This is a genomic window from Ardenticatenales bacterium, assembly GCA_020634515.1.
Classification (GTDB): domain Bacteria; phylum Chloroflexota; class Anaerolineae; order Promineifilales; family Promineifilaceae; genus JAGVTM01.
In genome coordinates, this window is record JACKBL010000010.1 from 57,672 (window position 1) to 115,342 (window position 57,671).

Annotated in this window: 43 protein-coding genes (2 of these 43 cut by a window edge); 26 read left to right on the forward strand and 17 right to left on the reverse strand. The window is 58.8% G+C overall.

Features of this window, described 5'->3' with window-relative positions:
- The 11 genes from H6650_21305 to H6650_21355 all read left to right on the forward strand — a co-directional run.
- On the forward strand, positions 1–161 hold the final stretch of the coding sequence (locus tag H6650_21305) for a hypothetical protein (protein ID MCB8954550.1). It extends 2,308 nt beyond the left edge of the window; 161 of the gene's 2,469 nt are visible here — the last part of the coding sequence; its start codon lies beyond the left edge, outside the window; its stop codon occupies positions 159–161.
- Between the two features lie 80 nt (positions 162–241).
- A complete protein-coding gene (locus tag H6650_21310; protein MCB8954551.1) occupies positions 242–1,585 on the forward strand; it encodes an MFS transporter in 1,344 nt (447 codons plus the stop codon).
- Positions 1,586–1,722: 137 nt separating this feature from the next.
- Positions 1,723–2,484: a DUF4386 family protein gene (locus tag H6650_21315; protein MCB8954552.1), complete on the forward strand. Its 762-nt coding sequence runs from the start codon at positions 1,723–1,725 to the stop codon at positions 2,482–2,484.
- 252 nt (positions 2,485–2,736) lie between these two features.
- The gene (locus tag H6650_21320) at positions 2,737–3,249 is read left to right on the forward strand and encodes a TlpA family protein disulfide reductase (GenBank protein MCB8954553.1); all 513 of its coding nucleotides are present in this window, start codon (positions 2,737–2,739) and stop codon (positions 3,247–3,249) included.
- A gap of 71 nt (positions 3,250–3,320) precedes the next feature.
- Positions 3,321–4,697 (forward strand): cytochrome-c peroxidase, encoded by a 1,377-nt coding sequence (locus H6650_21325; protein ID MCB8954554.1) that lies wholly within the window; start codon positions 3,321–3,323, stop codon positions 4,695–4,697.
- A gap of 586 nt (positions 4,698–5,283) precedes the next feature.
- The gene (locus H6650_21330) at positions 5,284–5,736 is read left to right on the forward strand and encodes an SRPBCC family protein (protein MCB8954555.1); all 453 of its coding nucleotides are present in this window, start codon (positions 5,284–5,286) and stop codon (positions 5,734–5,736) included.
- 67 nt (positions 5,737–5,803) lie between these two features.
- Positions 5,804–8,491: a tetratricopeptide repeat protein gene (locus H6650_21335; GenBank protein ID MCB8954556.1), complete on the forward strand. Its 2,688-nt coding sequence runs from the start codon at positions 5,804–5,806 to the stop codon at positions 8,489–8,491.
- A 121-nt stretch (positions 8,492–8,612) separates the two neighbouring features.
- Positions 8,613–9,251 (forward strand): DUF2306 domain-containing protein, encoded by a 639-nt coding sequence (locus H6650_21340; GenBank protein MCB8954557.1) that lies wholly within the window; start codon positions 8,613–8,615, stop codon positions 9,249–9,251.
- Between the two features lie 59 nt (positions 9,252–9,310).
- Positions 9,311–9,889 (forward strand): class I SAM-dependent methyltransferase, encoded by a 579-nt coding sequence (locus H6650_21345; protein MCB8954558.1) that lies wholly within the window; start codon positions 9,311–9,313, stop codon positions 9,887–9,889.
- Positions 9,890–9,893: 4 nt separating this feature from the next.
- Complete coding sequence (locus H6650_21350) at positions 9,894–11,324, forward strand: alpha/beta fold hydrolase (protein ID MCB8954559.1); 1,431 nt, start codon at positions 9,894–9,896, stop codon at positions 11,322–11,324.
- A 17-nt stretch (positions 11,325–11,341) separates the two neighbouring features.
- Positions 11,342–11,539: a YgjV family protein gene (locus H6650_21355; protein MCB8954560.1), complete on the forward strand. Its 198-nt coding sequence runs from the start codon at positions 11,342–11,344 to the stop codon at positions 11,537–11,539.
- Between the two features lie 551 nt (positions 11,540–12,090).
- Here the strand turns inward: H6650_21355 and H6650_21360 are convergent.
- From H6650_21360 to H6650_21370, 3 genes are all read right to left on the reverse strand, one after another.
- Complete coding sequence (locus H6650_21360) at positions 12,091–15,621, reverse strand: helix-turn-helix domain-containing protein (protein ID MCB8954561.1); 3,531 nt, start codon at positions 15,619–15,621, stop codon at positions 12,091–12,093.
- Positions 15,622–15,767: 146 nt separating this feature from the next.
- A complete protein-coding gene (locus H6650_21365; GenBank protein MCB8954562.1) occupies positions 15,768–16,721 on the reverse strand; it encodes a hypothetical protein in 954 nt (317 codons plus the stop codon).
- Positions 16,722–16,910: 189 nt separating this feature from the next.
- Positions 16,911–22,220, reverse strand: coding sequence for an Ig-like domain-containing protein (locus tag H6650_21370; protein ID MCB8954563.1), 5,310 nt, complete (start codon positions 22,218–22,220; stop codon positions 16,911–16,913).
- Between the two features lie 483 nt (positions 22,221–22,703).
- Here H6650_21370 and H6650_21375 point away from each other — a divergent pair, with 483 nt between their 5' ends.
- The 3 genes from H6650_21375 (at position 22,704) to H6650_21385 (ending at position 26,908) form a co-directional block, all read left to right on the forward strand.
- Positions 22,704–23,654, forward strand: a complete 951-nt coding sequence (locus H6650_21375; protein MCB8954564.1) for a MoxR family ATPase — start codon at positions 22,704–22,706, stop codon at positions 23,652–23,654.
- Positions 23,655–23,838: 184 nt separating this feature from the next.
- Positions 23,839–25,131 (forward strand): DUF58 domain-containing protein, encoded by a 1,293-nt coding sequence (locus tag H6650_21380; protein MCB8954565.1) that lies wholly within the window; start codon positions 23,839–23,841, stop codon positions 25,129–25,131.
- Between the two features lie 469 nt (positions 25,132–25,600).
- Positions 25,601–26,908, forward strand: coding sequence for a DUF362 domain-containing protein (locus tag H6650_21385; protein MCB8954566.1), 1,308 nt, complete (start codon positions 25,601–25,603; stop codon positions 26,906–26,908).
- 9 nt (positions 26,909–26,917) lie between these two features.
- Here the strand turns inward: H6650_21385 and H6650_21390 are convergent, their stop codons facing one another.
- Positions 26,918–29,431 carry a lamin tail domain-containing protein gene (locus tag H6650_21390; GenBank protein MCB8954567.1) on the reverse strand — a complete coding sequence of 838 codons (2,514 nt, stop codon included), beginning with the start codon at positions 29,429–29,431 and terminating at the stop codon, positions 26,918–26,920.
- Positions 29,432–29,630: 199 nt separating this feature from the next.
- On the opposite strand from H6650_21390, the gene H6650_21395 reads away from it, so the two are divergent.
- The 6 genes from H6650_21395 to H6650_21420 all read left to right on the forward strand — a co-directional run bounded on the left by H6650_21395 (position 29,631) and on the right by H6650_21420 (position 36,181).
- Positions 29,631–29,933, forward strand: a complete 303-nt coding sequence (locus H6650_21395) for a hypothetical protein (protein MCB8954568.1) — start codon at positions 29,631–29,633, stop codon at positions 29,931–29,933.
- Positions 29,934–29,991: 58 nt separating this feature from the next.
- Positions 29,992–30,438, forward strand: coding sequence for a hypothetical protein (locus H6650_21400; protein MCB8954569.1), 447 nt, complete (start codon positions 29,992–29,994; stop codon positions 30,436–30,438).
- On the forward strand, positions 30,419–31,156 hold the full coding sequence (locus H6650_21405; protein ID MCB8954570.1) for a DNA alkylation repair protein: 738 nt from the start codon (positions 30,419–30,421) through the stop codon (positions 31,154–31,156). Before H6650_21400 ends, H6650_21405 begins: the two co-directional genes overlap by 20 nt.
- Positions 31,153–31,602 carry a GNAT family N-acetyltransferase gene (locus H6650_21410; GenBank protein MCB8954571.1) on the forward strand — a complete coding sequence of 150 codons (450 nt, stop codon included), beginning with the start codon at positions 31,153–31,155 and terminating at the stop codon, positions 31,600–31,602. The genes H6650_21405 and H6650_21410 overlap by 4 nt, the downstream gene beginning before the upstream one ends.
- A 326-nt stretch (positions 31,603–31,928) precedes the next feature.
- Positions 31,929–34,340: an endopeptidase La gene (gene lon / locus H6650_21415; protein ID MCB8954572.1), complete on the forward strand. Its 2,412-nt coding sequence runs from the start codon at positions 31,929–31,931 to the stop codon at positions 34,338–34,340.
- A gap of 284 nt (positions 34,341–34,624) precedes the next feature.
- Positions 34,625–36,181: an FTR1 family iron permease gene (locus H6650_21420; protein ID MCB8954573.1), complete on the forward strand. Its 1,557-nt coding sequence runs from the start codon at positions 34,625–34,627 to the stop codon at positions 36,179–36,181.
- Positions 36,182–36,406: 225 nt separating this feature from the next.
- Here the strand turns inward: H6650_21420 and H6650_21425 are convergent, their stop codons facing one another.
- Genes H6650_21425 through H6650_21435 form a run of 3 tightly spaced genes read right to left on the reverse strand, consistent with a single transcriptional unit; the run spans position 36,407 to position 40,123 of the window.
- Positions 36,407–37,078: a uracil-DNA glycosylase family protein gene (locus tag H6650_21425; GenBank protein MCB8954574.1), complete on the reverse strand. Its 672-nt coding sequence runs from the start codon at positions 37,076–37,078 to the stop codon at positions 36,407–36,409.
- Between the two features lie 32 nt (positions 37,079–37,110).
- Positions 37,111–38,034: a sulfotransferase gene (locus tag H6650_21430; GenBank protein ID MCB8954575.1), complete on the reverse strand. Its 924-nt coding sequence runs from the start codon at positions 38,032–38,034 to the stop codon at positions 37,111–37,113.
- Between the two features lie 22 nt (positions 38,035–38,056).
- A complete protein-coding gene (locus H6650_21435; GenBank protein MCB8954576.1) occupies positions 38,057–40,123 on the reverse strand; it encodes a S9 family peptidase in 2,067 nt (688 codons plus the stop codon).
- A gap of 782 nt (positions 40,124–40,905) precedes the next feature.
- Between H6650_21435 and H6650_21440 the strand changes: the two genes are divergently transcribed.
- The 4 genes from H6650_21440 (at position 40,906) to H6650_21455 (ending at position 45,540) form a co-directional block, all read left to right on the forward strand.
- Positions 40,906–41,631 carry a hypothetical protein gene (locus H6650_21440; protein ID MCB8954577.1) on the forward strand — a complete coding sequence of 242 codons (726 nt, stop codon included), beginning with the start codon at positions 40,906–40,908 and terminating at the stop codon, positions 41,629–41,631.
- 171 nt (positions 41,632–41,802) lie between these two features.
- Positions 41,803–42,981 carry a hypothetical protein gene (locus H6650_21445; GenBank protein MCB8954578.1) on the forward strand — a complete coding sequence of 393 codons (1,179 nt, stop codon included), beginning with the start codon at positions 41,803–41,805 and terminating at the stop codon, positions 42,979–42,981.
- 486 nt (positions 42,982–43,467) lie between these two features.
- Complete coding sequence (locus H6650_21450; protein MCB8954579.1) at positions 43,468–44,019, forward strand: sigma-70 family RNA polymerase sigma factor; 552 nt, start codon at positions 43,468–43,470, stop codon at positions 44,017–44,019.
- Between the two features lie 6 nt (positions 44,020–44,025).
- Positions 44,026–45,540 (forward strand): hypothetical protein, encoded by a 1,515-nt coding sequence (locus tag H6650_21455; protein ID MCB8954580.1) that lies wholly within the window; start codon positions 44,026–44,028, stop codon positions 45,538–45,540.
- Between the two features lie 105 nt (positions 45,541–45,645).
- Here H6650_21455 and H6650_21460 read toward each other — a convergent pair whose 3' ends face one another.
- The 5 genes from H6650_21460 to H6650_21480 all read right to left on the reverse strand — a co-directional run bounded on the left by H6650_21460 (position 45,646) and on the right by H6650_21480 (position 51,504).
- Positions 45,646–46,107, reverse strand: coding sequence for a MarR family transcriptional regulator (locus tag H6650_21460; protein ID MCB8954581.1), 462 nt, complete (start codon positions 46,105–46,107; stop codon positions 45,646–45,648).
- A gap of 383 nt (positions 46,108–46,490) precedes the next feature.
- Positions 46,491–48,242, reverse strand: coding sequence for a serine/threonine protein kinase (locus tag H6650_21465; protein MCB8954582.1), 1,752 nt, complete (start codon positions 48,240–48,242; stop codon positions 46,491–46,493).
- A gap of 142 nt (positions 48,243–48,384) precedes the next feature.
- Entirely contained in the window at positions 48,385–49,614 is a 1,230-nt protein-coding gene (gene lgt, locus H6650_21470; GenBank protein ID MCB8954583.1) for a prolipoprotein diacylglyceryl transferase, read from the reverse strand.
- A gap of 5 nt (positions 49,615–49,619) precedes the next feature.
- A complete protein-coding gene (locus H6650_21475) occupies positions 49,620–50,213 on the reverse strand; it encodes a CDP-alcohol phosphatidyltransferase family protein (protein ID MCB8954584.1) in 594 nt (197 codons plus the stop codon).
- A 55-nt stretch (positions 50,214–50,268) separates the two neighbouring features.
- The gene (locus H6650_21480) at positions 50,269–51,504 is read right to left on the reverse strand and encodes an alkaline phosphatase family protein (protein ID MCB8954585.1); all 1,236 of its coding nucleotides are present in this window, start codon (positions 51,502–51,504) and stop codon (positions 50,269–50,271) included.
- Between the two features lie 306 nt (positions 51,505–51,810).
- On the opposite strand from H6650_21480, the gene H6650_21485 reads away from it, so the two are divergent.
- Both H6650_21485 and H6650_21490 read left to right on the forward strand, forming a co-directional pair.
- On the forward strand, positions 51,811–53,751 hold the full coding sequence (locus H6650_21485; protein ID MCB8954586.1) for an alpha-amylase: 1,941 nt from the start codon (positions 51,811–51,813) through the stop codon (positions 53,749–53,751).
- Between the two features lie 195 nt (positions 53,752–53,946).
- Entirely contained in the window at positions 53,947–54,633 is a 687-nt protein-coding gene (locus H6650_21490) for a TIGR00266 family protein (protein ID MCB8954587.1), read from the forward strand.
- 383 nt (positions 54,634–55,016) lie between these two features.
- Here H6650_21490 and atpF read toward each other — a convergent pair whose 3' ends face one another.
- The 5 genes from atpF to H6650_21515 form a co-directional block, all read right to left on the reverse strand.
- Positions 55,017–55,721 (reverse strand): F0F1 ATP synthase subunit B, encoded by a 705-nt coding sequence (gene atpF / locus H6650_21495; GenBank protein ID MCB8954588.1) that lies wholly within the window; start codon positions 55,719–55,721, stop codon positions 55,017–55,019.
- A gap of 101 nt (positions 55,722–55,822) precedes the next feature.
- Positions 55,823–56,071 carry an ATP synthase F0 subunit C gene (gene atpE / locus H6650_21500; protein MCB8954589.1) on the reverse strand — a complete coding sequence of 83 codons (249 nt, stop codon included), beginning with the start codon at positions 56,069–56,071 and terminating at the stop codon, positions 55,823–55,825.
- Positions 56,072–56,151: 80 nt separating this feature from the next.
- Entirely contained in the window at positions 56,152–57,204 is a 1,053-nt protein-coding gene (atpB, locus tag H6650_21505) for a F0F1 ATP synthase subunit A (protein ID MCB8954590.1), read from the reverse strand.
- On the reverse strand, positions 57,201–57,440 hold the full coding sequence (locus H6650_21510; protein ID MCB8954591.1) for an AtpZ/AtpI family protein: 240 nt from the start codon (positions 57,438–57,440) through the stop codon (positions 57,201–57,203). The genes atpB and H6650_21510 overlap by 4 nt, the downstream gene beginning before the upstream one ends.
- 219 nt (positions 57,441–57,659) lie before the next feature.
- On the reverse strand, positions 57,660–57,671 hold the 3' portion of the coding sequence (locus H6650_21515) for an NADH-quinone oxidoreductase subunit N (GenBank protein ID MCB8954592.1). The gene runs 1,458 nt beyond the window's last position; only the last 12 of its 1,470 coding nucleotides appear in the window; the start codon falls outside the window, past its right edge; the stop codon is at positions 57,660–57,662.

A 57,671-nucleotide genomic window follows, 5' to 3' on the forward strand; every position in this document is an offset into this window, starting at 1 on the left:
TGGCAGACACACCCGGCTGCAAGAGTTGGGGGTGGCAGTCGTACGCGGCTGGCCCTGTGGAAACTTTTTTCGTGCCTGGCGACCACGTGACCATGATGGCCGAGCCGCACGTTCAGACCCTGGCCAGAACCATAAACGCTGTTCTGGCCGCAAGCAGCTAGATTGGTTCAATCTGTGAGATTGAACCAATCTAGCTAATTCCCGCAGGTTCAATGACGAGGAGATTATGTTTTCGGAAAGAATGAGGACTTTTTTTGTAGTCTGGTTCGGACAGATGATTTCTATCACCGGGTCCGGCCTGACCTACTTCGCGCTGGGGGTTCGTGTATTTCAAGACACGGGCAGCGTCACCCAATACGCCTTTATCCTGGTATTTACGGTGCTCCCGCGTCTGTTCATTGGCCCAATTGGCGGCGTCCTGACAGATCGCTGGAATCGTCGTCACGTGATGATCATTAGCGACGTGGGGGCTGGTCTGGCCACGGTGGCCATTCTGGTTCTGTCTGCCACGAACAATCTGCAAATATGGCACATCTACGTGGCGACTGCCGTGAATTCTGCATTTGCTGCTTTTCAATTGCCGGCATACCTGGCCGCCTCCACCCAGTTAGTGCCCAAGGATCGTATTGAGCAAGCTGCCGGCATGGTCCAGCTAGGTGAAGCCACAACCATCATCGCGCCCCTGTTTGCCGGTTTCTTGCTGCCCGTCGTGGGTCTGAACGGCATCCTGGCCATCGATTTTGGCACCTTTCTGTTCGCCTTGATCACCCTCTTGCTGGTACGTTTTCCCAATGTCGCGGCCACCGCAGCCGGGAGCGCCGCCAGGAGCGGCATTGTGGGCGAGATAATTCACGCCTGGCGACATCTGGCGGCAAAACCAGGGTTGATGGCGCTGCTCGGATTCTTTGCCGTGAGCAACTTCCTGGTAGGCAGTGTAGAAGTGCTTGTAACCCCGTTGATTCTGATCCTGGCTGATGAGCGCACGTTGGGCGTCATACTGTTTGCCGGCGGCATTGGCGTCCTCGTGGGCAGTATCGTCATGAGCGTTTGGGCCGGGCCGAGTCGCCGCATGTACACTATTTTTGGCGCCATGTTTCTGTCCGGGTTTTGGATTGCGGTCGCCGGTTCTACCACATGGCTGCCATTGCTCATAATCAGCGCGTTTTTGATATTCCTGTGCCAACCGGCGATCCGCGCTACCAGCCAGGTGATTTTTCAGAAGAAGATCGAACTGGACTTGCAGGGGCGCGTCTTCTCGCTACGCGACGTGGTCGCTCAGGCGTCTTTCCCCGTGGCGCAACTGCTGGCCGGTCCATTGACTGATGATTTCTTTGAACCATTGATGGCCGCGGACGGTCGGCTGGCGGGAACTGTGGGCAGAATAATCGGTGTTGGTCCTGGTCGTGGAATTGGGCTGGGGTTTATCGTCATGGGTGCTTTGACCATGATCGTGACCCTCATTGCCTTGAACTACGCGCCGTTGCGCCTGGTTGAAGATCGGATTCCTGATGTTGTCAGTGCGGAAAGCCCGGCTCGTGGTCCCGCTGTGAGCACCCCAGAAACGTCCCAGGTGGTTGGGTCGTAACTGCGCGAGAGGAGGGATGCCGGCATAAACCTGTTTGTCCGGCGTAAACGGCAAGGAGCAGGGTTCGTCCTGTGATACCCGGGCCGTTTACGTAGATCAATCATACTCTTCATGTTCTCTCAAAGGAGGAAAAATAGATGACGAATAACAACTCATTGTACAAACTGGGCGCGATTTGTTCGATTGGTGCCGGCATGTCATACCTGGCATTCACGGCTTTTAACATCGTTGATCCCATCCTCAGCGCCGGAAGAGCGGGAACGGGGACGCCACAAATGATGTTGGCCATGATTGCGGAGGGCGGAACAGCCCATTATCTCTTCCACATCGCCTTTGCCTTGACGGGTCTGTTTCTGCTGGGCGTCATTCCCGGCATCCAGCGCCTGCTAGGAAAAGAAGCGGAAGGTTGGGTCATGATGGCCTCTATTCTAGGGTACCTGGCATTCGGCGTTACCGCGCTCACACACCTGGCGGAACCCCAATACGAAGTTATCTGGGCGAAGGCATTTGCCACCGGCGACGCTGCTACACAGGCGGCCCTAATGCAGATCATGCAAGTGTCCGATATTGATCCGTTGGGATGGTTTATGACGGCTGCTGCCGGCATCTGGTTCTTCACCGTGCATTGGGTCGCTCTGCGCCAGAACGCGTGGCCCCGCACCCTGGCCTATCTGGGCCTGGCCGCAGGTTTCGTCTACTGGGGACTCTTCTTTGGTCGCCTACTGCAAATCACGGCGCTGGCCGATATTGCCGGCCTTCTGGGCGGCGCAATCATCGGCCCTATCGTCACCATCTGGTTGGGATTGGAACTAAACAAGAAATCCGGCGCCGCAGCCACCACCACCCCAGAAACGCGCCGACCGTCAACAGCGATTGAAGCCAGGTTGAAGCCCAAATAGCTGGCCCACGGCGACCAATCCGCCTTACAACCGGACATCCAGACCTGCGGCGGAGGGGCATCTGCCAGCACCTTTCTCGACGATTGGTTCATTCTTAGAGAATGAACCAATCTGAAAATCAGTTGTAACTATTCACGTCTCCGAGAGATTGGACCAATTTTGTAGACATCAATAAGATTCAACCAGAGCAAATTGGTCCAATCTGGGCAGATGACCTGTATAGTCACAATCAGTTAACATCAAGGAGTTCCCATGTCAAAAATAGCAAAATGGGGTGTTGGAATTGTCGCCCTGCTGGTTGTCATAATCGTTGCCCTGATCAAAACGAGAACCATCCCCATTGTCCTTTCAGGCGCAAGCATACCTGATTTCGAGGTCATGTCGCTGGAAGGGGACATCGTCCGCAGCAGCGACTTGCGCGGGCAACCCATGGTCTTGATCCTGGGCGCGACCTGGTGCCCGCACTGCCGGAAAGAGGTCGTAGAATTCCAGAAAGTATATGCAGCACATGCTGACGAATTGACCGTTCTCTTTGTGGGCATCGACAAAGAGGACAACGACAAGCTAACCGAGTTTGGCGCGGAGTTTGGCTTGACCTTCCCCATTACGTCCGATGAATTCGGTACAGCTTCTCGTTACTTCGGCCCCTTCATTCCAAACATCTATTTCATAGATGCAGCCGGCGTGGTCAGGTCACATTCCTTTTCCGAACTCAAAGAGGGGCAGTTGGAAAACTCTTTGGCATCCATCGGGATTACGAATTGATTGTCATGTTGAACCTCGGCTTGGTCTTCGAGCACACCAGATACTTCATGTTGCGAAGTTACGAAACGACTATGAAAGCAAAAACATACCTGATAGCCATCTTTTTCACGATTCTGTTCAGCATCTGGGGACTGGCTGGCTGCACGAACAACCCTGGAGATCAGCTACAAGCTATGATAGCCGCCTACAAACTGACGCCCATTGAGCCAGCCCCGTATCAGGAACCGGCGCTCATATCATTGGGCCAGATGCTCTATTTCGACAAAGTCTTGAGCGGCAATCGAGATATTTCTTGCGCCACCTGCCACCATCCTTTGGAAAATAGCGCAGACAACCTGGCATTATCCATCGGCACCGGCGGCTTCGGGTTAGGTAAGAACCGCCAACCGGGAAGAGATCGTCCCTTTATCCCCCGCAATGCACCCGACATATTCAATCGCGGTTTTTCAGAATGGCAGACCATGTTTTGGGATAGCCGCGTGGCAATTGCAGCCGATGGCTCCTTTATCTCTCCGGCTAGCGCCAATCTCCCCTACGACTTGAACAATCTATTAGCCGTGCAGGCCATGTTCCCTGTCACTTCCGACAGCGAAATGCGTGGCGTTTTGGGCGACGAAGATGTATGGGGAGAGGCGAACGAATTGGCGCATATTGATAGCAACGATCTGCCTGAGATCTGGAGCACAATCATGCGCCGGTTGTTACATTATCCCGAATACGCGATGATGTTCGCAGCCGCATATCCAGACGTGCCATTAGAGCAACTGGGGTTTGAGCACGCAGCAAATGCGATTGCCGCGTTTGAGATCTACGCCTTTACCATGCCGGACAGTCCCTGGGATCGTTACCTGCGCGGGGATAAGAGTGCGCTTACCGAGCTGGCAAAACAAGGCGCGGTGTTGTTCTACGGCAAGGCAGGATGTGTTCGCTGCCATAGCGGAACGCTATTCACCGATCAGCAACACCATAATCTCGCGGTTCCGCAGATCGGCCCCGGAAAAGGAGCGAGCGCGCCGCTGGACTACGGCCTGATGCTACTGACGGGTAACGAAGCGGACAAATTCGCGTTCCGCACGCCTCCGTTGCGGAATGTCACCGTAACCAGCCCCTGGATGCACAATGGCGCATTCAACTCCCTGGAAGCAGTCATCGCTCACCATCTCGATCCACGAACGAGCCTGTACAACTACGATCCCCAGATACACTTAAGGGCCGAACTGAGACCCTCATTTCAGAACAGCCCTGCCATCTTCGAGGAACTGCTGGCAGACACAGACCAGAAACTGCAACTGGCAAAACCGCTATCTGCGGAAGACATCGAGGCATTAATGGCTTTCCTGGATGCCCTTACCGATCCGCGAGTGAACGATCTGTATCGGCTCGTTCCCCACTCAGTGCCCAGTGGACTGCCCGTGCTTGAAAACCTGATCGTATCTCCCACCGGCTGAGAGCGCATTCGATTTTCGTTGCCTTTGATAGCATGGGGATAGTAGACTGTAACTATTCACGTCTCCGAGAGATTGGACCAATTTTGTAGACATAATAGGATTTAACCAAAACAAATTGGTCCAATCTGGGCAAATGTCCTGTATAGTCACAGTAGACATAGCTTCAGTCAGCCACACAGGGCGCAAATCGTCGTCGCCGTGGTGTGACATCCACGCCGAATAGCCTGTAGGGAAGCCCTTGGGCAACGCCAAATGAGGCGTAATCAACCGCCCCATGTCCGCTTCCGTCAGATGACCCGCGGCTATTCCCTTGCACAAGGTGCTGTAACGACGACGAAAGACCAGGTTGAGACCCAATTCCACGCTGTCTGCGCATCACGGTTGCCACGGAGGGCATCCAACAGTTCCATTGGCGTATCGGCTCGATTGTTATAGGTCTGATATACTTGTTGGCGGAATTCCACCAAATGGGTTGCATGGATTTCTCGGTCCATCCAACCCATTTTCCCTTTATTGTGTTTCTTTCACAAATGACGCCTTATGTCAACCTTCTTGTCCAAAGTCCAAACAGATCAATGGAGAAAAAATGAGTACATACCAGGTAGAAGAATCAGCCGTTATTGACGCGCCAGTTAAGCGTGTATACGGGATCATTTCTGATTATCATGAGGAACACCCGGCCATTTTACCATCTCGATATTTCACCAAGATACAGGTGACGCAAGGTGGTCAGGGCGCCGGCACGGCGGTCATGATAGAGATGAACGTTTTGGGGGCCAAGATGCTGTACCAGATGACTGTCAGCGAGCCGGAGCCAGGACGGGTGCTACGAGAGGAGGATGCTGCCGCCGGAGTGGTGACAACGTTCACGGTAGATCCCATCAATGGCGGCGTTCAGTCGCGGGTAACGATTGTCACATCCGCCAAAACAAGCTCAGGTCTGAAAGGATGGATGGAAAAGCTGATGACGCCGGCTATCACACGGCGCATATACCGTGAGGAGTTGGCGCAGTTGGCAATCGTGGCGCAGAGGAAATGAACGATGAAAATGAGCACGGTATTGCCCCGTTTCTCGCTACAACGCTTCTTTCCATTATAATGAGCCTATGTCTGGCGACTTACTGCAAACGAAACTGTATGTGCCCCGGTTACGGATGTCTCTCGTCCCCCGCCCTCGCCTCATTGAAAAGCTCAACCAGGGACTGCACCGCAAACTAACCCTTATCTCCGCCCCGGCCGGTTTTGGCAAAACGACGCTTGTTCTTGATTGGATCCAACGACAAGAACGGCCGGTGGCCTGGCTGTCGTTAGATAAGAACGATCAAGACCCCCGACGATTTCTGACATACCTCGTTGCTGCTATACAAAACATCCAACCGGATTTCGGCGAAGCTGCTTTGCATCTGCTGCAAGAGCCGGGCCAGGAATTGACCCGGCTGTTGCTGGAATCACTGTTGACGATCATTTTGAATGAGATGATTGCTGTCGCCACACCGCTCACTCTCATTCTCGACGATTATCACGTCATCGAATCGCCGGCAGTAAACGACGCGGTTTCTTTCCTGATAAATCACCTTCCCCCCCCTATTCACTTAATCATTATCAGTCGGACCAAACCGGGCTTGCCGCTATCCCGTTTGCGGGCGCGGGGAGAATTTTGCCAGGTTGGTTTGCAAGATTTACGCTTCACGGCTGAGGAATCAGCGCATTTCCTGAACGAACTCATGGGGCTAAATCTCTCCCCGTCAGACAACCAGGCGCTGACAGTCCGCACGGAAGGCTGGATCGCCGGGTTACAACTGGCTGCGCTCTCAATGCGGGAAACGTCCGATACCGCCGCTTTTGTCGCCACCTTCAGCGGTAGCGACCGCTACATTCTCGACTACCTGATGGATGAAGTCCTCAACCAACGGCCAGAGAGTGTCCGCCGGTTTCTGCTACAAACGGCCGTTCTAAACCGGCTTTGCGGTCGGTTGTGTGATGTCATGACGGGACGGCAAGACAGTCAACAAACCCTGGAACAGCTAGAAACCGCCAATCTGTTCCTCCTGCCGCTGGACAATAAACGCCATTGGTATCGCTATCACACGCTTTTTGGCGACTTACTGCGCGACCGGCTGCAGCGAGCGCATCCTGACTGGATACCAGCACTGCATCGTCGCGCCGGCCAATGGTATGCCGCCAACAGCCTCCCGACTGAGGCCATCCACCATATGCTGGTGGCTGAGGACTATGATGCGGCCATTCAACTCATTGAAGCCATTGCACCGGACCACCTTGTACGCGGCGAAGTTGGCACCCTGAGGGATTGGCTACAGGCACTGCCGGCGGAAAGTGTACATTACCACCCCCGGTTAAGCGTCACATTGGCCTGGATCAGGCTGCTAACCGGAGAGTTTGAGGGTCTGAAGTCACAATTGCTTGTTGCCGAACAATCACTCATGGCAGTGGAGTCAGCCAGGCGAGAACAACTGCAAACTGAAATAGTCGCCCTTCGTGCCGTAATCGCCGTGGAGCAGGGAGAAACCGCACCCGGCCTCGAATGGGCACAGCAGGCACATGCGCTTTTGACGGCGGATGTGTCTGACTACGGCCGTTTTTTGCGCGGTACATTAGCCTCAACATTGGGATTGGCTTACCGAGACAGCGGCCACACGTCCGCGGCCACACAGGCTTACGCCGAGGCCAGAGTCATCAGCGAGTCAGGCGACAGCGTCCTGGCGGCCTTAATGGCCAGTTATGAACTGGGCCAACTCTATCTGGAACAAGGTCAACTGCGCCAGGCGGAACAGGTCCATCGCCATGCCCTACAAATGGCGGAGGAGCGATTTGGCGGCGGCGCGGCGACGTTGCCCTTGTCCGGCGCGGCGCATGTCGGCCTCGGCTGGCTGCTGTACGAATGGAACCGGCTGGACGAGGCCCGTGATCACCTGGAAACGGGCGTCAAACGGACGCAGCAGAAAGGCGGATTGGGCCTGGACCGAGACGGTTTGCTGGCTTTGAGTCTGGTTTATCAAGCCCAAGGTGACAGCCTCCGAACTGAGAAAATGATGGCGCAAGCAGAAGCCCACGCTCGCCGTTCGCCCCGGCCTGACGCCTTGTTGCGGGTACGTCCGTTTCAAGTGCGACTCTGGTTGGCGCAGAACAAACTTGCACCTGCGCGCCAGTGGGCTGAACAACAGTTTTTGGATGCTGCATCTCCAGGTAAGTACCCGGTGGAGATGACGACTGTTGCTGTCGCTCGCGTCCATATTGCCCAGAAGCAACCGGAGCAGGCATTGGATTTGCTTGATCGTCTGTTGCCTGTTGTTGAGCGAAACGTCCGCACGGGACGGGTCATCGAAATCCTGGCCTTGCTTGCATTGGCCCACCACCAACTCGGACAACCGGAGCGGGCGCTCCCCGGCCTTAAGCGCGGCCTCTCTCTGGCGAAACCGGAAGGGTATGTCCGCCTTTTTCTGGATATGGGGCAGCCAATGGCCCAACTGCTATATATGGCCGTGCAGCGAAATATCGTACCCGAATATGCCGGCAGATTGCTGAAGTTGTTTGCCGGTGAATATCCCCTTCCTCGACAAACTGACAACCCTGATTGGATTGAACCACTCAGCGAGCGGGAGTTGGAAGTCCTACAGCTGATCGCCACCGGGCTGACCAACCGTGAGATTGGCCTGCGGCTTCATCTCTCTCCCAACACCATCAAGCGCCACACCCTCAACATTTACGAAAAACTGGGCGTCCACAGCCGTACCGAAGCGGTCACAACCGCCAGAAACTTCGGCATTCTCTCCTGATTTCCCCAAATCACCCCAAATGATCCATCGTTGATCCATTCGGATCATGACAGTAATCCATGCCTGCCGGTATGGTGTAGCCAGCTATTTCACACACAAAATCGCATATGGAGGTGTCATCATGCGAAACAAAATGAAACAACTGGCCTGGTTGGTTTTCTTTCTTATCTGCGCTTTTTATAGCGGCTACGCTTTCTATATGGGCGGCGTTGAAGGCCTGTCGCTGCTCGGTGTGGTTCAAGAAGCGCCGCGGCGGGCTGTGCCATTGGTGTTTGTCGTCCACGCTTTTACCGGCGGGGCGGCGCTCCTCATTGGCCCTCTCCAATTTAACGGGCGCTTGCTATCGAAAAAGCGCCGATTCCACCACCTATTGGGGCGCATCTACGTCGGCGCGACTTTAACGACAAGCGTGGCAGCCTTCTGGAGCACCCTCTTTTTCGATGTCCCACCGGCCGCGAAATATGTGATGGGCGTCCTGGCCGTTCTCTGGTTTGGTTCCACAGCGATTGCTTTTCGCTACATTCACCGGCGTCGGGTTACGGCGCACCGGGAATGGATGATCCGCAGCTTTTCGCTGTCGTTCTTTTTTGTGACTTTTAGCTTCTGGGTTCCAGGGCTGGCCGGAACCAGCCTGCCGGAAGCAGTGAGTTATCCATTGGCCGTTTTTCTGAGCTGGGCGCTCAATTTGCTGGCAGCAGAACTTTGGATTCGCTACAGTCATCCACGGTGGGTAGCGAATGTTGTCAGGCAGACAGCCTAACCAGCGTGATGCGTGAATAAAATCAGGTAATCATGACGATCAGAACGAGGAGCTAAATCATGACCATGGGTAAGCTGGAAAAACGGTTCGTGAACGACGTCGGGCACAGCCGGGGTGTAGCCCGGCACGCAGCCCGAATGCTGCGACAGACAACCGTGCAGCCTGAGCAAATGTATCTGGATGTTGGCTGCGGCAATGGGGTCGCACCTATTTACGTAGCTAAAACCTTTGGCCTGCACGTGACCGGCGTAGACGTAGACCCACAACAGATCGCGCTGGCAAAAACGGCCGCTCAGAGCGTTCCCAACATACGCTTTTTGTGTATTGATGGCCGGAATCTACCTTTTGCCGATGGTGAATTCGATGTGGTGTTCAGCAATAAGGTGACGCATCACATTCCCAACTGGCGGGATGCCCTGGCAGAGATGGTGCGGGTGCTAAAACCTGGCGGCTATCTGCTCTATGCTGATTTGCGTTTACCTGCTGCGCTGGCGCGATTGGGTAAAGCGGTTGCCGGTAATCGGTATGGTTTTCCCAACCTGCCGGCGATTGACCATTTTGTGATGTCAAATGGATTAACGGCAGTCTACCAATCAATAGGGCCATTGCAATTTGCAGGCGTATTTCGCAAGGAGTAACGTAATGCCTCTCCGAAAACTTTACCCAAACCAAACGAATATTGTTCTGTTAGTGCTTGCGCTGTTCGCATGCTTGTCAGTTTCCGCCCAAGCCGCGCCACTCCAGAATGAAATGCGTGAACTAACATTCATGAACGGCGAAATTCAACTAGAGGGAACGCTCTATCTACCACCGGGTACGGGGCCTTTCCCGGCTGTGGTCATCATCCACGGCGCCGGTCCCGATACGCGCTCCCCATACATTCCGGATGCCCAAATGCTCCGGCAAGCCGGAATTGCCGCGCTGGTTTACGATAAACGCGGCGCCGGGGAATCCACCGGTGACTGGCGAACCGCTTCACTTGATGAACTAATCGCCGACGCCCTTGCAGCGGTGCACCTGGTACAGGCGCAGCCGGAGGTCGATCCGCGGCACGTAGGGATTCTCGGTATCAGCCAGGGAGCCTGGTTAGCCCCTTTTGCCGCGGCCCGTGATGACCAGGTTGCTTTTATCATTCAAGTAACCGGCTCTGGAACGCCGCTGGCCAATCAGGAAATGTGGGATGATGGTAACAGTCTAAAGCAGCTCGGTTTTTCCGATCGTGCCATCGCCCTGGAAATGAAAGCGCTGCACATGCTTTACAGTGGGCACGATTTGGTCCGCAAAGGCATCTTACCTCTAGGCGACCTGTGGTTTGCTTACTACGATCCCTATTTGGATCCGGCTTCGGCATGGTCCGAGGTGAAAATCCCCACACTTGCCTTATTTGCTGAACGTGATGCCCTGGTTCCTACCCAATCCAGCCTGGAAATCGTGTCGGAACGATTGACACATCCTGCCAGCCGCGTTGTTGTCTTCCCGAATCGTACACATGCACTGGGAGGCGCTTCCAGAAATAACGACCGTGTCTACTCGACACTGGTTACAGACTGGATTGTTGGAGTAACGCATCAGACACCTTTGCCGGCGATGCCCTACGGGGATGCCGTGAAAGACACTGGCAATTTGCGCTGGCACGGTATTGGTACGCAGGAAACAGCCTGGTACAACACGATTTACTTTCAACTGGGATCGGCCGTTTTTTTCTTATTGGTATTCCTTAGCGCCATCCTCGCCGGCTTATTTTCGCGGATGAACGCATGGTCACGACTCCTTCTAGGAGCAACGGGCCTGGTGAACCTGGTTGTTTTGGCCGGCTGGGGACTGGTTCTCAATTACCTGCTGAATGCCGATGCACGATCTGCTTCACCCGTCATCCCCATGAGTGCCATCTTGGTCTGGCTGGCCTTGTTAAGCGTTGTTCTCACGATGGGATTGACCTATTCCGTAGCAAAAGAATGTCGCGAAAGAAACCTCTCCAGCGTCGCGCGGTTCTTTTCGGGATTGGCTGTATTTGCCGGCATATTGTTCATCCCCTTCATGGGGTATTGGCATTTGCTCGGCGGGCAATTGTGAGCAGCATGGGTGTAAGAATGTTATCCAATTTCGTTTTATCACAAATTCTGATTGCGGTCGCCATTTGCGTTGACATACTTTCTTTCCAATTCAAAGAAAGGAGAAAAATATTGGCTTGTTTGGTTATTTCTACATTATTCCACCCCCTTTTGCCACAGTTCCCGACACTCTATGCCACAGATAATGAAAATGCCTCACACATTTGCCACAGTTAGTGAAAATACCTGACACCACCTCCACCCCCCCCCACATATACCGGTCAGTTTTCAGCCCCTCCCAGTCCCCACAAAACCCACCACCCACTTTTCCCAGGCAAACCGCCCCTCCCAGCCCCCGCAAAGCCCACGCAAAGCCACCACACCCTCACGCCCCCAACACGCCACGCAAAACAGCCACAACCCGCCTCGACACGACCCCGTCCATCTGAACCCCACCACCCACCACCGGTTGGTTTAGCTTTGGGCTGGGTCTGGGTTGGGTTTGGGGATGGAAGGGGCTGGGTTTTGGCTGGGTGGCGGCGTGGGGGTTTTAGTCGAGGCGGCGCGGTGGTTTGGGTCTGGGCTGGTGGGTGGCGGAGAGGGGCGGAACCAAGGATCCTTGGACAAGCCAAGTATTCATGATTTAGGGCGGTTTTTGCGTAGCTGAGTGGGAACAGAAAACACCCCCGCTACTGGTAAGTGTGGTGTGACCGGTAACGAGGGTGTTATTAGTTTTGATTATTTTGTCGCGTGGTTGCAGTATGTTAGGAAATTAACACATACGTCGCTCAAATGTCCAGGTTGCGCACCTCGCTGGCGTGGGTGGTGATGAAGCGGCGGCGGGGGGCGACTTCGCTGCCCATGAGCATGTCGAAGGTGCGGTCGGCGATGACGGCGTCTTCGATGGTCACTTGCAGCAGCGTGCGCTGCCCCGGGTCCATCGTCGTCTCCCACAACTGCTCCGGGTTCATCTCGCCCAACCCCTTGTACCGCTGCAAGGCATACTTTTTGCCTAACAACGATTGCAGCATTTGCGCGTTTTGCCCTTCCGTGTACGTGTAGTGGAGGTTCTTGCCTTCCTTGATCATGTACAACGGCGGCTGCGCGATATACAGATGGCCGTTCTCAATGAGTTCGGGCATGTAGCGGAAGAAAAAGGTGAGCAAAAGCGTGCGGATGTGGCTGCCGTCCACGTCGGCGTCCGTATTGTGGACGGCCACCCCGCCATAACCACAAATAAACGTTTCATCTCCCTCAACGGAAAAATCGTAGACTTTGCGCGTGGAGGCCGGGCGCTGGCGCACGGAGCGCACGGGCAATCCCACGAGATCGCCTATCATGGTCACAGCCGGATTGGAGCCACCGCCGCGAGACGGAGAATCGAGCCAGTTGAGCAGTTCGGCGGCGCGCGCGTGGTCCGCCCACACGGGCATGAGTCTGGCAATTGCGTCCCGACGAGAAATGGTCAGATAGTGGGCGACACGGCGGGTGATGATGGGTTTGCCACGAATGAGACCGCTGGCCTGGCCGCTGGGGCGACGGCGTGACGATGACACGGAGATGCCGTGCATGAGCAAGAGGTACATCAATTGGTTCGCCAATGTTTCCGAGGTTGTGGTGAATCTAATCTGGCGCGGCCCCAGTGTGCCATCACCCAGGAAGTAACCGCGCAAAAAGGCGAATTGGAGTGACGGTCCGACGTTGAAGACGAGGTCGGGGATGCGTTTGCTGCCGGCATCCATCGTCTCCGCGCCGAACAAATGGGCAAAGAACCGGGAAACCACCTGATTCAGTAACCGGAGTTCGCCCGCCCGTCCGTTTGTGCCGGCATAAACCTTCGGCTCCACATCAAACAACTGCGTCATGGCCGCCGTTAACTCCTCCACCACCGCCTCATTCCGCTTGCCAATAGCGAACCGTACCCCATTCCGGGGACTAAGAGACCCCTCCGCAACAAAAAAGCCCAACAAAAGCATCAGCGCCTCATTCACGGGAATCATGCGCGGCACGCCCCGATCGGCATAATGCATCGGCGTCAAAACGACATCATCACCCAGGAGAGCCGCGTCATCAGCTTCCAGGTCGCGCAGCAACACGTAATCGCGCACCTTGTTCGCGGGCGCGGCACGGTACTGCGTTTGCCATGTCTGATCCAGGCGACTTGCCCCTACTTCAACCTGCGGCAACATCCTTTCCGCGGACAGACCCAATACCTCCACGTAGCGCAGGAAATGGGTCAACGTGGGGCGCGACTCGCCCCGCTCCCAGGCATAATAGGTCATGGGCTGCCGGATCCCCACGGCCTCACAGATTGCCTGCTGGCTCAGGCGCAGCGCCTGGCGACGCGCGACCAGTTGTTCCCCGACAAATGCCGGCACAGTCACGCGCGGCTCAACCATTTGTGGATTGTCTTCATGTTCAGCACGCACTTTCGCCTTGTACCACGCCTCAACGCCGGCCCCCCGCACCACCAGATCATTATCATCATCCTCGCTGGCGGACGTTAACAGTTGCAGCAGATCTATTTCCGCCGCGGCGGATTCACTCCGCGGCAAACAGGCCGGCGCGACCAACACATCGCCAACCTGAACCTCATCCCCGCGTTTCAAGACAGGTTTTCCCGCCTCATCCGCCACAAACACGCTGTGTTCGCCCGTGACACGCACGCGCCGCCCATAGGCCGTTGTAATTTCATAAATTGGCGCGTCATGATCATGTCGGATCACCGACTTAATCGGCTTATAGCGCACGCGCCCCGTCTCCGGATCAAAGCAAAGCACCTGAAAGGCGGACGGATCGAGGCTCCGTGACCATAATTCGTCAATGAAGGAACCAACGCGCACGGACCGGGCCTGGCCATCTGGCTCCTTGATGAACGTCATTTCATCTCCGTCCACGCTCATGATCACGACGCGGCTGTAGCGCAGGTTGCCGACGTCGAAGGATTCGCCGATGCCCGTGCCCAGCGCGGAGATGAGGGCTTTTACTTCGTTGTTCGCCAGGATTTTGTCCAGGCGGGCGCGTTCTGTGTTCAGGATTTTGCCGCGTAGGGGCAAAATCGCCTGGAAATGACGGTCGCGGCCTTGCTTGGCGCTGCCGCCGGCGGAGTCACCCTCGACGATGAACAGTTCGGAGCGGGCGGGGTCTCGTTCGGAGCAGTCGGCCAGTTTGCCGGGCAGGGTGAGGCTCTCCAGGGCGCTCTTGCGCATGACGAGTTCGCGCGCTTTGCGGGCGGCGTCGCGGGCGCGGGAGGAGGTGAGGCAGCGTTCAATGATGCGCTTGGCTTCGCGCGGGTTTTCTTCCAGGAACGTGGAAAGGGCGTCGGAGGTGACGGAAGCGACAATGCCGGCAACTTCCGCATTCATCAACTTCACCTTCGTCTGGCTCTCAAACTGGGGATCAGGGTGTTTCACGCTGACAATAGCCGTCATCCCCTCGCGCACGTCATCACTGGAAAAGTTGGAATCCTTCTCCTTCAAGAAATTGTTCTTACGTGCATAGGAATTGATCACCCGCGTCACCGCCGTGCGCAACCCCGTAAGGTGCGTGCCGCCATCAGGCGTGTGAATCGTGTTGGCGAACGCAAACTCAGAAATCGCCACCCCTTCCGTATACTGCACGGCAATCTCCACGTCAACACCCTCCACTTCCTTGCGCACGGCAATCGGATCGTGCAGCACCTTGCGGTTACGGTTGAGATAGCGCACGAAAGAGCTTAACCCTCCCTCGAAATAGAAACTCATCTCTCGTGGGATAGCGGGCCGCTCGTCACGCAGGGTGATAAAAACGCCCGTCGTGACAAAGGCCATCTCGCGGAAGCGGTTCATCAAGGTCTCAAAGCGATACGTGGAGCCATCGGTAAAGATGCTGTCATCAAAACGGAAATGGACACTCGTGCCCGTATCGTCCTTTTTCGTTTTGCCAACCTGGGTCACCGGTCCCTGGGGGATGCCGCGCTCATATCGCTGCTCAAAGATACCGCCATCTTGCTTCACCGTGACCACGGCCCAACTGGAAAGGGCATTGACGGCCGCCGCGCCGACGCCATGCAAACCGCCGGAAACTTTGTAGGCGGAGGCGTCAAATTTGCCCCCCGCGTGCAGCGTGGTCATCACTACCTGGACCGCGGAGACGCCTTCGGTAGGGTGAATGCCCACGGGAATGCCGCCGCCATTGTCCGCCACGGCCACGCTTTCGTCCGGGTAGATGGTGACGGTGATACGGTCACAGCGCCCGGCCAGGGCTTCGTCAATGGAGTTATCCACGATTTCGTAGACAAGATGGTGCAGCGCCTTGATGTCCGTGCCCCCCACGTACATGCCCGGACGCCGCCGCACGGCTTCCAACCCTTTCAGAACTTGAATACTACTGGCGTCGTAACTCGCCTGTACTTTGGTCATCGACAATCCTTTCCCTATCGTGTAAATGGCAGACAGTTACCAGAGAACGCGGTGTTTCCGGTCGTCTACGAAGCAGTATGCGCGATTTGCTGTTGGGCCGGGGCGATTCGGTCACGGTAGAAGACGAATGTGGACATGACGAGGGCGGTGTTGATGAAGCCGTGGCCGAGAATGCTGACCAGCGTGAGCCAGGAGCCGTTGTCTACCTGCCGCCAGAGGGTGTTGAGGCCACCACCAACGACGACGATACTCAGCAGGAGAAGTAGGGTGGGCCAGATTTGAACCTGGACAAGGCGGACACTGGTGAGCATGGCGGGGAAAATGCCGGCATCATACAAAACGATCCCATGTATGCTAAAAAAGAGATAGATCGCCAGCCAGATCGCCACCACGCCGCCCAACAGCACCGCCGGCGTTGCCCCCAACCCCACCAGCGACAGGATCAAGGCCACGGGCAGCAAAGCCACGCCGATAATGAGCAGGCAGAGGCCAAACACAAGAACCAGCCCCACCAATTTCATACCGGAACGCAGCAGTCGCCGCCCAAACTGCGCCGCGTCAAACGGCCCCGCGCGCAACGCCTGCGCCAACCCATTGTAAAAGAGAATCGCCAGCAGCAACCCGGCCATGTTCAGGCCGAAGAAAATCAGAAACCATTGCGACATGCTGGCTATGTCCACCAGGGATGCCGCGATGGGTATCTTCTCAGGCGTCGGTCCGGTCATTAACGTTGGCACACCAATCACCGGAAAACTGAGTAGCGTAAACCAATTCACCCGGGGAGCCAGGGCCACCATCTGCTCCGTAAAAGCCGCCAACTGCGGTTCCCCCTGCAACGGCGCCAGACTTTGCGTCAGCAGCGAGGACGTCGTCAGCCGGGGGCCTAGCCACAACCATAAATCAAGCAGCACAGGCAACGTCATCAACCAGAGATGACCGGTGATTAAGTCAAATCCAGCAGCGATGGTCGCAATTACCCCCGGCTGCCCGGGTGCTTCAGGTTCCTTTTCTCGCATCATAATAACCCAACAATTTTATCACATTTGTTCTAGCCAGGCGAACGTACACCACCTGTAAAGTGACATAAAACGCAGGACGTCACCTGCCAGCCGCGTGTCCGTATGCCGGCAATGCAAAAAGGCTCGCCAGGCCAGCAGCCCGGCGAGCCTTCACTTCAGGCTTAATCCCAAGCCTTTGCTGCGAAACGTTTAGCCCATTTGCGGGCGTGCGCGACGGGCGCGCCTGCCGGCAAAGAGCCAACCACGCCGCCACAGTTCCAACAAACCGAGAATAGAGCCACCGATCACCAGAACCATGGCCACTATCCAGCCGTTCCACCAGTTGCCGCCCGCGCCGTCAATCCCGACGAGTTCCACCGACGTGGGCGCATCAACCGTGGTGAATGACCACGTGACGGGAACCTGCTGCACGCCCGTGTCCCCACCGGGAACGCCCGGTGTGGTCTGGCCGGCCACGGAAACCGTGTACACCGAGCCAAGCGCCAGTTCCAGGTCGGGCGCGAACGTCACCATCCAGGCATCCGCGTCGTAACTGAACGTGCCGCTGACGGTGCCATCCGGCCCGTTGACGGTAAACATCGTGTCTGCCGTCATGGTGATGCTCCAGGTGACGGAGATCACCGTGTCCAGGGGCACGCCAATGGCGTCCGCCGTCGGGTAGTGGCTGACCACGATGGGGTCGCGCCAGAACCGCACGGCTTTGTCCGCGTCGTCTCCGCTGATCCAATCAGTGGCGGTGTTGTCAATCAACTGCGTGCCATCCGTGCCGTACTCAATGGTGGCGGCGCGATTAGCAAAGCCGACGATGGAACCCCACGATTCCACCGTTTCCCAGGTGCCACGGGTGAACTTGTACTGCAACTGCGTGCCGTCGAGGATGCTGGTCGTATACTCCCATACGTTGGGTGAGACTTCCGTCATGGCTACTTTGCCGGCATCCCACGGACCAAACTCAGGCAGATCACCGGAAACATGCACCACGCCCGGCGTGTAGTCGGGCACGCCCACGCGGAACGTGACAGTCACGTAGCGCGTCTCCGCCGTCGCCTGCACCACATTGGAGGCTTCAGAACGGTTGAAGCTGGTATCGTACGCCAACAGGTAATACTCGTAAGTCGTATCCGTGACCACATCCTCATCTGTGTACCCGGTTATGCCGGCATCCAGCACCGCCACGCGCTCATAATCCACAAGCGCCGCGCCAACCAAAACACGGCGGTACAACTCGTACCCCACCAGGTCGGATTCCGTGTTCGCGTCCCAGGAAAGGATGACGCTGCTGGCGGTTGTACCCTCCAGCGTCAGGTTTTGTGGCGCGGCGGGAGCCGTCGTATCGTCGCTGGGGACCACATAGAGGCGGCCCGGATTGCCATTTTCGCCGGGACCGTTGAGGTCGGCGTAGTACCAGGCGCGGCCACCGTCGCCGGACCAGCGCGTCACGTAGTCAAACGCGCCCTGCATGTCCGGCAGCAGGTTGCCCAGGTACTCGTCGTTGTTGCCCACGGCGGCATTGTAATCCATGGTCGTCCAGGACCAATCCGCGCCCGTGGCGGAGGTTCCCGTGGGGCCATAGCCAACCTGCGCCCAGATGCCCGTGGCCGGTCCGCTACCGCCGGTCGCGTCGGCGATGTACAACTGCCCGTAGATGTTCTCCGTGGGCGTGAGGGCGCTGATGGTGTGCGTGATTTGCGGGGGCCATTGCAGGTTGTACCAGGCGGCGTCCAGGTCGTGGTGGGGAATACCCATCGCTTCGTTGGACCAGCCGCTGACCAATCCGGTGGCGTCGTCGCGGGAGACGACCACGTAGTAGTAGGGGATGGCGTTGAGCAGGCCGGTGTCCGTGTAAGCCGTTCCGGCCACGTTGGCGACCCAGGCATAGCCACCGCCGCTGACCAGGCCGCGGTAGACATCATAGCTGCTGGCCCCGGCGGCGGCGCTCCAACCCAGATCGACCGTCTCGCTGGCTTCGCCCGTGACCGCCAGGTCGGCGACCGCGTCGGGCGCCGCGCCCAGGGTATTGGTCAAGACCAGCAGCGAGCCGGAGAAGGCGGGCACGTCCACCGTCAACTGCCCGGAGCCGTCCACCGTGTAGGCGGCGTCTCCGTTCAGCACGTCGATGAAGGTCGCGCCATAGGAGAGGTAGCCGCTGACGTCCACGGTCACGGCGGCGGCGGTGGCGCCACGGTTGGCGATGATGACGGCGGCATCCGAGTTGTCCGCCATCTTGCGCCCGTAGGCGTAGATGTTGTTGGCGTCGTCTACGAGCAGGGTGTCAAAACTGCCGGTGCGCAGGGCGGCGTGCGTCTGGCGCGTGTTCGCCAGCAGCGTGTACCGGTCGCGCGGATTCGCCTGCCCCACTTCCGTTTGCAGATGCGTGTAGAAGGGGGTGCCGCTTTCGTCCAGCCAGGGATAGGGAATGCGGTTGTAGGGGTCGTCTTGCAGCGTGGTGCCATCATTGGTAACGGGACCAACCAGGCCCACTTCGTCGCCATAATAGATGGTGGGCGCGCCGGGGAGGGTGAACTGGAGCAGAATGACGCCCTTGAGGCGGTCCAGGGCGTCGCTCCAGTCGTAATTGGGATCGTCGTAGAGGGCGGCGTCGTTTTTGCCCGGCCCTTCGTCGAGCATGATCAGGGCGCGGTTGGTGTCGTGGCTGCCGAGCAGGTTCATTTCGGCGTAGTACGCTTCGGGGGGATACCGTTCCTGCCAGTTGCGCAGCCGTTCATCCAGTTGGGAGGGGGTGAGGGGAGCAAGCGTGCCGGCAGAACTGCCGCTGTTGTGGTCGTTATCCGTGAAAGTCGTGTCGCGCCAGAAGCTCAACATCGCCGAGCTATACTGGTAATTCATCGTCCCGTCCCACTCATTGCCGATGAACCAGGAGGAGCCATTGCCCCACTCCTCGCCCACAATGTACGCCTGCGGGTTGGTTTCGTGAATCGCCTGGCGGAAACCCTCCCAATAATCATTGGTCGGGTCGTTGGCCGTGCCGGGGTCCACGTCACCGCCCACATCCAACCGCCAGCCGTCCGCCCACTGCATCCAGTAGCGGGCAATGGCCGACTCGCCGCCGGACCAGATGTAGTCGCGCACGTCGGTGTTGGCGGAATCCAGTTTGGGCAGGCTGTCAAAGCCAAACCAGGAGGTGTAGTTGGTATCACCGGCGCAGACGCCGCTACCGGGAACCGGCGCGGCGGAGAAGTAGTACCAATCGCGGTAGGGGCTGGTCTCGCTCTCGCAGGCGCCATCGGGCGCGGGGTAGCGGTCGTAGCGATCAAAGAAGATGCTGTCCGACGAGGTGTGGTTAAACACGCCGTCGAGGATGATCTTCATGCCACGATTGTGCGCCTCCGTCACCAACTGCTGGAACAGGGCCAGGTCGCCGAAGTTGTCGTCGATCAGGCCGTAATCCGTGGTGTCGTATTTGTGATTGGAAGGGGACTCGAAGATGGGGTTGAGGTAGATGGCGGTCACGCCCAGGTCTTGCAGATAGTCGAGCTTATCCAACACGCCTTGCAGGTCGCCGCCATAGAAGTTCTCGCTGTATTTGCCGGTGCAGTCCGTGCCCTCGGCGCGCGGGTCGCAGACGGGGGTGTTCCAATCAGCCTGATTGGAGCGATAAATGGAGCCATCGGCCTGATCGTAGAAGAAGGTGCCGGCGGTTGTGTCGTTGCCGGCATCGCCATCACGGAAGCGGTCGGCGAAAATCTGGTAGATAACGGCATTCTTCACCCAATCCGGCGTCGTAAAGGTAGGATCATAAACCGTCAACTGCCAGCTATTGTCCGGGCTGTCGCCAAACGTCTCGCCCCAGCCCCCCGTGCGCGCGCTATCGTCTTCATAGTAAGCCGTCGCCGTGCCATCAATAGCGATGAAGCGATACCAGTAGATAGTGGGGTCGGCGCTGCCCGGCAGGGTGATCTCCCACCATTCATACGTGCCATCATCCGCCGCCAACGTCATGGGCAAGAGCATGTTCACGTTGTTGCGGTCGTCCCAGACGCGCACTTTGGCGGCGGTGAGGTCGTTGCTGGCGGCGCGCAGGCGCAGGGTGACGGGCGTATTGGTCGTCACGGGGCCGCCGGGGGTGCGATAGAGCGGATCACGGCTGTCGTGGCCGAGGTCGTCCCAGAAGATATTGTCGTCGTGGCCGGCTCCGCCTTCCGGTTCGGGAATGACCATGTTCCAGCGCCCGCTGTTGATGTCCAGGAGGACGGTGATGGTCAGGTTGTCGCCGAGGGTCTGGAAGTTGAAGGGGGCTGAGTCGTTGCGTCCGTCGGCGCTGAACTGGTTGCCCCAGTTGTTGGTTTCGGAGATTTTGGCCTGGTATGTGCCGGCATTGGCCACCTCATACTGCACCATATACCAGCCATTTCCCACGTCCGTCAGCGCCGTGTCCGGGTTGGTGTTATCCCAACCCTGCCAGTCGCCCACCGCCGTCCAGGTCGCGGGCGCATCATCCCAGGCGTTGACGATATTTTGTGCCGGCATCAAAGCCACCACATCGCCGCTATGATCATTCGTATCAAACGTAAACTTCACCACCTGGTTCGCGGCGCTCGTGATCACCCAGGCATTATTCGAGGGATACGCATTGCCCCAATTGCCGCACTCCACCACCTTGAACTCATCCCGCCCCGCGTTCGTCAGCGTGTAGTCCAGCGAGAAAACGCCATCGCCACCGACGAGGTCGCCATCGAGGCCATCATCATTCAGCGGCGTGCTGCCGTTGTCCCACCCCTGGAACCCCCCCGCCAGACACCAACTGCCGCTGCCGCTACCGTTGCCGGCAATCGTCACCCGACCATTGTGCGTATCCAGCAGGAAAGAGACGCGCTCATTGTCCGCGCCGGTGGTGAAACTGAGCGGCGTGCCATCAACGGCCCGCCCATCCTGTACAAACTGCTCGCTCCAGGAACCCGTTTGCACGATTTTCGCCTGGTATGTGCCGGCAGTGGCGATGTCGTATTGCAAGGCATGGATGCCGTTGCCGGCATCGCTCATCAGCGTGGCGGGGTTGCTATTGTCCCACCCCTGCCAATCGCCCACGGCGGTAAAACTTACCGGCAAATCATCGCCGGAGACGTTCACAATGTTTTGCGCGGGGCTGGCGGGAAGCGCGTCCCCCGCGTGATCGTTTGTGTCAAAGGTCAGATGGACAACCTGATTGGGGCTGCCCGTGTAAAACCAACTGTTCTGCGAGGGGAAGGTGGTTCCCCAATCACCGCATGTGACCGCTTTCCACTCGTAGCGGTCGGCGGCGGCGATGGTAAAGTCGAGGGAAAAAACGCCGTCGTCGGCCAGCAAGTCGCCATGCGTGCCATCGTCATAGAGGGGGTTGGCGCTATTGTCCCAGCCCTGAAAACTGCCGGCGGCGCACCAGGTGCTGGTGGGCGCGGCGGGGGTGGGCGCGGCGGCGGCCCGATGCCAGCCCCAAAGCGCCAACAACGCCAGGACGCTCAGCAGCAGCAGCCGTCTGCTCACTCTTGTATACGCTTTCATACAAACCTCCTTGTGGGATTGAAGTCAGCCAAAATCAGGGATAGATTCTCCCATGAGGATCTGATGTGAGGCGATCCTCCCCCGTGGGTATTATTATCTCCGATATTTGTTGACACGTCAACGAATTCAGGTGTGGTGCTGGGGAGCGACTTGGGGGAAAATGCCGGCACGCGCCCTCTCCACGACCCCAAAATGCCACCGAATTTCTACCTTTTATGCGCGGAACTGGTATACTGTAGCCAGTTCAATCCCAGGGAAAGGGCGGCGTTTTTGCAAAAATGCCGGCACTCTTGCGTCTAATCCCCAGAAGATAGCCCAAATCACCCCCAAACAGGTGAGAGCTTCCTGGGTATTTGCGTCACCTATTTTGCTGCCTGCTATAATCAGGGCGCACAATAACGCCCCACCCTTTTTGCCCCGCGCAACAAGGACGCTCAATCAGCCTCGATTCCCCAAAATCCTGCAACAAGGAGCATCTACAACATGACGGATGTGCAAGAAATCGCCAATCGCATCATCACCAACGTAGAAAAAGTCATCGTCGGCAAACGTTCCGCCGTCCAACTAACCGTACTCGGTTTACTCTGCCAGGGACACATGCTCATTGAAGATGTGCCGGGCGTCGGCAAAACCGTGCTGGCGAAAGCCATTGCTCGCTCCGTCGGCTGCAATTTCCGCCGCATCCAGTTCACACCCGACATGCTGCCCACCGATGTCACCGGCGTCTCCGTTTTCAACCAAAAAACGCGCGAGTTTGAATTCCGCCCCGGCCCCATCCACGCGCAAATCGTCCTCGCAGACGAAATCAACCGCGCCACCCCCAAAACCCAATCCGCCCTGCTGGAAGCGATGGAAGAGCGTCAGGTCACAGTGGACGGAACCACCTACCCCCTCACGCCCCCCTTCATGGTCCTGGCGACACAGAACCCCATTGAGTATGAAGGAACCTTCCCCCTCCCCGAGGCGCAGCTCGACCGCTTCATGCTGCGCATTCGCCTCGGATACCCCAGCAAAGCCGACGAAATCGAAATCCTGAACCGTCAGCAACTTGTCCATCCCGTAAACACCATTGAGCAAGTGGTTTCCGTCGAAGAACTGATCGCCGCGCAAGAGGCCATCAAAACCATTTACCTCGACGAACTCGTGAAGGAATACGTCGTGGACATCGTGCGGCAAACGCGCGTCCATCCCGATGTGTACCTGGGAGCCAGCTCTCGCGGCGCGCTTTCCATTTATCGCCTGACGCAGGCGCGCGCCGCCCTCTTCAATCGGGATTACGTCCTGCCCGATGACGTGAAGGCGCTGGCGGAACCGGCACTGGCCCACCGCATCATCGTTGGTCCCGCCGCCCGCATCAAGGACATTGAACCGGGCACGCTGGTCACGGATATTCTGGACAAAATCCCCGTTCCTGGCGCACAGCCAGCACGCTAGCGCCGTCTAATCGTATTCTTGGGAACGGAACCTAAAGAAGACGACGAAGTTGCTTCCTTACCGTTCCTTCAAACTGACGATGCCATTCCGTACTTATTTTCATCGTCAGTCCTTAAGACACCGCCACGCTCCACGTATTGACCGCCAACGCCGGCGGTCACTCTCAACCGGCGAGCATTGAAGCATGTTCAAACGACGAAACGTTGTCCTCATTCTGGCGATTCTGGCCCTCATCGGCGGTCTGAGCAATGGCCGCGACCTGCTGTTCAACCTGGCTTATTTGCTGGGGCTGCTGCTGATCGTCTCTTTCCTCTGGGCCTGGAGCAATCTACGCTGGGTACACCTTTCCCGCCTCACGCGCAGCCGCTACGCGCAAGCCGGCGGCACATTTGAAGAGCGTTTTACGGTGCGCAACACCAGCATCATTCCCAAACTGTGGTTGGAAGTGCGCGACTACTCCGGGCTGTCCACCCACCATGCCAGCCGCGTCATCACCAACCTGGGCAGCCGCAGCCAGGTGACGTGGCGCGTGAACACCGTTTGCGCGCAGCGAGGGCAGTATCAATTGGGGCCACTGCGCTTGAGTACGAGCGATCCGTTCGGCCTGTTTCCCATGCAGCGGGACCTGACACAAACAGGCACGCTGGTCGTTTACCCAACAACGGTGGACATCAGCTATTTTGCGCTGCCCGTGGGCGTGCTGCCCGGCGGGGACGCGCTGCGGCGGCGCACGCACTACATCACCACCAACGCTTCCGGGGTGCGCGATTATGCCCCCGGCGACAGCTACAGTCGCATTCACTGGCCTAGCACGGCGCGGCGCGACCGATTGATCGTGAAGGAATTTGAACTGGACCCGTTGGCAGACATCTGGATCGTGCCCGATATGTCCATGCTGGCGCACGTAGAGGCCATCCCCAAAGAGAGAAAAGCCGCTCTGGAAGACGCTGACCGGCCTATCTGGATGCAGCAGGAAGCGTACAAACTTCCCGAATCCACGGAAGAGTATACGATCACGATTGCCGCCTCGCTGACGCAGTATTTTCTCCGTTTTGACCGCAATGTGGGCTTGATGGCTTACGCTCAGGCGCGCGAAGTGATTCAGCCAGACCGTGGGGAGCGGCAGCGCAACAAGATTTTGGAGACGCTGGCGGTGCTACGGACGCAAGGCGAATTGACGATTGAGCAGGTGATGCAGGCGGAGCTGCAGGTTTTTCCACGAGGGACGACCCTGATAGTGGTGACGCCAACCAATAACGAGTTGTGGGCCACGGTGGCGCGGCAACTGAAGCGGCGCGGCCTGCGCATCGTCACGGTGCTGGTGGAGCCGGCCTCGTTTGGCGGCCATAAGTCTGCCGAACCGCTGGCGACTTTCCTGCAAGCCAATGGCCTGACGACCTACGTGGTGCATAACGGTGATAATCTGTCTGTTGCGTTGAGTCGGAAACCGGTCGGCGTTCATTCGTTTGCGCTCTAGTCGGTCGGCGGGAATGCCGGCATTCACACACAATCATCCGCCTGCAATCATCCGGCGTAGGCGGGGGGGGCCGGCGCGGAAACCTCTTGCGCCAGGCGTGTGGCCGCTTCTTTGGTCTGACATTGCGCTTCCGAAAAGGCCTGTTGGACCATGTGCCCGGCGGCTGAAGCGTTACAAATGAGCATGGCCGGGATTCGCCGGAGCTTCTAGACAAAACAGCAACGTAAGTCTACAATTCCCCCCGAAGATTCATTCGCCTCATCTTTGTCTATTTTGAGGCGTTGCCGCACTGCTGCCGGCAAAAGCACGAAGGAAACGACTTGCCAGAAGCAAGTTGACCTCTTTTTTGCCAGACACAGCCAACCGGAGCGCCCCCAACCTGGCATAATATCTTATATTCGCAACATTCGTTGGCCGCTGCACAGCGCCATAAAATGGCGCCGCCCACGCGGGTAATCTGAGGAACTCAATGAACGTCAACAAAAAGCATCTGATGGTGGACAGACGCCAGTTCTTGCAACTTTCGTCCGCGGCCGCGCTCAGCGTGGGGTTGGACAAGATACGCCTGCCGCGCACACCGCGCGGCAGTTATACGGTGGGCGTGGGACACGACACCGAGGGGTACGCAGCCACCCTGCGCGCCATTCAAGCCAGTGAAGGCTGGAATCCTGCCGGCATAAACGGCAAGCGCGTCATCATCAAGCCCAACCTGGTGCAGCCAGAAACCGCGGACAGCGGCGTCACCACAGACCCGGAAGTCGTGCGAGCCATTGTAGACATGGCGCTGGCCGCCAACGCCGCCGAAATCTGGATCGTGGAAACCTCCCTCACCGGCGCGTTCTTTCAAGAGTGCGGCTATGGCTATTTTGACGGCTACGACCCGCGCGTGAGCCTGGTTGACCTGAATGGGCTGCCCTACGGCATGGCGCCCGTGCCCGGAGGCATGGCTTACAGCGCCATCGCCCTGCCCATCGCCCTGTTCGACGAGAATGCATACGTGGTCAGCGTCGCCAAAATGAAGGTCCACAACCTGACCATGGCCAGCCTCTCCATGAAGAATATGTATGGCTTTCCCCCCATTGAATTCTACACGGCGCCGCCGCGCCTGGGGCGTTATGCCATGCACAACCGCAGCGTCAACGAGAGTACGGTTGACCTGAACCTGGCGCGCCAGCCGGATTTCGCGGTGGTGGATGGCATTTGGGCGCTGGAGGGGATGGGGCCGTGGGGCGGCGTGCCCCGGCGCATGGACCTGGTGATGGCGGGGGCGAATGCCCTGGCGGTGGATTACGTCTGCCTGATGGCCATGGGGATTCCGTCGATGCGCGTGCCGCACCTGCTGTACGCGACCATCAGCGGACTGGGGCCGGCGGGGCTGGCGGACATCAATATCCAGGGGGACGGGTTCAACCCGGCGGCGTTTGAGATTCCCCTTTCCCTCCCGACCGCCTCCCCACCGCAGGCAAATCCGTTCACCTTCAACCCGCAAGCGGGCGAGGGGACGGTGATTTCGTGCGCGGTGAATATGCCCTGCCAGATGATGATTGAGGTGGTGGAGGCGCAGCCTTTCAGCCCGGATTTGCCCCGGGTGCGTTTGCTGCGAGATTGGGGAGCGCAAGATGCCGGCATTATCACCATCCCCTGGGACGGACGAACAGACAATGGGGACATCGCGCCGCCCGCCACCTACGGCGTGCGCGTCGCCGCCCGCGGCTATCTGGCGCAAAACGTCATCTTCTCATTCGGCTGGGCGCAGGTCGTCAATCCCAACACCTAGCTGCCGGCATCAACCGCGGCGCCGGCGGGACAAGACCACGCTGGCCACCCCCACCAGCAGCAAGGCCACGACGCCGCCAACCACCGCCGCCAGCGTGCCCGCGCCCGGTCCGGATGCCGGCACGGGCATTTCCGTGGCCGCAGTGGCCGCGGGCGCGGGCGCGGCGGGTGCATCGTCACCCAGTTGCAGCAGCAGCATGGGAATGTCGTGGTCGGACGATTTGTAGGGAATGCCGGCAGGCGACGTATCCAGACTGAGCGCGTCCGGGTAGTCGGCGTTCACGTGCATAATCTTCACATCCACGATCCGCTGATCCAGCGCGGGCGAGACAAACATACCGTCAATCAACTGGGATGCGCCGCTGAACACGAAACTATAGCGAGCCGATTCGGGCACGCGCTGCAAAGTATCCACCAGCTTGCCGCCCGCCGTGAGCGCGAGCATCGGCGGCGACTGGTTGTAATCATTGAAATCCCCCATGATGATCACGCGGGCCGCCGTATCTGACGCCAGCGCCTCGTCCGCCAGCGTGTCCAGATGCCGCGCCTGCGCCACCCGCTGCGACTCCGTCTCCAGGTCGCCGCCCCGCTTTGATTTGAAGTGATTCACCATGACGGTGTACGTTTCGCCATCCACGGTGAGGACGGCGTGCAGCGGCGGGCGGGAAAACAAGGGGAACTCGCCGGCGGGGCAATTAACAGAGCCATCATTCGATTCCGTCTCAATAGGCGAACAGGTCTGGCGCAGCGCCAGCGACTGCACGGCAACGCGCCCCGGTTGGGTGAGCAGGGCCACGTCAATGCCCCGGCTGTCCGGGCTTTCCAGGTGGTTGACATCGTAGGTGAAGCCGCAAGTAGCCGTCATCTGGTCGGCCAGGTCTTGCAGCAGCGACGCTTTTTCCACCTCCATCACGCCCAGGATGGTGGGGCAGCCGAGGAGGTTGCTAATGGCGTAGGTGAGCTTGGCCTGTTTGATGCTTAATTCCGCGGGAGATGGCTTCGGTTCGGCGTCCAGGTGGGTGTCGTCGATGAGGTCGAAGTAGTTTTCCACATTGAAGGTGGCGACGGTGAACTGGTTTGGGCCGGGGCGAAGCGGCTGCGGCAGGGGAGCCGGCTCAGCATAGGTGACTTGCAGGGCGGCGGGCTGCTGCTGCACGATTTTGAACTGGTCGAAGTTGTAGATGAGGGGGCCGATAATGCCGGCAACTTCATCCCCCACCCGCACGTCAGGAAAACCGGCGCAGGTGATGTCCGTCGTGTGCAGGATGGGAATAATCTGGCCGATGGGGTCGCTCTCCCGCTGGCGGACGACGCGCGTCACGCCCGCCTCCGCCGCGGCCGCGGCAAAGCCACAGCCGCTAAACGTCGGCCCCAACACGGGCACAACCCCCGGCAACGACACGCGCATACTCTCCAGCGGCTCGAAGTACGCCGCCGCCGCCGCGGTATCCGCCGGGGGGTTCACGGGGACCGGCTCTGGCAGCGGGCTACCGTGACTCTCCACGTCAATTTGCAGGTTATTGTCGTCGATCTCCGTATAGCCGAAGAATTCCGTCACCTGGCCGCGCACGCGGATCAGGTCGCCGATGACGACCTGGGGCCGCCGCACGCCGGCAAAGATGGCGATGCCATCCGAGGTGGCGGGGTCGCCGTCTTCCGCGCCGGGGGCGTCCTGCACAAAGAGGGTGTAGTAGGTGGTTCCTTCGACGTTGCGGTCTTCGTACATGCCGGTGACGACGCCGCGAAAGGTGACTTCCTGGTTGATGAAGGCGGCTACATCCCGCGTGCCCTGAATTTGACCGATGGGGGGCAGGCCGTCGGCGGCGGGGGCGCTGCCGGCATTGGCCGCGGCACTGGCCGCGGCTTCGGGTTGGGGCGCGGTAACGCATTCGCCGTCGAAGCTGATCACGCCGGGGGTGGGCTGGCGTTGCGGCTGCCAATCTCCGGCGCTGTCGGTGTCGCAAGATGCCGGCACACGCTCAATACTCTGCCCCCGCAACACCGCGCCAATCGCCGGGGTGAAAAATTGCGTGCTGTCCCCATAATTCAGCGCATCCACCACCTTATCCAACACATCCAGCAGCAGCACCTCATCCCCCCCGTTTGCCAGCCCCACGTCCCCCCCCGCCCAGGCGGCATAGGGAAGCATATCGGGCACGTCCGGGTCCGTATCCTGCATCTCAAAATCGGGCGACTTCCCAAACAACTCGCGGAACCCCGCCGCCGTCTGCGCCACCACGAGCACCTGACCGGGCGCGACGCCGGCTCCCTCCGGGAACATCCGCATTCCTTCCCGCTGCCCCTTGTTCTCCTCATCCCCCAGCTTATAGCCGGCGAGATTGATGGCCGCCGCGCCTACGTTGGCGATCTCGATCCACTCCTCTTCCTCATCCGCGCCCGGCGTGTTGTAGTATACTTCCGTGATCAGCAGCCCCTCCGCCGCCTGAAAGGCGCGCGCTGTGGGGACCAGCAGGCCCAGCATACAAACCAAAACGAATTGCGGCAAGCGAGTTTGAAAACGCATGATAGACCTCAAACATAGGGGGAAGCGAACACCCGGGCACGGTGCGTTTGGGGCAAAACCTGGGGCCGCGCTTCTGCCACGGGTAGATTATTCGCGTGAACTGGCGTAGAATACTAGCGACGTTTGACGCTTGAATTTTGGAGCAGGTTGCCCTATCTGGCAACCTTTTTCCCACTGATTTTGATGAGAAAGGTGAATAATGTCTACGGATAACGGCATGTGGCAGCGCGAGCAGGTTGTGGGTCTGCCCATCACGCACCAGGGCATCCGCCTGACGCCGCAATCGGAAGCCATCTCCCTGCGATGGTCAAGCGGCGTAGAGTCGGGCTTCGCGGCGATCTGGCATCGGCCCACCGCTCTCCTGGTAGAGCAGGAGGGCGAGACGAGCCACATCCCCATCCCGGACGTGACGCGGCAGGTGCAAATCGCTCTCTGGGGCCTGGCCACGTTCTTTTCGCTTATCGCCTGGCTTTTGGCCCGGCGTCGCGCAAGCAAGGCGTGAGTCCCTCTGAAAATGGTTGCGACGGCGCACCACACACATACAAAAGGAAGGCAATCCCATGAACGACAAGACGAATGGTGTATTTCATACCGCCGTTGAATCGCAAGGTCAGGCTTTTGACCTGCTGCAAACCGTGACGACAACTGCGCGCGGCAGTGCCGTGTTTAGCGCCCCCATTGAGAAGGGGGACTACCTGGTGATCAATGCGGCGGAGGTATCCGTGGGCATGGGTGTCGGCTTTGGCATGGGCGGCGGGAGTGGTCCGATGCCGGCAGAAGGCGCGGCAACGAAAGAGGATGCGCCCGGCGGATATGGTAGTGGCGGCGGTGGGGGTGGCGGCGGCGGCGCTATGTCACGTCCGGTGGCCGTGATCGCCATCGGTCCCGATGGCGTTCGGGTCGAACCAATTGTGGACGCGACGAAGTTGGGTCTGGCGTTTTTCACGATGCTGGGCAGTTTTCTTTTGATGCTGCGCGGGATGCGAAATGCCGGCAAAACCAAATAAAGACACCCCCTTGCTCACACGCGACCAGATTCTCGATCGCCTGCGCGCCCTGTCTAACCCGGAGAATGTTGCCGGCATGTCCCGTTTTGGCATTCAATCCGACCACGTCTACGGCGTCTCCATGCCCGATCTGCGCCGGTTGGCGCGGGAAGCGGGCAAAAGCCACGAACTGGCGCGCCAACTGTGGCAGATTAACAGCCGCGAGACACGCATCCTGGCCAGCCTGGTGGATGTTCCCAAACAGGTGACGGCGGCGCAAATGGAAGCGTGGGCCGCCGAATTCGACAACTGGGAAACCTGCGACCAGGTCGTGTCCAACCTCTTCCAGCAGACACCGTTTGCCTATGAAAAGGCGCGGGCGTGGAGCGAACGGGAAGAGGAATACGTCAAACGGGCGGGATTCGTCCTCATGGCACGACTGGCGGTTAAGGACAAGAAGGCGACCGACGCCGATCTGGCCCAATTCCTGCCGATCATCGAACGGGAAGCGAACGACAGCCGGGCAATGGTGAAAAAGGGCGTCAACTGGGCGCTGCGGCAGATCGGCAAGCGCAATCTAGCCTTGAACGAAGCCGCCATCGGCTGCGCCACCCGCATTTTGAAACAAGATAACCGGCACGGCAACTGGGTGGGAGGCGACGCCCTAAGCGAACTGACGAGCGAAGCGGTGCAGGCGCGGCTGCAACCGCGCACGGCGACCAGGCAGGAAAACCGATGACGACGGTCTCACTGCGGCCGGCACAAGCGACGGATGCGGACGTGATCAAAGCGATGGTGCGGGGCGCGCGCCTGAATCCTTTCCGCCTGGATTGGGAGCGGTTTTGGGTTGCGGTGGACGAAGCCGGACGGATTGTCGGCTGCGTGCAGCTAAAGCCGCATGAAGATGGCGTGCTGGAGCTGGCGTCGCTGGTGACGGACGCAGCCTGGCGTGGGCAGGGCGTGGCGCACCAGCTTGTGCGTCATTTGCAAACAGAGGCGGGGCCGCCGCTGTGGCTGATGTGCGAGTCGGGGTTAACGCCGTTTTACCGCCGCTTTGGGTTTGTGGAGGTACACCAGTTGCGGGAGATGCCCGGGCATTTCCGCATGATACGCCGCCTCTCCCGTTTTTTCATGCCTCCCTGGCGGCGTCATTACCTGGCGATTATGCGCTGGGAGGGTGAGTAGTGGCCGGTCGGTCGCGGTCAGCAGCGTCGCTCTCTCCCGCGAAGTTTTCTGCTTCCCCATCCCCCGCCTATTTCTAACAAAGTTCCTACAAGCGGACTATTGTTTCTTTTGTACGCCAGGGCTAAGATACACCATCAAGGTTCATAGCAACGAATAACCACCAACCTTTCAAACCACCGCCACTCGTGACTATACAGGTCATCTGCCCAGATTGGACCAATTTGCTCTGGTTAAATCCTGTTAATGTCTACAAAATTGGTCCAATCTCTCGGAGACGTGAATAGTTACCGCCACTCTTTGTTTCCAATTCTGAAGGAGTCTCTCTTATGAGTTCAACGCCGAATCTAGTCCCCCTTGTTCCCTTGCGCGGAGGCGCGCTGTTTCCCGGCGTGACTACAAACGTGACGATTGGCCGCCGCCGCTCGTTGGCCGCGGCGCAGGCGGCTACCCAGGAAGACGGACAGATTATGATTCTGGTACAGTACAATGCCGATGTGGATGAGCCGGAAGGACCGGACCTGGTTCCCATCGGAATCCTGGCAAACGTGCGCGATGTTGTGCGCGCGCCACATGTGGGCGTGCAGATGTTGGTGGAATTGCAACGAAGGGTGCGTTTTGTGGAAATCACCTCGTCTGACCCGTTTCTTGCCGGCATTTACGCCGAACTCGAAGATGGCAGCGACACCATCGCCCCCGAACTCATGGCCTCCGCCATCGCCCACCTGGAAAAATACGCCGAACTCATGGGCGAAGTCAACCGCCAGGTACTCGCCGCCATGCGCACCAAAGCCACCGCCGGTGAACTGGCCGACTACCTGGCCGGTCTACTTGGCCTGCCCTTCGAGCTACAACTTCAACTCCTTACCAACACCAACGGCCTGGAACGGCTGGAAATGGTCCAGCAGCACCTGGAACAAGAAATCCGCATTGCGGAAGTCAAGCAATCCATTCAGCAAGACGCGCGCCAGAGCGCGGAAAAAGCGCAGCGCGAATTCATGCTGCGGGAGCAGATGAAGTCGATTCGCAAGGAATTGGGGGAAGACGAACCCGACCTGATCGAAGAACTGCGGGCAAAAGTGGAAGACGCCAACATGCCGGAGGAAGTCAACAAGCGCGCCCTGGAGGAAATCAAGCGACTGGAGCGGCAAGGACAGCATAGCGCCGAAGCCAGCGTGATCCGCACCTATCTGGAATGGCTGATTGAAATTCCCTGGACCATCCTCACCGAAGATAATCTGGACACCAACCACGTGCGCCAGGTTCTGGACGAAGACCATTACGGCCTGGAAGATGTGAAGGACCGCATCGTGGAATACGTAGCCGTGCGCAAACTCGCCGGTTCCAACATGAAGGGAGCCATTATCAACCTCAACGGGCCTCCCGGCGTGGGCAAGACCTCCATCGCCTCCTCCGTGGCGCGGGCCATGGGGCGGAAGATGGTGCGCATCAGCCTCGGCGGTGTGCGCGACGAAGCGGAAATCCGCGGCCATCGCCGCACCTACATTGGGGCCATCCCCGGACGCCTCATCCGCGCCCTGCGGGACGCGAAAACGCGCAATCCGGTGATCGTGTTGGACGAAATCGACAAAGTTGGCTCCGACTGGCGCGGCGACCCCAGTTCCGCGCTGCTGGAAGTACTGGACCCGGAGCAGAATCACTCCTTCACCGATCATTACCTGGAAGTGCCCGTCGATTTGAGCCAGGTCGTCTTCATCACGACCTCCAACACGACCAGCACGATTCCCGAACCGCTGTTTGACCGCATGGAAAGCATCAGCATGGCGGGCTACATCGAAGACGAAAAGCTGTGTATCGCCCGCGATTACCTCATCCGCAAGCAAAAGGAAGCCAACGGCATCGGCGCCGTGGACGCTTCCATCACGGATGCCGCGCTGCGAAAAATGGTACGTCACCACACACGTGAAGCAGGCGTGCGCCAGTTTGAGCGCAATATCGGCTCAGTCGTGCGCAAACTGGCGGTGAAAGTCGCCGAGGGCGAAGATGGCCCATTTGTCGTGGATGAAGAGGATGTGACGACCTTCCTCGGACCGGACAAGTTCACGTATGGCACGGCGGAGGAAAAGGACGAGGTGGGCGTCTCCACCGGTCTGGCGGTCAGCGGCTATGGCGGGGATGTGCTGTCCATTGAAGTGAGCCTGATGGAAGGGAATGGGCGCGTCATCCTCACCGGTTCGCTGGGCGAGGTGATGCAGGAGTCGGCGCAGGCGGCGCTGACCTATGCACGGGCGAATGCGCGGCGGTTGGGACTGGAGCCGGCGGTGTTCGATAAAATTAACATTCACATTCATGTGCCGGCAGGCGCGACGCCCAAAGATGGTCCTAGCGCGGGCACGGCCATGGCCACGGCGATTATTTCCGCGCTCACGCGCCGTCCGGTGAGCCGGGATGTGGCCATGACGGGCGAGGTGACGTTGCGGGGCAAGGTGCTGGCAATTGGCGGGTTGAAAGCGAAAACGATTGCGGCGCATCGTGCCGGCATTAAAACCGTCCTTCTTCCCAAAGACAACGCCAAAGACATCCCTGAGCTGCCGGATCGCATCCGCAGCGACCTCAATCTAGTCGCCGTCAGCCACCTGGACGAAGTATTGGAGGTGGCCCTGCTGGACCCCGTTGGCCCACCCTTCATGGTTAACGCGGAGGACGATGGCGAGCAAAGCGGCATGAAACTGCCCCCGCCACCGACCGGCGATAGCAGCGGTGAAATTGTACGCGCCTGAGCCATACCGGTACGCGCGCGTGGGAAAAGAGAGCAACAGCCCGTGGAAACAGCAAAGTTTTCACGGGCTTTTTTGTCGCCGACGGCATACCGCCACGTTCATGCCTCACGGGAATTAACCAGAGTTAAAAATCAAATGAAACGAGAGGCAACATCAGGTTTAACGCGGGGTCTTGTTTTGCCGGCGGAAATCCGATAGCTTATACCCATCGTCGGCGCAGGCGCAGTGCATCTCACAACTATGGCGCGCTTGCGAACATCTCGCCCCACAAAGGAGTAAGAATCGTGCATATCTCCCCACGACCACATCCCCAGGGAACGTTCAATCATCCCCGTTTGCTGTCGCGTTTTGCCGGCCTCGTTATTGCCGGCATCATGGCCGCCGTACTGCTCTCCCTGGTTAGGGTCCACACCGCCGCCGCGGACAGCTCGGATGTCGCCAATCTGCTGCGCGCGCTCGCCTTCCACGTAGGCGAAGGCGAAGAGGCATCCGCCAATGGTGACACGGCGCGTATCCAGGCGGAGTATGCGGAAATCAAGGCCTTTTGGGAAACCATCGAAGATGACGTGAAAGCGACCGACGCCGGCGCATACGTGCGCATGGAAAGCGCCCTCAACGGCCTGAAAGAGGCCGTGCAGGCTACTCCCGTAGATGTCGCCGCCGTGGGCGCGGCCTACACGCATTTAAACGAAGAAATCGAGGCCATTGCGGCACAGCTTGATAGCACGGCAACGGGGGGTGCGCCCGTGGCAACCGAGGCCACGCCCGCGACACTGTTGGCGCGGTTAGACGACCTGTATGAAGTGGTGGAAACCGGGGACGTGCCCACGGCGCAGGCGCACATGGATAATGTCGTTCTCACGTGGCTGGCAGTGGAAGGCGCGATTGCCGCCAATTCACCCGACGCCTACAACGAAATGGAGACGCTTCTGGGGCAGGCGAGCGGGGCGCTCACGGCGCAGTCGGTTGATTTGGGCGCGGCGGAGGTGGCCATTGCCGCGATGCGCGAGCAGATAGCGCCATTTGTTTCCCGTCAGACTTACACGGCTTTTGACGCGGCGGCCATTATCTTGCGCGAGGGGTTGGAGGCGCTGCTGGTGATTGTGGCGTTGGTGGCTTTTCTGGACCGCTCCGGCAATCGGGACAAACGACGCTGGATTTGGTTGGGCGCGGCTGCCGGCATTTGCGCCAGCCTGATCACCGCCATCGCCCTGCAATTCATCTTCAACCGCGCCGCCGCCGGCCAAAACCGCGAAGTCATTGAGGGTGTCACCGCGCTCATTGCCGCCGTGCTTCTGTTTTACGTCTCCTACTGGCTGCACAGCAAAGCCAACCTGAACGCCTGGCAAAGCTACATCAATGACCGCACCGGCCACGCCCTGCGGCAGGGCAGCACCTTCGGCCTCAGTCTGCTGGCTTTCCTGGCCATCTTCCGCGAAGGAGCGGAGACGGTCGTCTTTTATCTGGGAATGGCCCCCTCGATCAGTTCCGGTAATCTGCTACTGGGGCTGGCGTTGGGCGTGGCTATCTTGACCGTGGCCGCCGTCCTGATGATGGTCGTGGGCGTCAAGCTACCGCTGCGTCCCTTCTTCCGCGTCGCCGGGCTGCTCGTCTACTACCTGGGCTTTAAGTTTGTGGGGGCGGGCATTCATGCGTTGCAACTTGCCGGCATTCTTCCCACCTCCCTCGTCAAACCCATCCCCCCCATCCCCTTCTTCGGCATCTACCCCACCTGGGAAACCCTGGCCCCGCAGCTCCTACTGCTCCTGGCCGCCATCGCCGCCTTCCTCTACCTGCGCCAGCGCGACCAGCGGATGCAGCGATCAACCGTTAACTTCTAACGGAAACAGGGGACCTTTCCGGAAGCCCGGTTTCAGGCCCGGCGCGTTCCACATAGCTTCCGGGAAGGTGGTTTAGGTCCAGGCGATCTTCCCGGAAGCCCGGTTTCAGGCCCGGCGCGTTCCACATAGCTTCCGGGAAGGTGGTTTAGGTCCAGGCGATCTTCCCGGAAGCGCGGTTTCAGGCCCGGCGCGTTCCACATAGCTTCCGGGAAGGTGGTTGATTGTTTACAGCATTTCCCTGATTTGCGCCAAAATACCGATGGCGCGGTCAATCAAGGCTTGATTCGCCGGACGATTGGGCCAGAGACTGGCCCCGGAGGGATGCGGCAGGGGCACGAGCCAGCGCCCCGCCCGCGGTTTGGCGGCGTCAAAAGCGTCCAGCATTTCCGCCTGGCGTAAGTCGAAATTGACGGGATTGATGACGCTCTGCGGCGGAAAATAGGCGGCGCGGCCTATGATTTGCGCCAGGCTGAGGCGAGCGGGGAAAAAGAGCTTGATGGCCAGGCCACCCACGGGAATGATCAGGCGGGGGTTGATGAGGGCCATTTCCCGCTCCAGAAAGGGGCGGCAAAACGCCTGTTCGTCGCGGCTGGGCACGCGGTCCCCCTTGCCATTGCCGGATTTCCCCGGATAGCATTTGGTCACGGCGGTCATATACTGCGTCTGGCGGAAGGTATCTTCCTCCCAACCCGCCGCTCCCAACCATTGGAAGAGTCGTCGTCCGCTGCCGGCATTAAACGGCCTTTTCGCCTCTACCTCCGTCACCCCAGGAGCCTGCCCGATCAACATCACCCGCGCCCCCAGCCGCCCCTGAAACACCGCCCCCGGCACAATATCATGCCCGGCCTCCAGGCAGCGGCGGCAGGCTCGCATTTCCTCGTGAAGTTGTTGTAGCATAGTGTGGTCAGTTGATAGTCGGTGGTTGTGGCTTACACGTCCCAATCGGCGGCGTCATAAAAATGCCCCGCCAGCGTTTCCGTACGGGCGCGTACGCGGGCGATTTCCGCCGCCGTCAGGCGCTGCCGCCAGTTCCAGATATTGGCGCGGCTGTCCAGCTTCAGGCCGGGCGCGCTCTCGCCGGCGGGGGCGCTGGCGGGGTTCTGCGGGCTGGTGTGGGCGCGAATCTGGGCGGCGATGGCCGGGCTAAAAGGCAAACCCAAACGAGCATAGAGCGCGGCAAATTCCGCCTCTGGTCGACGGGAGAGCGTTTCGTGGCGCACAAAAATCCAGTGGGGATACCGTTCCTGGCAGCCGCGCACGACGGTGTAGACAAGCTGCCACATGAGGGCCGCCTGGTCCACGATGTCCCACGCCGCCGCCGCCTGCATCTCCGCCGCGAAGGGGTGCAGCCAGTCGCGCAGCAGCAGGGGCTGGGCCAGCAGATCGTGGAAGGGGGAGTGCCAGCCGAATCGTTTGATGCTGCCGGCAAAAGCCGCCGGATGCCGAATGACCACAACCACGGCCATGTCGAACCGCTGCGCCAGCCAGGCGGCGGAGAACACCGCCATGGGGTCCTTCACCAGGGCGCGATAACGGCGCAGGCGCATCGCCCCGAACCCCAGCGTATCCCGCAGCGGCGGCCACAACTGGCCGCGCTGGCGCACTTCCGGCCAGACGTTGTAGTGCAGGCCAATCGTCCGGCGCAGTGGCTGCCGGTAGGCCGCCTCGTTCTCCGTCGTTATGTATGTGAAGCGGTACGGGAAATGGGCCGTGCATTTACCCGGATGGGCGTAGTCCATGTTGAACGGCTCATGGATATAGGCCACGCGGGGGGCCAGAGCCAACATTTTGCCCGTCCAGGTGGAGCCAGAGCGGTGCGCGCCGGTGACGAGAATGGGTTGATTCGCAGACATTCTGGCAACTATACCAGCAGGCTCATTCCATATCAAAAATATCCCAGAGGAAGGCGTACACGTCCGCCTCTTCCTCAATCAGCTTGGCTGTTGGCTTGCCCAGGCCATGCCCGGCACGGGTTTCGATGCGGATAAGGGCGGGATTGTCGTTGGTGTGTAGGGCCTGAATGGTTGCTGCGAATTTGTTGGCGTGTGCCGGCACAACGCGGTCATCCGTATCCGCCGTCGTAATCAGCAGTGGCGGATAAGTCACGTCCGGGCGCAGGTTATGTAGCGGCGAATAGGCATACAGCGTGGCAAACTGGTCCGCGTCCGCCTCCGCGCTGCCATACTCCCCCACCCAGTATTTCCCCACGGTGAATTGATGGTAGCGCAGCATATCCAGCACGGGCACGGCGCAAATGACGGCCCCATACAGGTCGGGTCGCTGCGTCATGCACGCCCCCACCAGCAGCCCGCCGTTGCTGCCGCCGTGGATCGCCAGCCGTCGGCTGCTGGTGTAGCCATGGGCAATGAGGTACTCGGCGGCGGCAATGAAGTCGTCGAACACATTTTGCTTATTGTCCAGCATCCCCGCCTGATGCCACGCCTCGCCATACTCGTTGCCGCCGCGCAGGTTCGCTACGGCGAAAATGCCGCCCGCCTCTAGCCAGACGGTGCGCTGTACCCAAAAGGCAGGCGTGACGCTGATATTGAAGCCACCATAGCCATAGAGGATGGTCGGATTGTTGCCATCCAGACGAAGTCCCTTTTTCATGGTGACGAAAATGGGCACGCGCGTGCCGTCTTTGGAGGTGCAAAAGACCTGGCGCGTCTCGTAGGCGGCGGCGTCGAAGTCCGTGGTGGGGTGATAAACCGATGAGAGGGTGTCCGTGAGAAAGTCGTATCGGAAAATGCTGGTGGGAAAGAGGAAGGAGGTGAAGCTGAGGTACATGTCGCTGTCGTGCAGCCGCCCGGTGAGTTGGAGGATGGAGCCAATGCCCGGCAGCGCCACCTGCCGCAAGAAGTTTCCGTCCAGGTCGTAAAGTTTGAGGATGTGGTGGGCGTCCTGCATGGTGACGACGGCCAGATGGTTGTGAACGGCAGTCACCAGGGCAATGACGTCTTCTTGCTGCGGCAGGATTTCGCGCCAGTGGGCGCGTGCGGGTTGGGTGATGTCGATGGCGATGATGCGACCACGCGGGGCATCCAGGTCGGTGTGGAAGTAGAAGATGGGGCCGATGTTGGTGATGAAGTTGTACATGGCGTCGGCATCGTCAAGGAGGCGCACAAAATCCCCTTCGCCGTCCATGGGGCGATAGTAAATGCGGTTTTGCGTGTCCGTGCCGTGCCAGACGTACAGCAGCAGGTAGGCGTCGTCTTCGCTGGCGAAGGGAACAAAGGCCAGGTCGGGGGCGTCTGGGCGCTCGTAGACGAGGCAGTCGGCGTCCGCGGCTGTTCCCAACTGGTGCCAGTAGACGCGGTTGTGCCGGTGCTGCTCCGCTTCGGGCACGGTTCCGGGTTGGGGATAGCGATTGTAGTAAAAGCCGCTGTTGTCTGGTTTCCAGGCAATGCCGGCAAATTTGCACCACCGCACCTCATCCCCCAAATCCTCCCCCGTCGTCACCCGGCGCACGCGAATCCTTTGCCAATCGCTGCCGCTTTCGGATACGCCATAAGCAAGCAACGCCCCATCCCGACTAACCACCTGATTCGTCAGGGCCGCTGTGCCATCCGCCCGCAGCGTGTTGGGGTCGAGCAGCACCTTCGGCTCCGCTTGTGCGTCCGGCTGCCAATAGAGCACGGGTTGGTTTTGCAGCCCATCATTTTTGAAGTAAAAGGAGCGGCCACCGCGCCGCCAGGGCGTGCTCATTTTGGGGTAGTCCCAAAGCCGCGTAAGGCGAGCTTTCACCCGCGCCCGCGCCGGCACTTCGTGCAACAAGCCCAGGGTCAGTTCATTTTGCGCCGCGACCCAGGCGCGCGTGGCCGCGGCTTCCGGGTCTTCCAGCCAGCGATAGGGGTCGGCGACGAGCGTGCCATGATAATCGTCTACGATGTCGTCTTGAGGGGCGAGTGGGTAGAGTCGGGGGATTTGTTTAATCAATGACATGATACTTCCTTTTTCATTTAGTTTAGATAATGGTCTATATTTTAACGCGATGCCGGCATTCGCGCCGCTGCCGATATGTCCAGGAATCCGTGTAGCTATTCACCACCATCTTCCCAGAAACGTAACTACTAAGCCCGATTGGACCCTTTTCACCAGAGAAAATGGTCCAATCTGGCTTAGCCGTTGCCCCCGGAGAGGGAATAGAACCGGCCGTAATCCAGGCGACGCATACCAGGCTAAGTAATTATTTTAACTTGACATTCACCGTAAAAACAGTAAGCTTCAGTATGTATTCACTTGTGCCATGAGCCAGTGCCATAAGTTCGTTGAGGATTGCATGTTTTTTACCCAACATTGGCAGCATTTGCCGTTGTTTTGTCTAACTTAAGATAAGCGTCAGCCCCGCGAGAAAATGCCGGCAGCATGGCCCTTTTTCTACACTGCCTGACCGGGAGATTGCCCGCTTTCCGCGCGCAACCCCGTGCGGGCAGGTAGTATCAACGTGGGGTGCGATGCTCTTCCCGTTCGCGTTCTTGTCCCGAATAGACCGGAGAAGCGCCACACCCCCGCATCATGCGCAACCGTCCGAAAATGCTTCCCGTTTTCGTTGGACGGTCGCTGACGAGCCGTTCGCGCAATTTGATTGCGAACCGCCAACATTGCCTGAGGAGCTTTGCATGTTTACTCGTTTGAAATTGTTGCCCATTACACTATTTTTTATTCTTGTCGTTATATTAAGTTTAGCGAGCTGCACACAGACTACCGATCCGTCCCCGACGGCAGTGGTCGCGGCAACGGATGCGCCCGCCGTCACCGACACCCCGCTCCCCACGGACACGCCCGCGCCGACCGAGACGCCCCTCCCCACGGACACACCCGTGCCCACGGAAACCCCCATACCCACAGAGACAGCCACGGCCACCAGCACCCCCACGGACACGCCGGAACCCACGGAAACCCCCACGCCCACGGAGACGCCAGAGCCGACGGCCACGCCACTGCCGCCGACTAACACGCCCGTGCCGGTGACGAATACGCCCGTGCCAACGGCGACGCCAGAGGAGACGGCGACACCTGATTTCGTCGTGTTGTATTACATCTCGAATCCCGCCGATGTTCTGGGCGTTTTCCCGCTGCGCCCGTTTGATGCGTCGGCCATGTACAGTAATATGCTGCTGATCCGCAATTCATTGGGCACGATGCGGGATGCGCTGCCGGGGACCAAGAATGGGGACGCGAATGCGTGCAGCAGTTATGTGGGGGCTTATAATGGGATATTGAATGCCGGCATTTTCTACGACGAAGTACCGCCCGAATGGGAAGACGTAGACGGCGCCTACGTCCTCTCCTTTATCTACGCCCTCGACCGCACCCGCCCCGCCTACCTCTCCTGCGTAGACGCCGGGCGCGTAGACGAATTCAACCACAACCTGGCCCTACAAACCATCGAAGAAACCCTCCGCTTCATCAGCCCCTTTATTGACGCCGCCGCGTCGCGCCTCCCGTAGGCGTTCCCGCACACAACAGGCGCGACGCGCGCGCGTCGCGCCTATTTTCACCAATCCCATCCCATCAACGTAACTTTTCGCCGCTCCTGACGACATCTATAACGTGTTCAGTACTCACTGTTTGTCGTGCGCGTTCCCCCCGTCATTTCTCGTTATCAGGAGTGAATGAATATGCGAAAGTCTTTCTTGGAGAAACTTGGTTTGTTCGTGTTTGTGTTGCTGTTAATCGGCTCCGGAACAGCGTTGGTCGCCAACGCCAGCCTCCCTGAGTCCCCTATCCCCCGTGACAACGTCATCAATACGGCCTTTCTCAGCGTTAACCACGACGATGGCGCGCCAGGGAGCATTTTTGCCTTCACCGGAATTGGGTATCCGTCCACCACGCTCGTCAACGTATCCGTCAACGGCATTACAGTCGGCACGCTTAACTCAAATGAGAATGGCATCATCACATTTATGATCGACAGCAGCGGCGCCGGCGAAGGAGATTACTTCATCACCGCCGCCGTAGACGCCAACGCCACCGCCACGCGGGCCATCGGCCTCGATCCCGAAGCGGATCTATGGCCCGCGCCCATTGGATTCCCCGGTCCCACCTTCCCCATCTTTGGCGGCGTCACGCCCACGCCCGGCGAAGACCCAACGGAAACGCCAGAACCAACAGAGACACCAGAACTGACGGAAACGCCGGAAGGGACGGAAACACCGGAACTGACGGAAACACCAGAAGCGACGGAAACACCGGAACTGACGGAAACGCCAGAAGCGACGGAAACACCGGAACTGACGGAAACGCCGGAACTGACGGAAACGCCGGAACTGACGGAAACACCGGAACTGACGGAAACACCGGAACTGACGGAAACGCCAGAGCTGACGGAAACGCCCGGCGCGACGGCCACGCCTACCGCAACCCCGACGCCGACGACCACGGCCCTACCAACGGCTACGGCCACGGCCATCACCCCCCCCACGCCCACGGGCACGCCCGTCCCCACGGAACGCCTGCTCACGGCCAATTACACGACGGGCCGACCGGGCAGCTTCTTCACGTTCAGCGGCAGCGGTTACACGCCCAACGCGCCCGTGGCCGTGACGTTAGACTTCGCCGGGCATGAGCGTCTGTTGGGAACCGTATTGACCGACGGCGGCGGCGCATTCATGTTCATTCTGGATACGTGGCAGGCATTCGCGGGGAATTATGTCATCAGCGCCGGCGACAATGCCGGCATTGCTCGCCTAAATCTAGAGATGAATCACGTCTTCCTACTGCGCGAACAGCAAGATACCGGCCTCACCCTCACCGTGATGGAACACATCTACGTGCCCATGATGGTACAAATGCCCTGACCCGCATCCCTTTCCCCGCCGCGTCCCCAAACTGCCCAACGCCCGGCAAGTAGCTGCGCGTTTGGGCAGTTGCATTTCCAGCCACACCACACCGGCCACCGTACTTCACACGCAAATAGACGTTCCCCTGACCCTTTGCTCTCACCGGCCACAAACAAAGCAAATCATCCGTGTCACTACGAAGGGTTCGCTCGGAATTAACTTTGCCCTTTCCGAAAATTGGGCCAATCTCCAGAGGGTGTTAATCGTTACCCATCCGTCACGTAAACAGTTCCACGCCGTAACTTTTGATCTGCTTGAAGCGACTAAGTATAAGAAGTGTAAAGCAGTTTACACTTTGCGGTGCAGAAGTCCCCAAACACAATCGGGGGCTTCACATTCGGTAAGACCATTTTCTCTGTATAATGGGCTGAATCCTGGTCACAAACGGGTATAATCACGTCCTTGTGTGACTTGATAACCACGACTAGTCAAGAAGGCCCACTGGTGCAAGACGAACATCTTTTGTTGGCCAGAGCACAGGCATTGGACCCTGAAGCCCTGACCGAAATCCACGACATCTACTACACGCCTATCTTCCGCTACATTGCCATGCGCGTGAGCAATCGAGAAGTGGCGGAAGACCTGGCCAGTGAGGTCTTTGTCCGTTTGCTGTCCGCCCTCCGTGACCACACCGCGCCACGGAAGACCTTAAAAGGCTGGCTCTACGCCGTCGCCTCGCGTGTCGTCAGCGATTATCATCGCAAGCAATATCGCCGCCGGGAAGTAGAACTGACGGAGAGTCTCGTCGGCGACGCGGTGGATCCTGCTGAGGCGGCTGATCAACAACTCACGTGGGAAAACTTGCAAGAGGCATTGAGTGACCTGACCCCTGACCAACAGGATGTTTTGGCCTTGCGTTTCGGCCAGGGTCTGCCCATTCAAGAAGTAGCGGACCTGGTTGGCAAAAGCGAAGGCGCAATCAAACAGTTACAGGCAAGAGCCGTAGCCGCGCTGGCGCGCAAGCTGGGACACAAGAGAGGCAAGAGGGCGAGGTAAGCAAAAATGGATCGCGCTTTTGAAGCAAAACTCATTGATGCGCTGGATGCGTTGGAGCAAGGCGCATCGCTGGCGGAAATCCTGGCCCGCTACCCGGAAGATGCCGCCGCGCTGGGTCCTATGCTGGAAACGGCTCAACATCTGGCGCAAATAAAGCTGGCTCCCTCCACCGCGGCGAAAAACCGGTCGCGGCAGGCTTTCCTGGCGGAGGCGGAGGCCATGCGCGTTCGGCGTCAGCCCGTGTCGTCCCCCCTTGAGGCGCTGCGGCGTCTGGTGCGTGTGCTTATGCCGACTGCCGGCATCGTCGCTGCGCTACTCCTGGGCATTATCCTGCTTTCCAACACAGCCATTCCCGGCAACATGCTCTATGGCGTCAAATTGCAAATTGAAGATTGGCGCATCTCGCTAACCCGCGATCAGCAGGCATTACAAGACCTGGCGAACGACCTTGAAGCGCGCCGTCTGGCGGAGGTGCAGCAGTTGTTGGCCGCCAATTTGCAGGCAGACGTCGCCTTTGGCGACGACATCGCCCTGATCGCCGCGGATCACTGGGAATTGACAAGCGGTGTGCGCGTGAACATCAGCGACCAGACCATCATCATCGGCGTGCCTGAAATTGGCGCATACGCACACATCGAAGGACGCACGATCAACGGGGCCGTCGCCGCCACCCTACTGCACGTTGGGAATCGCCCGGTAGAGCCTCATCCGCCCGTTCCCGCAGTTACCGTGACGCCCGCGCCATCCAGTGCCAAACCCTCCAGTATACCCACGGCGACGATTACTACGGCCACGCCGGCTCTTCCCGTACCGACAAACCTTCCCACGACACGGGGAACGCCTACCGCCACCAGTACCCCTTCGTCTACCAGAACGCCCTCGCCTACGAACCTCATTACACCCACTAACACGCCGCGACCAACGCAAACGGCGCAGCCCGACGAATCGGAGGCATCGCCAACCCTTACGTCCACGCCAGAGGAGGATTCTGACGACGACGAACGGGAGGCGCCGCAGCCCACGCCGACGCCACAGCCCACGCAAACGCCGCAGCCCACGTCAACGCCCCAGCCCACGTCAACGCCCCAGCCCACGCCGACGCCGCAGCCCACGCTGACGCCGCAGCCGACGGAATCGCCAGAGCCGACGGAATCGCCAGAGCCAACGGAATCACCAGAGCCAACGGAATCGCCGCAGCCGACGGAATCGCCGGAGCCGACGGAATCGCCGGAGCCGACGGAATCACCGGAGCCGACGGAATCGCCGCAGCCGACGGAATCGCCGGAGCCGACGGAATCGCCAGAGCCGACGGAATCGCCGGAGCCGACGGAATCACCGGAGCCGACGGAATCGCCGGAGGACGGTCAGACGGCGAATCTATCGCGGGAAGAAGTCTACGAGGGGGGGGAAGGAACAAGGGCCGGCAGCAAGGATGCCGGCATTCTGGCTCTTGGCTCTCTACGGTGGCTGCCGATAAGGGCTGACGATGAAATAAGGTACGGAATTGCATCGTCAGTTTGAAGGAACGGTAAGGAAACAGCTTCGTTGTCTTGTTAAATGCCGTTCCTAAGCGAGGTGGGGAAGATCGGGGTGAGGATGTAAAATGCCGGCACGCAGGGTACGTCCTTATCCCCCATTAATCGCCTGCAAATCCTTCTCCAGTATAGACACAAACTCCCCCGTCATCTCCATCAATCGCGCGCACGTGTCAGGCGACAACATGCTCATACGCCGCAGCACCGCCTCGCGGTGCAATTCTTGCGCTTCCAGAAACTTCTCCCGCCCCTTGTCCGTCAACGAAACCAGCACCAGCCGGCGGTCCTTCGTATCCCGCTCCGACTGCACCAGGCCCTGATCCTCCAGACGACGCACCATGCGCGTGGCATTGCTGCGTGAGCAAATCAGATAAGTCGCCAGATTCGTAATGGTCAGGCTGCCATCCCCCTTCGTCCCCAGGTGCATGAGCAAGAAGTATTGGGAAGTCGTCAGATCGCTGTTCTGCAAACCGCGGCGGTCGCCATCGTCGAGCAAAACATGGATTTTCTGGAAGCGATTATAGAGGTCTAGCAGTTGGTCTTCTCTACTCATAAGTTTCGGAAACGAGTCGGTGGGGTGTGGAAAGGCAAAATTGGGGTTGACGGGAATGCCGGCATTCGACGGCACATTTGTTAACTAGTTAACATTGTACCTATCCCCCTATTTTTCGGCAAGCGGCAATTTAGAAGGGGGATGAAATAAGATGCGCACTCCATCGCCCGTCCCGACGCAGCTATGCGAGCATCCAGAATTTAGTTCTCCCCAAGATTGGCTCATTCTTGGCAACTGCTAAGCCAGATTAGACCAATTTTCTTTGGTGAGAATGGCTATTGAGCGCGTAAAATTTGTCCAAGCTCCAGAGAGCGCTAGTAGTTACCATTCTTGCAGAATAAACCAATCTGAAAACGGTCACTATGTGGCCATAGACACGCGGCTCACCCCGGCACAAACAGCGAGCATTGATGCCGGGCAATCTCGCACCGCCCAATCTCCACTTCATTCCAAAGAACACGGAACATCGTCTCGCCCGCGCGCGGTATCCAAAAAATGGTTTCATCCTGCCCCGATGGGGTGATGCGCGCATTATACGCGCCACAACTGAGCGGTTGCAGCCAGGCGCTGGATTTATCAAACAACTCCAACACATCGCAGCTTCCCGCATCCAGGTAATCATAAAACTGCGTCCATCGCCGCCCATCGAAGCGATACCGGGTGGGAAGGCCATTCTCATTCAACAACTCAAAGGCCATGCGCCCAATCTCCACGGGAGCATCACTGCGATTGAGTACATAGAAACTGGCCCCATTGTAAAACATCGTCAACTCCCGCCCATCAGCGTAGAGAACGGTGGGCACACTTTCCGGGGTGTCGGTAGGCGCGAGCGTCGGGGGGACGACGGTGGACATCACGGTCACGGTGACGACCGTGATAGCCGTAACCATCGGAGTTGGCGGAGACAGACTAACGCTTTCGCCCAACGAAAGCGACGGCGACGGGGATGGCGGCATCACGGTTGCCGTTTCCAGAGTAGCGACGATAGCGACGGCAGTGGCTTGCGTGTTACGCAACAAGGCAACCACCGCCACGATAATTAAGGCCACAAGGAGCAGCCCTCCACCCACGCGCCACAGCAACCATTGGCGAAACGCCCGCGACTGGTGCGCCCGCTGCGTTTCCAACGTCGTCGTCATGGTTCCGCTGGCCCCCAGGTGCAGCGCCACTCGTTCCGCAACGGTGGTATGAGAACGAGAAGCCCGTTCGCCGCGCGCGGACATGGGGCGGCCATTCGCATCAGCGTGCGGTTGATGAATGGGCTTACCCTCGAGCGCCGCCGGCGGGATAACGCGCCCCCCAAAGAGCGCTTTCCCCAGCGCATCCATCAACTCCACCCCGGTGCGGTAGCGATCACTGGGCGCTTTGCGCAGCGCCTTCAGCAGCACTTCTTCCGTTTCCAGGCTCAAATGCGGGTTGATCTGCCGCGGCTTGGGCGGCGGCAACGTCAGATGCTGCAAAGCCACGGCGGTAGGGGAGGGATCATCAAAGGGCAGTGATCCGGTAAGCATTTCATAGAGGATCACGGCCAGCGAGTAGAGATCAGATTGGGGTACTGCGTTGGCCGAACGGCGAGCCTGCTCCGGCGCGACGTAGTGGGGCGAGCCAAACACCTCTCCTTGCGATCCCTGTTCCACGTCCATCGCCAGGCCAAAATCCGCCAGTAGAATACGTCCATCGCGGGCAACCATCACGTTGGATGGTTTCACGTCCCGGTGAATCACGCCCTTGCGGTGGGCGTAGTCAAGCGCGCTGGCGATGGCATGACCAATGCGCATCACGTCTTCGTAGGGCATCAACTGTCCATCGGCGCGGTATTGCTGCAACAAATCATCCAGGTCCAGGCCATCAACGTACTCCATGACGTAGTAGTAGAGGCCATCCTGATCGTCCGCGTAATAAACCTGGGTGATGTGCGCGTGTCGCCACGTGGCAACAGCGCGCGCCTCTTGCAGAAAACGTTGGGCGTAACGTGGTCGTCCGCGATAACGCGCATCAATCACTTTGATGGCGACCGGGCGCTGGAGTTTGACGTCCCACCCGTAATAGACGAGTCCCATGCCACCGCGGCCCAAAATTCTTTCGATGCGAAAGTTCGCCAGTTGACGACCAATGAGTGCGTCATCTTGTAACATCAGCGACTACTCCAGATATTCTTGGGGAAATCCCAGGGGTACGGGCAGGATAGCACTGTGTGGAGCAGTGGTCAAGGGAAGGTTGGGCGATTCCTGGGAAGTGGCGTAAGGCAAACTTCCTATTGGCAACACGCGACGGGGGTCAGGGCGTGGACCGGCGCGGGGTGCGACGAACCCAGGCGCGCCAGGCGACCATGAGGGCGATGATGCCGAGGGATACGGTGGTGGCAACGGGCAGGTGGAGGCCGAACAAAGTCATTTCGCGGCTGTCCAGGCGCACAAATTCCAGCAGAATGCGCCCCACGGCATACAAAATGAGGTAGAGCGCGGTCAGGTCCCCATCGCGCAGGCGGGACGAGTGGCGGCGATAGAGGGTGTACAGGACGAGGAAGGCGAGGAAATTCCAGAGGGATTCGTAGAGAAACGCCGGATGGAAGCGGGACACGTCGGCGTAGGCGGGCAGGCGATAGGCGGGGGAGATGGTGACGGCCCACGGTGCGTTCGATGGCCGTCCATACAGTTCCTGGTTGAAGAAGTTGCCCCAGCGCCCGACCCACTGCCCCAGCGCGACGCCAATGCCGGCAAGATCCGCCCAAGGAAGCGCGCGCATACGTTGCCGGTGGGCATAGATGAGGAGGCCGATGATGCCGCCGGCGATGCCGCCGTAGATGCCCAGGCCGCCGTTGCGCAGGTTAAAGAGTTGCATGGGGTTGCGCAAGTAGTCCAGGGGGGAGTTGATGCCCAGGGCGGCCATGCTGGGAGATGGCGTGAGGACGTGATAGAGGCGCGCGCCGATGATGGCAAAGATGGTGCACCAGAGGACGCCGCTCCAGACATGTTCCGGGTTCCACTGCCGCCAGGGGGGATTTTGCAGCCAAGCGGGTGCGATACCGGGCAGTCGCTGCAGGCGGGTGGCAACTTCGTCCCGACCGGCCTGGTTGAGGCCGAGGGCGCGGGGATCGAATCCCCATTGGAGGAGGAGGTCGCCGATGGTTCTGATGTGGTAGCGGGCGAGGTGTTGCTGGATTTGTGCCGGCATTTTCTTCTCCCCAGCCTCAGCATCCTCCGCCTCCGCACCATCCAACACCGTCAACGGCTGCGTCCGCACCGCCGCCGGAACCGCCTCCCGCAGCGCCGCCTCCCCCCGCTCCCGCGCCAGCGCACTCACTACCCAGGAACCGAGCGCAATCCCACTCATGATCAAAAAACCATACCAGTACACGTCCAGTTCCAAAAGCGGCAGGCGGAACAGCACGCGGTCAGGCATAAAACCGGCAAAGAGATGAACCACATATAACGCCGTACTCAGCAACCAGAAAACGGCAATGGCGACCCAATAGGGAGCCGGACGGGAACGAGAGGAGCGCGTCATGGGTGTCAACGGTACTGCCGCCAGACGTGTAGCACGCGCTGCGCCGTGGTCAGGTACGTGCCCGCGGCCAGCAGCCAGATGCCATAAGCGGGCAGATTGAACACCAACGCCAGCACGATGACGCCATACCGCTCCACGCGGCTAAAGAGGCCGACTTTGCAGGAAAGGCCCAGCGATTCGGCGCGGGAACGGATGTAGCTGACGAGGAGGGAGCCGGTGAGCGCCACGTAGGTGACCAAAACCATCAATTCATTCTGCTGGCGGGCAAAAAAGAGGAGAAAACCGGCGAATAGAATTACTTCCGCCAGCCGGTCCAGGGTGGAGTCGAGAAACGCGCCAAAACCGCCCTGTTTGCGCCCCAGTTTGCGTGCCAGCGCGCCGTCGAGGGCGTCCAGCGGGGCGATGAAGAAGATGGCGACGCCGGCCCACAGTAGCTCACCGTTGGCAATGAGCCAGGCAAAGAGAAAGTGGCTTAACATGCCGGCAATCGTCAACGCATCCGGCGACAATTTGAAACGCGCCAGGAAGGTAACAATCGGGTCAATAAACCATGTCGTATTGGCCCGCAGCAAATCCGTTAAGGTTGGTTTGTCGGTCATAGAAGCCTTGGTTGAAGATGACGAACGCATATGCCTCCAGAATTCTTTCTCACGATTAGTCTAGACGGAAGCCCCACCAGGGAACCTCCATTTCGGCAGCATCCATGCCGCCGTGCCGCCCGATAAATTTGCGTTCTCGCTCAATGTGCAGCGCGGAAATGAGGGCACGGCCACCGCGCATGATGGCGACCACATCGCCCAGGCGCGTGCTGACGTCGGGCGCGAACGGCGGCGGTCCGAACAATCCTTGTTGCAAAGCGGCCTGTGCCGGCATTGCCCACATCTCCTCCCCCAATTGTTCCTGAATGTAAGCCAGCACGTCCGCCTGCCGGCCCTGGCGCGCATAAAGATAGGCCGCGCGCGCCTCGCCCGCCGGGTGCATCAACAACATCTGCTGTAGCGTCGGATGGTCCCCCAGGTGAACACCCTCGGCGAACGGTGTCGGGCGTTGGCCGTGGTCGGCAACGATGCAAAGGATCGTGCCCTGGCGTGCGCGCGCGGAAAGCGGCTGCCACAGTTCGCGCTCCAGTTGGGCGAATACGGCGCGAATTTCTGCGTCCACGGTGTCGTGGAAAGGAGAATGGTAGTGGCTGAGGGTATCTACGGTGGGCCAGTAGCCGCTGATGAAGAGGGGCTGCCCCGCTTTCGCTTCGAGTAGTTGGCGTATTTGCACCATCATGTCGGCGAAGGAATGGATGCCATGATTGCCGGCAACGCCGCGACCGTGCATACGACTGAGGGCGGAATCGACGATGCCGGCTCCTTTGAAGGCGTGGGTGGGAATGCCGGCACGCGCCAGTTGTTCCGCGAAGCCGGGCAGCGCCAGAAATTGCTCCAGTTTCAACCCGGCGCGCACCAACGTGTCCGGCATCTGGCGAAACATGGGCGAAAGCGCCAACATCTGGCCGATGGCGCCATACTCCGGGAACAGCATTGTCAGCCCCACCAGCCCATGCTGCGCCGGCGCGCCGCCCGTCCACAAAGAGCTGAGCGCGGCCACTGTCGTTGACGGGAAAACGGACGTCAGTTGTCCTACCACGGCCGCCCGCTCCAGCCAGGGGCGCAAATAGGTGTGATTGCGCCGCGCCAGATTGCCGCCAAAGCCGTCCAGCACCAGCAACACCACCCGCCGCGCATCGCCCGTCAGCGTCTCCCAAAGGGGTTGGCGCAGCGGGGGCAATCCTGTAAACGGCACATCCAGCAACGCGGCGACCGTAGCGGGGATGTTGGCGATGGATCCCCCGGTGTAATCGGGCCAGACGAAGTTATCCGGCAGCGTCAAGTCAGTCAATTCATCTCTCCATCAGTGTGCGTCACGGCCAAAACCTTCGCCTTTCCCCTCTGGGCAAGCTATAATCCGGGTGTCTTCGCCGCGCCACCAAAAGATTCGTCGGGGGTTTGATCCGGCTAAAGCCTCGACTCCGGTCACGCTATGTGGGTTTCGCCAGTCTCCAGTATGTTTTTCTGATGTAACTACTAACGCTCTCTGGAGATTGGACCAATCTGGCTTAGCAGTTACTTTCTGATTGCGTTTGCGGGGCTGACGCGGTCCGCGGTGCCGACGTCCATACTACGTTCACAAGGAAGAGGATAAACCATGTCGTCATCATCAGCATCGCCGCTGCAAACGCTGCGCGCCCGTCTGGCAATAAAAGCCGACGAGACGTTCGCGCACAAATACCTGGTTCCAGGCCGTTGGCTTTCCACACAGAATGCGCCCGCGGCAGTAGCCATCAATCCATACCAGGTCTGGTTGAACACCATTGATTGGATTCTCAAGCAGCCGGTGACGGAATGGGTCCAGTCCGCGGAAGCCACGCCGGGCAGTTGGAGTCGTCACGCGGTAGTGTACAACCTTTTTGTACGTAGTGCCACGGCTTTCGATCATGATGGGGATGGGGTGTTGGGGCGACCGAATAATGCCGGCATGAACGAAGTCGGTACGTTCGTCAAGAGCCTTATGTTGCTGCGCTACATCAAGCAACTTGGCTGCAACACCATCCACCTGCTGCCCATCACCGCCGTCGGGCAAGACGGCAGCAAAGGCGACATGGGTTCCCCCTACGCCATCCGCAACCCCTACCGGCTGGACGAAAATCTGGCCGAACCCGGCCTGGACCTGGGCGTAGAAACGGAATTCGCCGCTTTCGTAGAAGCCGCGCACCACCTGGGGTTGCGCGTCGTCGTGGAGTTCGTTTTCCGCACCAGCAGCAAAGATGGCGACTGGGTGCAAGAACATCCCGACTGGTTCTACTGGATCGATGCGGACCTCCTCGACCGCGAACCGGGCGAACAAGACCCCAGCCGCTACGGAATGCCTATCTTCAGTGAAACGGAAATCACCGCCATCGAAACCGCCGTCAATCGCCAGCAGTTTGATCACCTGATGCCGCCCGACATCATGCACCGGCGCATGTTCCTGCCGCCGCCAGCGCCAGAACAGGTGCAAATGGAAGATGGACGCTGGATCGCCCATTACGCCAACGGGCGCCGGGGGCGCATCCCCGGCGCATTCGCCGATTGGCCCGTAGACGACCCGCAGCCGCCCTGGGGCGACGTAACCTTTCTGCGGCTCTACGACCATCCCCATTACAACTACATCGCCTACAACACGATCCGCATGTATAGCAGCGAACTGGCGCAGCCGGAAAACGTGGTGAAACCGCTGTGGGAGCGGATCGTGAACATTATTCCGCATTATCAGCGACAATTCGGCATTGATGGCGCCATGATCGACATGGGGCACGCGCTGCCGCCAACGTTGAAACAGGCTATTGTCACCGCCGCACGAGATAATGACCCCGCCTTTGCCTTTTGGGATGAGAACTTTCAGGCCACGGAGCAAGGCGTGGCGGAAGGGTACAATGCCGTTATCGGCTCTCTGCCGTTTGTGCTGGCCTATCCGCCGGAGTTGGAGGCGTTTCTGGTTCATCTGGCGCGCACGGGCAATCCGCTGCCCATTTTTGGCACGACGGAGAGCCATAATACGCCGCGGGCGATCAGTAAGCCAGGCGGCGAGCGATTTGTGAAGTATGGGATGGCGGTTGCGGCGATTTTGCCGGCACTTCCCTTCCTCCACTGCGGCGTTGAATTTGGCGAAACCCGCCCCGTCAACACCGGCCTGCGCTTCACCCCGGAGGAAATGGCTCAGTACCCCAGCCACACCCTCCCCCTCTTCAGCGCCATCGCCTACGACTGGACCAACGACACCACCCAACTCCTTGCCTGGTGGCAACAGGCACTGGCCCTGCGGCAAAAGCACGCCCCCCTCCTCAGCGACATTCGCAAGGATACCTTCATCTACACTTACAGCGACAACCCCGCCATCTGGGGCATTATTCGCCACAACGACGACTGGTCCATCAAAATCGCCTTGCTCGTCAACAGCGACATGGACAAACCCCAAGGCGTGACCGTCGGCCTGCCTACGGGGCGGGAAAAGCTAATGGACCATTTCACGGACACCTTCTACGACGTGAGCGGCAACGAGATCAGCCTCACGCTGGCTCCGGGACAGGTGGTCTGGTTGGAATTGTAAAGAGCGTGGCCGTCGCCGGGGAATGCAGCCGATCCCGGATTTCTGTTTTATCCGCGTCTTTCCGCGTTCATCCGTTTCCTTTGTAACTGCTAAAGCGACTCATCATTCCAATCATCTGGCATCAAAACAACTTCCGAGAAGGTGGTCGTGAATAGTCGCACGCCTTCTACGGATTATTTTCGGAGGAGTAAGGCCATGCGCTACGAAATCAGTGGTACAACCATGCAGATTCTGGATGTCTATTTGGAGAAGGGGGAATCGCTCTTCACTGAGGCGGGGGGCATGGCCTGGATGGTCGGCGATGTGCAAATGGACACATCCACGCGCGGCGGGCTGCTCAAAGGGTTGGCGCGCTCGCTGGCCGGCGAGTCCCTCTTCCTCACCACCTACACCTGCGCCAGCCCACAGGCGATGATCGCCTTCACGCCGGAAGCGCCCGGCAGCATCGTCCCGCTCGACCTGCAAACCGGGCAGAGCTTCATTTGCCAAAAAGACGCCTTCATGGTGGCGGAGTCGTCCGTCTCGTTGGAGGTCATCTTCCGCCGCCGCCTGGGCGCGGGGTTATTTGGCGGCGAGGGTTTCATCTTGCAGAAGATCACCGGTCCGGGCACGGCCTGGGTAGAAATCGCCGGGGAGGTGCGTTCCTACTCGTTGAACGCGGGGCAAACAATGAAGGTAGACCCCGGCCACATCGCCATGTACGAGCCAACGGTGGATTATGATATTGAGCGCGTCAAGGGAGTGAAGAATATGCTCTTTGGTGGGGAGGGGCTGTTCCTGGCAACGTTGAAGGGGCCGGGGCGAGTCTGGCTGCAAAGCCTGCCCCTGGTTAATCTGGCTTCGAAGCTGTCGCAGTATATGCCGGCACGTTCCAGCGAATAACACGATTTGTCGGACACGAAAAAGGCCGCGCTCGTTAGCGCGGCCTTTTTTGTCACAGTGCCGGAAACGCTCCCCCCATCCACTTACTAACCGTCCGAAAATAACTTCACGTTTTCATCGGACGGTTACTGACAAGCTGTTCGCACAATTCCACTAGCTTAATTGCGAACAGCCACTTAGGAACGGAAGTTGTATCCTTGCTGTTCCTTCAAACTGACGATGCAATTCCGTACTTCATTTCATCGTCAGCCCTTACGGAGGTGGAGCGTGTCTTTTTCTAGGGGAATTGGTAACGACTGACGCTCTCTGGAGATTGGACCAATTTCACGCGCTCAATAGACATTTTCACTGGAGAAAATTGGTCCAATCTGGATTGTTCACAATCAGGCCAGAACGTCGCGCATACCGCTCATTTTGCCGGCAACGCTATCATCCACAACCTGATCACCGACACGCACAATCAGGCCACCCAAGATAGACGGGTCAACCTTAAACACAACTTGTTGCGCGTTGATGGCCGATTGCGCCGCCGCTTTCTCGCCATCCGTCAGTGGCAGGGCGCTGGTGACTTCCGCCCGCGCACCCGACATGCGAGACACACTTGCCGGCAGCGCCGCGAAGAAATCGCCAATGAGTTTGTGCTGTCGCTGTTCGTCCAGCGTCGCGCCGACAACCTTATTGGCCGCCGCCATGGCAATACCCACAACCTGGCCGCGCAGGTCGGAGAGAATGCGATTGCGCTCTGCTTCCGCATCATCACGCGCCGACGCCACGATCTTCTTTGCTTCTTCATTAGCCTTCGACACAATACCACTCGCCGAGGCTTCCGCCTGGGTTGCCGCTTCGGTCCGAATCTTGGCAGCTTCCGTGCGCGCCGCGTCCAGAATCTTCTTCGCTTCCACGTCCGCGTTGTCGCGGGCAATGGCCGCCTGCCGCGCATCTTCCAAACCTTTGGCAATACGCGCCTTGCGTTCTTCCAACAAGTTCAGGACAGGCTCATAAGCCCAACCCTTCATGAGCAGAATCAAGATCGTAATCCCCAGTATTTGGATGATCAAATACCCTAAGTTAATCCCTAATGCTTCCATATCGCGTTTTCCTTAATGGTGCAGATGTCGTCATTTAGCAATCAGCTACAGGCATCGCCACCGCGCAGTCAGCGCGGGGGCAAAACCAGCCCGCGCCGTCACTAAGCCACGAACAGCAGAATTAGCGCGACCACCAGGGCATAAATAGCCACGGCTTCAGCGAACGCAATGCCCAAAATCATGTTTGCCTGAATCGTACCACTGGCATCTGGATTGCGCGCAATACCCTGTACCGCGCCACCAACGACGATACCCACGCCCGCGCCAGCACCAATAGCACCCGTCATGGCCAGACCGGCACCCAGGAATTTCAGACCCACAGCAAGAGCTTCAGCGGCTTCTAATGACATAATTGGTATTCCTCCAAAATGAGATGTTTGATGTTTCGAGTTGAATCAACCGGTAATCCGGTGCAGTTGACGACGATGACCTAGTGCCCTTCGGCATGGTCGTGGCTTTGTGTTGCCTGCGTCATGAAAGTGAGCGTGAGCATGGCAAACACGGCGGCCTGGATGAGGCCGACGAAAAGTTCCAGGCCAAAGAAGGCCACGTTAGCAACGGGAAGCAGGAACGCCATCACGAAAAGGAGTACCTGCCCCGCAAAGATGTTTCCCAGAAGACGGAAGGAGAACGAGAGGATTTTGGCGATTTCGGCGATGAGTTCCAAGATGCCGACGAACAGGTCCATGGCCCCCAATGGATTGCGGGCGATTTTGTCCGCGTCAAACTGGAAGAATTTCTTCAGATACCCCGGTCCTTGCGCCTTAAATCCATAATACTGCGTCAGCACGACGGACATCAAGGCCAGTGCCAGCGTGAAGTTCAGGTCCGTTGCCGCGGCACGCAAGAAAGAGACAAGCGCGTAGTCCGCGCCTTCGGGTTTATCGCCATTCTCATCCGTCGGAGCGCGCAGCAAGAAGAAGCCACTGCGTAGGTCGCCTGTGTTGGCTTCCATGGCATCTTCGTAAATGTGATGCAACTCGTCTTTGCTCAAATGCTCGCCAGCTGCCTCAGCAGCGGCTTCCGCTTTGTGTTCGGCGATTTCGCCGGTGGTTTCAAACTTGCCAAAGCTGTCCACCAACGGAACCAGTTCCATCCAGTTGGCAACGAGAATGAGCAGAACGAATGTCATGAAGAAGGGGAAGAAGTTTTTGGCCCATTTGCCGGCGGAACTCTCCACAAAACTGTAGATCATCTCCGTGAGGGTCTCAAAAAGGTTATAGAAACCCGAAGGCACTTCGTCCGCCGTGCGCGAACGGGCACGCAGGCTGAAGGTGATAGCCAACAGAATGACCCAGGTCAGGGCGGTGGCGATGAACGTGTTGGTGATACCGCCGCCAAACCACTGCTTCATGAACGGGCTGCTGGAACGGAAGACGAGTTCACCAGGCAATTGGATGACGGGCAGTGGTGGTTTTACGAGAATGGATCCAAAAACTATCATGCCTATGAGGCAAAGGTAAACCCAGTAGCGTTTTTTCATGTGCTGGTTTTTTCCTCCTTATGCTCGGCTTTGCTTGACTTTTGCGCCCGCGCGGCAGCAGACAGGCTGACCCGCACGGTGAGGTAGAGCGTTACGGGCACGCTGCCCACGAGAGCGACAATTGTAAAAATTGGCCTGGTATCCAAGACACGGTCAAGGAGAGTTCCCGCCCCAAAAGCCAAGGCAATGATGATGATGGTAAGGCAGCCTATCTGGCCGACAATGCCGGCCAACATAGCTGTCTCATTGATTTGCTTGTTGTCAAAAGACACGATGGCTTAACCTACAAGTGTGCGCGAGGCGCACCGCCTCGCATTATAACACATACAGGAGATTGTTCAATGACAGTTATGCCTTCCAACCATACTATTTGTGCCGCCGAAGAGGTTTCGTCTCCATCGAAGGCGGCACAATGAAGGCAGTATGCCAGGATTGACGGCAGCAGAGCCAGTGAGCTAGCCGCCGAA

What these genes read in the sequence shown, in the direction of transcription:
- H6650_21310 (MCB8954551.1), top strand. Translation starts at nt 242, where the DNA reads ATGAGGACTTTTTTTGTAGTCTGGTTCGGACAGATGATTTCTATCACC.
- H6650_21315 (MCB8954552.1), top strand. Translation starts at nt 1,723, where the DNA reads ATGACGAATAACAACTCATTGTACAAACTGGGCGCGATTTGTTCGATT.
- H6650_21320 (MCB8954553.1), top strand. Translation starts at nt 2,737, where the DNA reads ATGTCAAAAATAGCAAAATGGGGTGTTGGAATTGTCGCCCTGCTGGTT.
- H6650_21325 (MCB8954554.1), top strand. Translation starts at nt 3,321, where the DNA reads ATGAAAGCAAAAACATACCTGATAGCCATCTTTTTCACGATTCTGTTC.
- H6650_21330 (MCB8954555.1), top strand. Translation starts at nt 5,284, where the DNA reads ATGAGTACATACCAGGTAGAAGAATCAGCCGTTATTGACGCGCCAGTT.
- H6650_21335 (MCB8954556.1), top strand. Translation starts at nt 5,804, where the DNA reads ATGTCTGGCGACTTACTGCAAACGAAACTGTATGTGCCCCGGTTACGG.
- H6650_21340 (MCB8954557.1), top strand. Translation starts at nt 8,613, where the DNA reads ATGCGAAACAAAATGAAACAACTGGCCTGGTTGGTTTTCTTTCTTATC.
- H6650_21345 (MCB8954558.1), top strand. Translation starts at nt 9,311, where the DNA reads ATGACCATGGGTAAGCTGGAAAAACGGTTCGTGAACGACGTCGGGCAC.
- H6650_21350 (MCB8954559.1), top strand. Translation starts at nt 9,894, where the DNA reads ATGCCTCTCCGAAAACTTTACCCAAACCAAACGAATATTGTTCTGTTA.
- H6650_21355 (MCB8954560.1), top strand. Translation starts at nt 11,342, where the DNA reads ATGTTATCCAATTTCGTTTTATCACAAATTCTGATTGCGGTCGCCATT.
- H6650_21360 (MCB8954561.1), bottom strand. Translation starts at nt 15,621, where the DNA reads ATGTACGTGGGGGGCACGGACATCAAGGCGCTGCACCATCTTGTCTAC.
- H6650_21365 (MCB8954562.1), bottom strand. Translation starts at nt 16,721, where the DNA reads ATGATGCGAGAAAAGGAACCTGAAGCACCCGGGCAGCCGGGGGTAATT.
- H6650_21370 (MCB8954563.1), bottom strand. Translation starts at nt 22,220, where the DNA reads ATGAAAGCGTATACAAGAGTGAGCAGACGGCTGCTGCTGCTGAGCGTC.
- H6650_21375 (MCB8954564.1), top strand. Translation starts at nt 22,704, where the DNA reads ATGACGGATGTGCAAGAAATCGCCAATCGCATCATCACCAACGTAGAA.
- H6650_21380 (MCB8954565.1), top strand. Translation starts at nt 23,839, where the DNA reads ATGTTCAAACGACGAAACGTTGTCCTCATTCTGGCGATTCTGGCCCTC.
- H6650_21385 (MCB8954566.1), top strand. Translation starts at nt 25,601, where the DNA reads ATGAACGTCAACAAAAAGCATCTGATGGTGGACAGACGCCAGTTCTTG.
- H6650_21390 (MCB8954567.1), bottom strand. Translation starts at nt 29,431, where the DNA reads ATGCGTTTTCAAACTCGCTTGCCGCAATTCGTTTTGGTTTGTATGCTG.
- H6650_21395 (MCB8954568.1), top strand. Translation starts at nt 29,631, where the DNA reads ATGTCTACGGATAACGGCATGTGGCAGCGCGAGCAGGTTGTGGGTCTG.
- H6650_21400 (MCB8954569.1), top strand. Translation starts at nt 29,992, where the DNA reads ATGAACGACAAGACGAATGGTGTATTTCATACCGCCGTTGAATCGCAA.
- H6650_21405 (MCB8954570.1), top strand. Translation starts at nt 30,419, where the DNA reads ATGCCGGCAAAACCAAATAAAGACACCCCCTTGCTCACACGCGACCAG.
- H6650_21410 (MCB8954571.1), top strand. Translation starts at nt 31,153, where the DNA reads ATGACGACGGTCTCACTGCGGCCGGCACAAGCGACGGATGCGGACGTG.
- lon (MCB8954572.1), top strand. Translation starts at nt 31,929, where the DNA reads ATGAGTTCAACGCCGAATCTAGTCCCCCTTGTTCCCTTGCGCGGAGGC.
- H6650_21425 (MCB8954574.1), bottom strand. Translation starts at nt 37,078, where the DNA reads ATGCTACAACAACTTCACGAGGAAATGCGAGCCTGCCGCCGCTGCCTG.
- H6650_21430 (MCB8954575.1), bottom strand. Translation starts at nt 38,034, where the DNA reads ATGTCTGCGAATCAACCCATTCTCGTCACCGGCGCGCACCGCTCTGGC.
- H6650_21435 (MCB8954576.1), bottom strand. Translation starts at nt 40,123, where the DNA reads ATGTCATTGATTAAACAAATCCCCCGACTCTACCCACTCGCCCCTCAA.
- H6650_21445 (MCB8954578.1), top strand. Translation starts at nt 41,803, where the DNA reads ATGCGAAAGTCTTTCTTGGAGAAACTTGGTTTGTTCGTGTTTGTGTTG.
- H6650_21455 (MCB8954580.1), top strand. Translation starts at nt 44,026, where the DNA reads ATGGATCGCGCTTTTGAAGCAAAACTCATTGATGCGCTGGATGCGTTG.
- H6650_21460 (MCB8954581.1), bottom strand. Translation starts at nt 46,107, where the DNA reads ATGAGTAGAGAAGACCAACTGCTAGACCTCTATAATCGCTTCCAGAAA.
- H6650_21465 (MCB8954582.1), bottom strand. Translation starts at nt 48,242, where the DNA reads ATGTTACAAGATGACGCACTCATTGGTCGTCAACTGGCGAACTTTCGC.
- lgt (MCB8954583.1), bottom strand. Translation starts at nt 49,614, where the DNA reads ATGACGCGCTCCTCTCGTTCCCGTCCGGCTCCCTATTGGGTCGCCATT.
- H6650_21475 (MCB8954584.1), bottom strand. Translation starts at nt 50,213, where the DNA reads ATGACCGACAAACCAACCTTAACGGATTTGCTGCGGGCCAATACGACA.
- H6650_21485 (MCB8954586.1), top strand. Translation starts at nt 51,811, where the DNA reads ATGTCGTCATCATCAGCATCGCCGCTGCAAACGCTGCGCGCCCGTCTG.
- H6650_21490 (MCB8954587.1), top strand. Translation starts at nt 53,947, where the DNA reads ATGCGCTACGAAATCAGTGGTACAACCATGCAGATTCTGGATGTCTAT.
- atpF (MCB8954588.1), bottom strand. Translation starts at nt 55,721, where the DNA reads ATGGAAGCATTAGGGATTAACTTAGGGTATTTGATCATCCAAATACTG.
- atpE (MCB8954589.1), bottom strand. Translation starts at nt 56,071, where the DNA reads ATGTCATTAGAAGCCGCTGAAGCTCTTGCTGTGGGTCTGAAATTCCTG.
- atpB (MCB8954590.1), bottom strand. Translation starts at nt 57,204, where the DNA reads ATGAAAAAACGCTACTGGGTTTACCTTTGCCTCATAGGCATGATAGTT.
- H6650_21510 (MCB8954591.1), bottom strand. Translation starts at nt 57,440, where the DNA reads ATGTTGGCCGGCATTGTCGGCCAGATAGGCTGCCTTACCATCATCATC.